The organism is Streptomyces abyssomicinicus, assembly GCF_008974245.1.
GTDB lineage: Bacteria > Actinomycetota > Actinomycetes > Streptomycetales > Streptomycetaceae > Streptomyces > Streptomyces abyssomicinicus.
In genome coordinates, this window is sequence record NZ_BBZI01000006.1 from 636,528 (window position 1) to 694,198 (window position 57,671).

The window sequence follows — 57,671 nt, forward strand, 5'->3', positions numbered from 1 at the left end:
CCTCCGTGACGGTCAACCTGGCCGCCGCGATGGCGGCGGACGGCCTGAAGGTCGGTGTGGTCGACGCGGACATCTACGGCCACTCGGTGCCGCGCATGCTGGGCGCGGACGGCCGGCCCACCCAGGTCGAGAACATGATCATGCCGCCGTCGGCGAACGGCGTGAAGGTCATCTCCATCGGCATGTTCACCCCGGGCAACGCCCCGGTGGTGTGGCGCGGCCCGATGCTGCACCGCGCGCTCCAGCAGTTCCTGGCCGACGTGTACTGGGGCGACCTGGACGTGCTGCTGCTCGACCTGCCGCCCGGCACCGGCGACATCGCCATCTCGGTGGCCCAGCTGGTCCCCAACGCGGAGATCCTGGTCGTCACGACGCCGCAGCAGGCCGCCGCGGAGGTCGCCGAGCGCGCGGGTTCCATCGCCGTGCAGACGCACCAGAAGATCGTCGGCGTGGTCGAGAACATGTCCGGCCTGCCCTGCCCGCACTGCGACGAGATGGTCGACGTCTTCGGCACCGGTGGCGGTCAGCTGGTCGCCGACGGCCTGACCCGCACCACCGGCGCCACGGTGCCGGTGCTCGGCTCGATCCCCATCGACGTCCGTCTGCGCGAGGGCGGCGACGAGGGCAAGCCGGTCGTGCTGACCGACCCCGACTCCCCGGCCGGCTCCGCGCTGCGGGCCATCGCCGGCAAGCTCGGCGGACGTCAGCGCGGCCTGTCCGGCCTGTCGCTGGGGATCACCCCGCGCAACAAGTTCTGACCCCGTCAGGACCCCGTGTTCCGCTCCGCGGACCGCGGGGCGGCACGGGACACACCGCGGCCACGAGGGGCGCCGTTCTTGCCGGACGGCGCCCCTCGTCGTGCGGTGCGCCGTGCGGTGTCGTCGTCGTGCGGTGTCGTCGTCGTGCGGTGTCGTCGTCGTGCGGTGTCGTCGTCGTGCGGTGGTGCGGGTCCGGCGGTCGTGCGGGTCCGGCGGTGGTGCGGCCGGGGCGTGCGGTCAGGCGTCGTAGTCGGCGATGTCCTCGACCGCCGAGAAGCCCAGCCCGTAGGCGCTCATCCCGCGGCCGTACGCGCCGATGTGGACTCCGCCGCCGGTGGAGCCGGCCAGCACCCAGCCGAACTCGGACTCCCGGTAGTGGAAGGTGGTCGCCTCGCCGTCCACCGGAAGCTGCAGGGTGGACCAGGCGTGGCACTCGAGGTCGTCGGCGAGCACCCAGGCCGTCTCGGTCTGCTGCTCCAGCCAGTCGTCGCGCAGGGTGTGGTCCATGTGCAGGGGCCACGTGTAGGAGAGCAGCCCCAGGCCGGCCAGCCAGGCGGCTGAGGAGGCGGTGGTGGCGTCCAGCAGACCGGTGCCGTCCGCGCTGCGGCGGGCCGGCTGGTCGGCGACGGTGACCACCACGGCGAATCGTTCCTTGTCCTCGGCCGCCTCGTACCGGACCGAGGGTTCCTCACCGTGGCCGAGGGAACCGTGCTCGACCGCGCCGTCGCCGGAGGCGGCGACCTGCATCAGCCAGCGCGGCCCGCTGAACGCCTCGTCGAGGCCGTACCAGGGGAACGGCGCCCTCAGGTAACCGTCCACCCCGCTGCCGCCCGCGGCGGGCCGGCCTCCTGCGACCGCCGACGCCTGCGCGCCAACCCGACTTCTCGTCTCCATGCCCGGACGCCTCCTCGTTCCTCGCCGGACCGCGGGGAGATCGTGGAGGATCAGCCGCCGGTCCGCACAACAACTCGGCAGCATAGCCACCTCTCTTCACCGGTCCGGGATTACCGCCGACCGGGTGGGTCGGGACGGCGCGGAGCGGTGAAGGAGGGAGGAGGGGCAGCAGGGGTGCCGGCGCGGGCGCCCGGCTCAGGTGGCGTCGAGGTCGTACGGGGGACGCTCGGCGGCCGGCTCCGGCTTCTTCTCCAGGCCGACCGGGCCCGCCGGCGTGGCCGTCGCGGTGGACGGCGGGATGGCCGGGGTGGCCGGGACGGGGGGCGTCGTGGGCCCGGAGGACGACGGCACGTCGACGGCGTTCGGGTCGGCGAGCTGCTGGATGTCCTTCTTCAGGTCGAGCGAGTCGCGGATCTCATTGAGACCGAGGTCGTCGTTCTGCAGCTGCTTGCGGATGAACGTCTTGGGGTTCAGGTCCTGGAACTCGAAGTCCTTGTACTCCGGACCGAGCTCGTCGCGGATGTCGTTCTTGGCGCTCTCGGAGAACTCGCGGATCTTCCGGATCGTCCGGGAGACGTCCCTGATGACCTTGGGGAGCTTCTCCGGCCCGAAGACGAGCACGGCGAGGACGACGAGCGTGATCAGCTCGAGCGTTCCTATGTCATTGAACACCTGAAGCTCCTTGCGATGTCCCGGGGCGGAACCACGGTACCCGGCCGACCCGCCCCACCGGTACTGTCCGACCACCCTCTGACGCGTACAACACATCCCGGGCCGCCGGGGAGTCACCCCGCGATGACGCTCGGGTGACGCCCCGGTGGCGCTCGGCCGTCAGCCGCCGGAGGAGCCGAGGACCAGGGTGACCTCGCGTTCCTCGCCGTCCCGCTCCACGGTGAGTTCCAGGCGGTCGCCGGGCCGGCGCGCGCGGGTCTTGACGATCAGCTCGTCGCCGGAGTGCACCCGGATGCCGTCCACGGCCGTGATCACGTCGCCGGGCTTCAGCCCCGCCTCGGCGCCGGGGCCGCCGGGGGTCACCGGGGAGCCGCCGTCGACGCCCTGGGTGTGCACCCGTGCCCCGTCGCCGGGGTAGGCCATGTCGAGGGTGACGCCTATGACCGGGTGGGTGGCCTCACCCTCGTTGATCAGCTCCTCGGCGACCCGCTTGGCCTGGTTCACCGGGATGGCGAATCCGAGGCCTATGGAGCCGGACCCGCCGTCCTCGGTGCCGATGCCGGTGTCGGCGGAGCGGATGGCGGAGTTGATGCCGATGACCCGGCCCCGGGCGTCGAGCAGCGGCCCGCCGGAGTTGCCCGGGTTGATCGGGGCGTCGGTCTGCAGGGCGTCGACGTAGGAGACGTCGCTTCCGTCGCCCTCGCCACCGGCCGTGATGGGACGCTCCTTGGCGCTGATGATGCCCGCGGTCACGGTGTTGGCCAGGTCGAAGGGGGCGCCGATGGCCACCACCGGGTCGCCGACGCGGACGTCGTCGGAGTTGCCCAGCGGCATGGGGTTCAGGCCCTTCACGCCCTTCACCCGCACCACCGCCAGGTCGTAACCGGCGTCGCCGCCGACCAGCTCGGCGCGGGCGGTCTCGCCGCCGCTGAAGGTGACGGCGATACGGCCGTCGCCGGAGTCCTCGGCGGCCTGCACGACGTGGTGGTTGGTCAGGATGTGGCCGCGGTCGTCGAGCACGAAGCCGGTTCCGGTGCCAGCCTGGCCGGAGCCCTGGACGTGCAGGGTGACCACGCTGGGCAGGGCGCGCTCGGCGATCCCGGCCACGCTGTCCGGGTCACGGGGGGTGTCGCCGAGAGGCGCCTGCGAGAGTTCGACGACACCGAGGCCGCCGTAGCGCTCCAGGTACACGCCGGCGACCCCGCCGCCGAGTCCGGCGACCAGCGCGACCGCCGCGGCGCCGCCGACGAGGGCGCGCCGTCGCCGGTTCCGCCGCCGCGCGGGGCTCTCGGCGGCCGTCCCGCCGCCCTGGAGCGGCAGGGCGTCCACGGGGGCCGGGCCGGTGCCGGGGGCGGCCCAGGGGTCGTACCGGCCCCAGGGGCCGGTGGGGTCGGCGGGGCCGGCGGGGCCGGACGCGAGGGCGTCGGCGGCCGCGGGCTGCTGCTGCCCGCCCGCCACGTCCGGGGTGGGGACGGCGGGGGCGGCGGAGACGGGGCCGGACGCCCCGTGAGCCGCCCGGCCGCCGGGATCGGACCCGGCGGGGACCGAGGCCCCGGCCACCGGCGGCTCCCAGGACCCCGTCACCGCGTCGCGCGATGCGTCCGGCGCCGCGGGGGCCGGGGCGCCCGAGGCGTCCAAGGCACCCGAAGCTCCCGGCGGGGCGGCGTCGGAAGCGACGGGGGCGTGCCCGCCGTCCGACCCCGGCACCGGACCGGCACCGGCGTCCGGCACGGAAGACGTCGCGCCGTCTGGCGTCGCGGTCGCGCCGTCTGGCGTCGCGCCGGAGGGCGCCGGGCCGGAGGGCGTCGCGCCGTCAGGCGCCAGGCCGGAAGGCGCCGCGCCGCCAGGCGCCAGGCCGGAAGACGTCGCACCGGAGGGCGTCGCACCGGAGGGCGTCGCGCCGTCAGGCGTCGCGCCGGAGGGCGCCGGGCCGTCAGGCGCCAGGCCGGAAGCCGCCGCGCCGGAGGGCGCCGGCCCGGAGGGCGCCGGGCCGGAGGGCGCCGGGCCGGAGGGCGCCGGCCCGGAGGGCGCCGGCCCGGAGGGCGCCGGCCCGGAAGGCGCCGGCCCGGAAGGCGCCAGGCCGGAAGGCGCCAGGCCGGAAGGCGCCAGGCCGGAAGGCGCCAGGCCGGAGGGCGCCGGGCCGGAGGGCGCCGGGATGCTCGGTGTCGGATCGCCCGGCACAGCGGGACCCTGCGCCCCGGGCGCCCGGTCGGGCACGGGCGGAGCCTCGGGGGCCGTGGGAGCCACGGGGGACGGGGAGTCCGGAAGCTGCGGGCCCCCCTGCTCGGGCACCGGCGGGAGCGGGCTCGCCTCCGCCGCACACCCCGCGGCACCCGTGACCGGCGGACCAGACACACCGGGGGCACCCTCACCCCCCGGAGCCGGAGCCGGACCCGCGGACACCGGCGGCACCGGCGGCACCGGCGACGCGGAGCGCGCCGGACCCGGGACCACCGCACCGGAGCCTTCGCGGGCGGGCGCGCCCCCCGCACCGGGCACCGCCGAGGCCGAGCCGGCACCCGCCGAGGACGTCACGGACTCCGGGGAGCCGGAGGACACCGAAGACCCCGCCTCGCCCACGGCGGGCGGGCCGGACGGACCGGCGGTCCCCGGCGCGCCCGGCTGCGGCGGGACGTGACCCGCGGCGGGCGCGGCGGGGTGCTGGACGGGCGGTGCGGGGGCCCAGGGGCCCGGAGTGCCGTAGGGGGGCGTGCTGTAGTGGTCGGGCTCGTGGGCCGGGCGCGGGGCGGGCGACGCCGGGGTGGCCGGGACGTCCTGACGGCCGCCCGGGGGCAGGTCCGGCCCCTCCCCCGCCGGCTCGGGGGCGGCGAGGGGAAAGTCGCCGGAGGCGTCAGGGCCGGGCGCGGGGCGGGGCCTGTTCCACCACTTGGGCCTCGCGGACTTCCCCGGCGTGCCCTCGTTCATGCTCTCCCCAACACCTGGCGTGATTCGTCGGAGCGCCGCCGACGCGGCGCTCCACGGATTCAATCAGGTTCCCGCCCCGGCGCGCAGAGAACCTGGTCAGCGCCCCACCGGCGGGGGAGCCACCGTGCCGGTCGGCTCGGGCGCGGCCAGCAGACCGGGCAGCCCGGGCACCACCGGAGCGCCGGGACCTATCAGCGGCGTGGGAGCGAGGCCGCCGTCGCCCTCCACCGACTGCGCGCCGCCGGAGAGCAGCGGGGCGGTGGCGGGCGCGCGCCGCTGCGTGGACGCGCTCTGTGCGAGCAGCGGCGCGGTCGTACGACGGCGGGCGTCCGTGGTCGCGGCGGCGCCGGCGCCCTGCTGGCGGGCCGGGGTGACGTTGCTGCGCAGACCGCCGCGTTCGGCGTCGGCGACCGGCACCACCGTGGTGACACCGCCGAGCGCCACCGCCGCCAGGGACACCGCGCTCGCCGCGGCGAACGCGAACCGGCGGCTCCGCGAGGCCGCCGCCGCCCGCTCCGCCTGGGCGCGGCCGACGTCATGTATGGGGAAACCGTGGGCGGCGGAGGCGGCCAGCCCGAAGGGGTCGGTGCGACGGGAGCCGAACATGGCGCTCCCGGGCTCCTCACCCGGTTCGCCGACCGCCTCACGGGCCGTCTCGCGCAGCTCGTCGAGCCCGCCCGCGGGCAGCCCCTGGAGACGGGCGAGGAAACTCTCGGAGGGAGTGGGGGTGGAGACCTCGGCGAAGACGTGCTTCAGCCTGCGCTGGGCCTCTGCCTCGACCCGGCATCTGCCACAGGTCGCCAGATGGGCCAGCACACGCTCGCGCGCCTCGTGTCCCAGCTCGCCGTCCACCAGGGCGGAGAGCCGGTCACCGAGGTGCTGTTCGGCCGGCGTCGGACGTGACTCACTCACGCGGTCGCGCCTCCTCCTCTCAGCGCCGGAAGGCGGGTGACTCCGAACCTCCGCTCGGCACGCGCCTCGGGAGAGCGGTGGGCGAGCGCCTTGCGGAGCTGCGAACGCCCACGGTGGATGCGGCTGCGGACGGTGCCGAGCTTCACCCCCAGGGTCGCGGCGATCTCCTCGTACGACAGTCCTTCGATGTCGCACAGGACGACCGCGGCACGGAACTCGGGCGCCAGCGTGTCCAGCGCCTGCTGGATGTCGGCGTCGAAGTGCGCGTCGTTGAAGACCTGCTGGGGCGACGGCTCACGGCCGGGCAGCCGCTCGGCGGCGTCCTCGGCGAGCGCGTCGAACCGGATGCGCTGCTTTCGGCGCACCATGTCCAGGAAGAGGTTGGTGGTGATCCGGTGCAGCCAGCCCTCGAACGTGCCGGGCGAGTACGTGGACAGCGAGCGGAAGACCCGGACGAAGACCTCCTGGGTGAGGTCCTCGGCGTCGTGCTGGTTGCCGGTCAGCCGGTAGGCGAGCCGGTACACCCGCGCACTGTGCGTGCTGACGATCTCCTCCCAGGTGGGCGGAGTCCACGCCGGCCCGTCCCCGTCGGTGGCGAACGTCGCGGTGCGGGCGGGCTCGGCGGAGGGACGGTCGGCCTCACGGCCCGCCCCACGGTCAGCAACGGTGTCGGTCACGGATTTCGGCCTGGCCGCCGACCCGAGAAGGCGTCTCAGCCCTCCGCCTCGGTCTGCGGGCGCGGCCGCACCTCCCCTGTCGGCTCTGGTGGTGTCCAGTGGAGCCCCTACCATAGCCATCTCGTCCGTTAGCTCCGGATAAGCAGGTTTGCGAAAGTTTGCCACTCGCTCCATCGGCGCTTCCCCCGTCTCCTTCATGCCTTTCCCCTCACCCTTCAAACGCGGCGTCCCGCCGCCAGGTTCCCGACGGCTCCGGATACAGTCACGACGAGATGCGTCCGGTGCGGACGCCGGACGCGCGGACGCGGGCGCGAGTGGGTCGGGGACGGGGACGGGAGGCGGCCATCAGCAGCAACGGGCAGGCGAGTTGGGCGCTGGCCGACGCCTTCGTCGCCGAGGACGAGGCGCTGCTCCGGGCCCGGGACCGGGCGCGGGAGGCCGGGCTGCGCCCGGTGACGCCCACCGCGGGGTCGGTGCTGCGGCTGCTCGCCGCCTCGGTCGGGGCGAAGGCGGTCGCCGAGATCGGCACCGGCACCGGTGTCTCCGGCATCCACCTCCTGAACGGGATGCGGCCGGACGGCGTGCTGACCACGGTGGACACCGAGCCGGAGTACCAGCAGGCGGCCCGCCAGGCGTTCCGGGCGTCGGGCTTCGCGGTCAACCGCGCGCGGCTGATCCCCGGATCCGCGCTGGACGTGCTGCCCCGGCTCGCGGACTCGGGCTACGACCTGGTGTTCTGCGACGCCGACCGCCTGGAGGTGCTGGAGTACCTCGCCGAATCGTTGCGGCTGCTGAGACCGGGCGGCCTGGTGGTGTTCGCGGGCGTCCTGGCGAACGGCCGGACCGTCGGGACGGGACCGCAGCCGACCGAGGTGCTGCGGCTGCGGGAGCTGCTGCGCGAGGTGCACGAGAGCGACGTCCTCCTGCCGTCCCTGCTGCCCGTGGGCGACGGCCTGCTCTGCGCCGCCAAGCGCTGACCCGCGGACGGGCCGTCCGAACGGACCGCCGGAGGGGACCATCGCAGGGGACCGCCGGAAACAGCCGCCGCCCGGTCCCCTGGGGGACCGGGCGGCGGACGTCACACTGAGTGGTGGTCGCGCGTCAGCCGACGACCTTCTTGAGGGCGTCGCCGAGCGCATCCGCCTCGTCCGGAGTCAGCTCGACGACGAGCCGACCGCCGCCTTCGAGCGGAACGCGCATGACGATGCCCCGCCCCTCCTTGGTCACCTCGAGCGGGCCGTCGCCCGTCCGCGGCTTCATGGCCGCCATGCTCGTTCCCCTTCCTGAAACCAGCTCAACCGCCGTGCCGGAACACCTTGAGGAGGACGAACCTCGAAAAGGACCGCCCACCCCGAGAGGGCAGGCGTCACCGACATCGAACACATTGCTTCCTGGCCATTATCCCGCATCCCGCGCACCAATGACCAACATCAGTCCGCATCGCTTGCGCAACGCGCGAGGCCAAAACCACTCAATTCGGGGATGTCACTGCGATACTGCGCCCTCGATCTGACCTGCCGCGACCGATTGGTGACCGGATTTCTTTGGCCGAGGTCACACACCGGTCACCGTCCGCCTTCGTGAATCTCCGCCATGCTGTCCTCGGACAAGAACCGACGGAGGGAAGTCGACATGGCCGACACCGTGCTCTACGAGGTCAGCGACGCGCTGGCGATCATCACCCTGAACCGCCCGGCCGCGATGAACGCCCTGAACGTGGAGGCGAAGGTCGCGCTGCGGGAGGCGCTGCGGACGGCCGCGGCGGACCCCGGGGTCCGGGCGGTGCTGCTCACCGCGGCCGGCGACCGGGCGTTCTGCGTGGGCCAGGACCTCAAGGAGCACATCGAGCTGCTCGCCGCCCAGGACGGCGGCGAGGGCGGTGACGGTCCCGGGCGGCTGAGCACGGTGAGTGAGCACTACAACCCCATCGTCCGCGCGATCGCCGGCATGGCGAAGCCGGTGGTGGCGGGCGTCAACGGGGTCGCCGCCGGCGCCGGCTTCGGCTTCGCGCTGGCCGCCGACTACCGCGTGGTCGCGGACTCCGCGACGTTCACGACCTCGTTCGCCGGTGTGGCGCTGACCGCCGACTCGGGCGTCTCCTGGACGCTGCCCCGCGTCGTGGGCCCGGGCCGCGCCACCGACCTGCTGCTCTTCCCCCGGTCCGTCGACGCCGAGGAGGCCCTGCGCCTGGGCATCGCCGGCCGGGTGGTGCCGGCCGCCGACCTGCGCGCGGAGGCGGAGAAGGTCGCCCGGAGGCTCGCCGCGGGGCCCACGGTCGCCTACGCGGCGCTCAAGGAGTCGGTCGCCCACGGCCTGACCCACTCGCTCGAGGAGACCCTGGAGAAGGAGGACGAGCTCCAGGGCCGGGCCGGCGCCTCCGAGGACCACCGGATCGCCGTGCGGGCGTTCCTGGACAAGGAGCGCCCCAAGTACCTGGGCCGCTGAGCGGCCGGCCGGGGCACCCGGTCACCCGGGCGGCTCAGCCGTCGCGCCGCGCGCAGCCGGCCAGGTGGTCGTTGGTGAGACCGCAGGCCTGGAGCAGCGCGTAGGCGGTGGTGGGGCCCACGAACCGCAGGCCGCGGCGCTTGAGCTCCTTGGCCAGCGCCGTGGACTCCGCCGTCACCGCGGGGACCTCGGCGAGGGTGCGCGGGGCCGGACGGGGAGCGGGGGCGTACGACCAGATCAGCTCGTCGAGCTCGCCCGGCTTCCACCCGGCCAGCACCTTGGCGTTGGCGAGCGTGGCGTCGATCTTGGCCCGGTTGCGGATGATCCCCTGGTCGGCGAGCAGCCGGGTCCGGTCCTCCTCGGTGAAGGCGGCCACCTCGGCGATCCGGAACCCGGCGAAGGCGGCCCGGAACCCGGCGCGGCGGCGCAGGATGGTCAGCCAGGAGAGCCCGGACTGGAAGGCCTCCAGGCACAGCCGTTCGAAGAGGGCGTCGTCGCCGTGGACCGGACGGCCCCATTCCTCGTCGTGGTAGGCGAGGTAGTCGGGGGTCGAGAGCCCCCAGGGACAGCGCGGCAGGCCGTCGGGGCCGGGCAGTGCCCCGGACGCGGACGGCGCGGCGCCGGGCTCGGGGGCGGCGCCGGGGGCGGCCCCCGGGGCCGCCCCGGGGACGTCCTGCGCCGTGGAGCCGTCGGCGGGCGTGGGTGCGGGCTCGGCGGCGCTCACCGGGTCTCGCCCGGACCGGCCCACCCGTGGCCCTCGCGCCGCGGGTCCGGGCCGGAGGTCCCGGCGCCGTCCACCGTCCCGTCCGGCTTCTCGTCCACCGTCCCGTCCGGCTTCTGGCCGTCCCGAGCCTCCGCCCGGTCCTCCTCCCGCGCCTCCGCCGGCGCCTTCCTCAGCGCGTCCTTCTCCCCCTCCCGCTCCTCCTCGTCCGCCCGCACCGCGAGCAGCGTCGCCCGGGCCGCGTCCGCGCGGACGGTGTCCAGGGCGGACTCCAGTGCGGCGATGCGCTCGTCGCGCACGGTGAGCTCGTGGGTCAGACGGGTGAGCGCGTCGTCCACGTCACCCATCCGGTAGCCGCGCAGGGCCGGCGGGAAGCGCAGCTGCTCCACGTCCCGCACCGTCGCCGCACGGTGCGGGGGCAGCGGGTCGTGCAGACGGTCCGGCGGCGCGTCGGGAAGGACAGGGCGGTCACCGCCGCCGACGACGGCCAACGTGGTCGCGCTCACCACCACGGCGAGCGCGACGACCAGGAAGAGGAACATTGCCAAGGCTGCGGCCCCCCGCGTGTCGAAGTTGCCAGGGGTCCGATCGTGCCATGCCTCCGGGGCGGTTAGGGTCGCAGACAGCCGAAGACCGGACGTAGAGGAAAGAGGCCGTACGGGATGCTCAGGCTGGGCAGGCGTGAGTTCGACACGCACGAGCCGGTGATCATGGCCATCGTGAACCGGACGCCGGACTCCTTCTACGACCGGGGCGCCACCTTCGCCGACGAGCCGGCGCTCGCCCGGGTGGAGCAGGCGGTGGCCGAGGGCGCCGCGATCATCGACATCGGCGGCGTGAAGGCGGGGCCGGGCGAGGAGGTCGGCGCCGAGGAGGAGGCCCGCCGCACGGTCGGTTTCGTGGCCGAGGTGCGCCGCCGGTTCCCCGACGTGGTGATCAGCGTGGACACCTGGCGGCACGAGGTCGGCGAGGCGGTCTGCGAGGCCGGGGCCGACCTGCTGAACGACGCCTGGGGCGGCGTCGACCCCAGGCTGGCCGAGGTGGCGGCCCGGTACCGGGTGGGTCTGGTGTGCACGCACGCCGGCGGGGCGGAGCCGCGGACCCGGCCGCACCGGGTGGTCTACGACGACGTGATGGCGGACATCCTGAAGGTCACCGTGGGGCTGGCCGAGCGGGCGGTGTCCCTGGGCGTGCCCCGCGAGTCGGTGCTGATCGACCCGGGGCACGACTTCGGGAAGAACACCCGGCACAGCCTGGAGGCGACCCGCCGGCTCGGCGAGATGACGGCCACCGGCTGGCCGGTGCTGGTCTCGCTCTCCAACAAGGACTTCGTCGGCGAGACCCTGGACCGGCCGGTCAAGGAGCGGCTGCTGGGCACACTGGCGACGACCGCGGTCTCGGCCTGGCTGGGCGCCCAGGTGTACCGGGTGCACGAGGTCGCGGAGACCCGGCAGGTGCTGGACATGGTGGCCTCGATCGCGGGACACCGCCCGCCGGCCGTGGCCCGCCGCGGCCTGGCCTGACGGCCCGGCCCGGCCGTCGGGCGGCCCCTCAGGCCGCCCCGGCGCCGGGTCCGGCGGCCTCGTGGTCCGCCGCCTCGCGGGCGGGGTCCGCCACCTCGCGGGAGAGCAGGGCGACCGCCTCGTCGACGTCGTCGGTGAGGTGGAAGAGGTCCAGGTCGCGTTCGGCGCACTTGCCGTCGGCGACCAGGGTGGACTTGATCCAGTCGACCAGCCCGCCCCAGTGCGCGGTGCCGAACAGGACGATCGGGAAACGGGTCACCTTGCCCGTCTGGACCAGGGTGAGGGCCTCGAAGAGCTCGTCGAGGGTGCCCATCCCGCCGGGCAGGACGACGAAGCCGCGCGAGTACTTCACGAAGCAGGTCTTGCGGGCGAAGAAGTACCGGAAGTTCAGCCCGATGTCGCAGTAAGGGTTGAGACCGGTCTCGAAGGGCAGCTCGATGCCCAGGCCCACGGAGACGCCTCCGCCCTCCTGGGCGCCCTTGTTGGCGGCCTCCATGGCGCCCGGGCCGCCTCCCGTGATCACCGCCCAGCCGGCCTCGGCCAGCGCCCGGCCCAGCCGGACGCCCGCCTCGTACTCGGCGGATCCGGGGCTGGTGCGGGCCGAGCCGAAGACACTGACCGCGTGCGGCAGCCCGGACAGCGCACGGAAGCCCTCACCGAATTCCGCCTGGATCCGGGCGACCTGCCAGGCGTCGCGTTCGGTCCAGCCGGACGCGCCGTCCGGGTCGAGCAGTCTTCGGTCGCTGTCCCCCGCGCGGCCGGGCGCCCGGTCCGCGGGAGTGGCCTCGACCGGGTCGAGGCCCTGCAGCAGGTATCCGAGCCGCTCGTCGCGCACCGATACCTGTGTTCCCTCGGAGTTGCCTGTGGTCATGGGCTCTCCTCTCCGTGACGGGTTCTCCGCGTCCTTTGCAAAGATTAGATCTACGCGGGTTACCCACTGGGGACGCGAACATGTCCGTCGTGTGCCGTCCGGTACCCGTTTCGGTGCGAATTTCGTACCCGCGCGGGAGCGGGGGACCTCGCTCAGGCGGTCAGCCAGTCCCGCAGCCGGCGCTCGGCCTCGGGGATCATCGACGCCAGGACCCGCTCGTCCCGCTTGTGGGCGAGCAGCGGGTTGCCGGGCCCGTAGTTGACGGCCGGGACGCCCAGGGCGCTGAACCGGGAGACGTCGGTCCAGCCGAACTTCGGCTGCGGGGTGCCGCCGACGGCCTCGATGAAGGCGCGCGCCGCCGGGTGGGAGAGGCCGGGGAGGGCGCCGGGGCTGTGGTCGTCGACCACGAACTCCTCGATCGGGCAGCCCTCGAAGACCTCGCGGACGTGCGCGATCGCCTCCTGCTCGTCCCGGTCGGGGGCGTACCGGAAGTTGACGGTCACGGTGCACAGGTCGGGGATGACGTTGCCCGCCACTCCCCCCTCGACGGCCACCGCGTTCAGGCCCTCGCGGTACTCCAGGCCGTCGATCACCGGGCGGCGCGGCTCGTAGGCGGCCAGGCGCTCCAGGATCGGGGCGGCGGCGTGGATGGCGTTGGCGCCCATCCAGGAGCGCGCGGAGTGGGCCCGCTCCCCCTTGGTGCGCAGCTTGACCCGCAGGGTGCCCTGGCAGCCGCCCTCGACCTGGCCGTCGGTGGGCTCCAGCAGGACGGCGAAGTCGCCCTCCAGCCAGTCGGGGTGGGCGGCGGCCACATGGCCGAGGCCGTTGAGGTGGGCGGCGACCTCTTCGTTGTCGTAGAAGACGAAGGTGAGGTCCCGGTTGGGCTCCGGCACCGTGGCGGCGATCCGCAGCTGCACGGCGACTCCGGACTTCATGTCGCAGGTGCCGCAGCCCCAGAGCACGCCCTCCTCGTCGAGCCGGGAGGGGACGTTCTCCGCGATGGGCACCGTGTCGATGTGCCCGGCGAGCACGACCCGCTCGGAGCGGCCCAGGTAGGTGCGGGCCACCACGTTGTTGCCGTGCCGGTCGACGGAGAGGTGGGGCAGGGAGCGCAGCGCCGCCTCGATGGCGTCCGCCAGCGGCTTCTCGTCCCCGCTCTCGGAGGGGAGGTCGACGAGCCGCGCGGTCAGCCGGGCGGCGTCCAACGAAAGGTCCAGCGGGGTTTCGGCCATGGCCCCGACCTTAACCCGCACCCGATGGCGAGAGGTTGTCCACAGGGGCTCGGGCAGGAGGACGCACCTCCGTTACCGTGTTACCCGTGACAGAGACGTCAACCGCCCCCAAGCGTCGTGGTCGCCTCTTCCGTTACGGGGCGGCCCTGATGGTGCTGTTCTCCCTCGCGGGCTACGTCGCCACCCGGAACCTGCACGGTGGCGGAGCCGGTCCTTCCGGACCGGGCTGCGAGGTGGTCGCCTCGGGTGGACGGGGTGAGCCCGCCCGGTACGCGTTCACGCCCGAGCAGGCGGTGAACGCCGCCACCATCACCGCCGTGGGCACGGCGCGCGGCCTGCCCGAGCGCGCCGTCACCATCGCCCTGGCCACCGCGCTCCAGGAATCCTCGCTGCGCAACATCCGCTACGGCGACCGGGACTCCCTCGGCCTCTTCCAGCAGCGGCCCTCGCAGGGCTGGGGAACGCCGAAGGAGATCATGGACCCGGCGTACTCGGCCGGACAGTTCTACGACCACCTGGTGAAGGTGCCGGACTACACCGAGCTGCCGCTGACGGTGGCCGCCCAGGAGGTGCAGCGCAGCGGTTTCCCGGACGCCTACGCCAAGCACGAGCCGGACGCCGCGCTGATGGCTTCGGCCCTCACCGGGCGCAGCGCGGCCACGCTGACCTGCTCGGGCCGCCCCGCACCGGACGCGCAGGCCGGGCCGGACGCGGTGCGTGCGGCGCTGACCCGGGACTTCGGCACCGAGGTGCTGGGGACGGCCGCGGCCGAGGTCGCCGGGGACGGGGCGGCAAGCCGCGGGGAGAGCGGGTCGCGGGACCGGGCGGCGCGGGTGTCCGCGGCGTCGGGTTCGCCGTCGTCGGCGGCCGGGCGGACGGTGACGGTTCCGGTGGCGGAGCCCGGTGCCCGGCAGCGGGGCTGGCAGTTCGCCCACTGGGCGGTGGCCAATGCCTCCTCCCTGGCGATCGAGCGGGTCTCCTACGCGGGGCGGGAGTGGACTGCGGGCCAGGCGTCGTGGGGCGACGCCACCGCCGGCTCGGCGGGCGCGCACGGCTCGCCCGGCGCCGGGCAGGTCCGGATCGTGACGTCCCGCTAGGGCCGCCCGCCGCCGCATGCCACCGGCGGGAGCGGCGCCGGCCCGGCGAGGAGTACGGACAGCGGCCGACTCGGCACGGGCGCGTGCCGCGCAGGCGCGTGCCGCAGGCACGCGAGCCGCACAGGCGCGTATCGCACAGGCGCGCTGGGCGTCACCCGGTGGGGCCAACTCCGCGCCCACCGCACGGCACGGGACCGCGCTTTTCGCACTGATGGCGCACCTCGCCCCGGATTCGTTGCCACAAGGGCGGCGGAAGGTTTCCGCAGCGCGCCACGCCGCGCCCGGAACGTCCCGTTCCGTCCGCAGCCGATAATGCGACGCATTGCCAACTCTTTACACCGGCGGTCCGCAACCTTCCCCGGGCCCGGCCCGTAATCACTGCGTCCGCCTCGCCCGATCCGCACCTGGCGGCCGCCCCCGCGGGTGGCCGTGGATCGCAACGTAAGGAGCACCATGTCCCCCTCCCTGACCCGCCGTATCGCCCGTGCCGCGCTGCTCGTCGCCGCGGGAGCCGCACCCGTCGTCGGAGCGGCCGGCGCCGCGCACGCCGCCCCCGCCGCCCCGGACCTGGCTCCGCTGTCGGCGCTGGACGGCGCCGGTGAGCTGGGCTCCACCCTGGACGGCGTGACCTCGCACGTGACCGGTCTCGCGGGCCAGGCCGGCGGCGAGGCGGTCAAGGGCGGTACCAAGGCCGCCGAGGGCGGCACGTCGATGGCGAAGAACGCCGCCGAGGGCGCGCCGGACGTCCAGCAGGTGGTCGGTGGCGTCGCCGGGCAGGCGGGCCAGATGGTCGGCGGCGCGACCGGCGACCTGCCGGTCGGCAATCTCCCGGTCAGCACGCTGCCGCTGCCCGCCTGACGCCCTCCCGCATCCGGCGGAAGGCCCCCGGCGCCGTACGGCGCTGGGGGCCTTCCCGCGTCCGCGTCCTTGCCGAGCGCCGCGTCCCCGCGCGGCACGGGCTTCGGGGCGGCGGACGGCAGGCACCGTGCCCCGGGCCGCCCGACCGGGCGGCCCGGGGCACGGCGCGCCATGGCGGGGCGTCAGCCCAGGCGGCTCGCCGCGGCGGCCACCCGCTCGTCGGTGGCGGTGAACGCCACCCGGACGTGGCGCGCGCCGGCCGGGCCGTAGAAGTCGCCGGGGGCCACCAGGATGCCCAGCGAGGCGAGGTACGCCACCGTGTCCCAGCAGGACTCGTCACGGGTCGCCCACAGGTACAGGCTGGCCTCGCTGTGCTCGATGCGGAAGCCGTGCCGTTCCAGCGCGCCGCGCAGCACCTCGCGCCGGGCCGCGTAGCGCTTGCGCTGCTCGGCCACGTGGGCGTCGTCGCCCAGCGCCGCCACCGTGGCGGCCTGGGTGGGCATGGAGGTCATCATGCCGCCGTGCTTGCGCAGTTGCAGCAGCGGCATCAGCACCTCGGAGTCGCCCAGCAGGAACGCCGCCCGGTAGCCGGCCAGGTTGGACCGCTTGGAGAGCGAGTGGACGGCGACCAGGCCGTCGTACGAACCGCCGCAGACGTCGGGGTGGAGCACCGACACCGGGTCGGCCTCCCAGCCGAGCTCCAGGTAGCACTCGTCGGAGACGACCAGCACGCCGTGCTCACGCGCCCAGGCCACGATCCGGCGCAGCTCCTCCTTGGGCAGCACCCGGCCGGTCGGGTTGGACGGCGAGTTCAGCCACAGCAGCTTCAGGGGGCCCGGGTCCAGGTCCGTGGTCGGGTCGTCGTAGGCCAGGAAGTCGGCGCGGGCCAGCCGGGCGCCCACCTCGTACGTCGGGTAGGCCAGGCGCGGGAAGGCGACGGTGTCGCCGGGGCCCAGGCCCAGCTGGATCGGCAGCCAGGCCACCAGTTCCTTGGAGCCCACCACCGGCAGCACGTTGCGGTGCGTCAGGTCCTGGGCGCCCAGTCGCCGGCCGGCCCAGCCGGTGATCGCGTCGCGCAGTGCGGGGGTTCCCCAGACCGTCGGGTAGCCGGGCGAGTCGGCCGCGTCGGCGAGCGCCTTCTGCACGAGGTCCGGCACCGGGTCGACCGGCGTGCCGACGGAGAGGTCGACGACGCCGTCCGGGTGCCCGGCGGCGGTCGCCTTGTAGGGCTCCAGCTTGTCCCAGGGGAAGTCCGGCAGACGGCTCACGAGCTCGGACACGGGTTCAGCTCACTTTCCTCACGCCGCGGACGGTGCGGCTGCGGCGGCGAACGCCTCGGTCCCGCAGGCGGCCGGTGCGTGGGCCGCCGTACGGGACCGAGGGGGAGATCACTCCTACGGGTTCCGCTACTGGTTCTGCGGGGGCAGCGCGGCGACGAACGGGTGGTCGCGCTCGATCAGGCCCAGCTTGCTGGCCCCGCCGGGAGAGCCGAGCTCGTCGAAGAACTCCACATTGGCCTTGTAGTAGTCCTTCCACTCGTCCGGCGTGTCGTCCTCGTAGAAGATGGCCTCGACCGGGCAGACCGGCTCGCAGGCCCCGCAGTCGACGCACTCATCCGGGTGGATGTAGAGGGACCGCTGCCCCTCGTAGATGCAGTCGACCGGGCACTCCTCGATGCACGCCTTGTCCTTCACGTCGACACAAGGCTGCGCGATGACGTAGGTCACGCTGTCGTTCCTCCTCGATAGGGCGCTGGCGGGCCTCCACAGGCTCCGCCGCCTGGCGCGCGGGAGCGCGGCGTCGTCGATGCCCGCCCCTAGTATCTCCACTTCGGGACCCGAACCGAACACGAGGGGTGAACCGACCCGTGGAATTCTCCACCGAAGCGCGAGCCGCGCTGCACCTTACCGGCTCTGACGTGGGCAAACGCGTCTCCGTACGGCGGCTCGCCGAAGACGGCGGCGCAGGGGCCAAGTTCAGCGACACGGTCGGTGTTCTCACATCATGGGACGAGGGCGTGCTGCTGATCACCCGTCGGAACGGCGAGAGGGTGCGGATCGACGAGTCCACCCTCGTGGCGGGCAAGGTGGTTCCCCCGGAGCCGGCCCGCCGTCGCGGCCCGGCATCGTCGTTCCGGGAGCTCGCCGGGGTGACCGCGCGGGCCTGGCCGCCGGTGGAGAGCGAACCGCTCGGCGGGTGGGTGCTGCGCGCCTCCTCGGGGTTCACCCGGCGCGCCAACTCGGTGCTGGCGGTCGGCGACCCGGGCCTGGAGCTGGACGACGCGCTGGCGGTCGTGGCCGCCTGGTACGGCGAGCGCGGGCTGCCCGCCTACGTCCAGGCGGCGACCGGGGCCGAGGGGACGGACGAGATGCTCTGCGCCGCCCTGGAGGAGCGGGGCTGGGTGCGCGAGGTGACCGCCGAGGTGTGGATCGGCGGCCTGGCGGCCGTGGCCGACGCGGTGGACCCGGCCGGGGCGGACCCGGCCGGAGCCGGTCCGCGGGCGCCCGTGGTGGAGTTCTCCCGGCACACCGACGACGCCTGGCGGGCGCGTTACCAGCGCAAGGGCGTCAGCGAGGTGGCCCGGCGGGTCCTGGAGGGCGGTCCCTCCGTCTGGTTCGCCACCGTCCCCGGCGCGGACGGCGCCCCGCCCGCCGCCATCGGCCGGTGCGTGGTGGACGGCAGGTGGGCCGGGTTCGCCGCGGTGGAGGTGGCCCCCGAGCGGCGCCGGGAGGGCCTGGCCACCCGGGTGATGGCGGCGCTGGCGGGGCAGGCGATGAAGGAGGGCGCCTCGGCGGGCTGGCTCCAGGTGGAGACCGACAACTCCGGTGCGCGCGGGCTCTACGACACCCTGGGCTTCTCCGCCCACCACGCCTACCACCACTACCGCCGGCCCGAGGCCTGAGGAGGCGACCGCACGGCATGCTCACCCCTGACCCACCGGTCCCCGCCGGACCGGAGCAACGCGCCCGCTGGGCCGCCCGGTTCGCCGCCGAGGCCCGTGCCGAGCGCCCCGACCTCACGATGCTGTGCCTGCTGATCGGCGCGGTCGCGGACGGCTCGTTCGACGAGGCCGGGATGGACGAGGCGCAGATGGAACTCGACCGGCTGGCCGGGCGGTTGCCCTACCGGCCGGGCGGTCCCCGGGAGTGGGCGGAGGCGGTCCGCCGGCTGCTCGGCGAGGACGAGGGCTTCGGCGGCGCCGAGGCCGACTACCGCGACCTGCGCTCCTCGCTGCTGCACGAGGTGCTGCGGCGCCGGCGCGGCCTGCCGATCCTGCTCTCGGTGGTGTGGACGGAGGTCGCCCGGCGGGCCGGCGCGCCGGTGCACGGGGTGGCGCTGCCGGGCCACTTCGTCGTCGGCTTCGGCCCGGCGGACGATCCGGCCCGGCAGGTGCTGGCGGACCCGTTCGCGGGCGGGCGGCTGCTGACCGGCGCCGACGCCGAACTGCTGGTGCTGGAGACGACCGGGACCGCCCCGGATCCGGCGGACCCGTCGGTGTACACGCCCGCCCGGCCGCTGGAGGTCGTGGTGCGGATCCTGAACAACATCCGCGCCTGGGCGGCGGCCCGCCCCGAGCAGTCGGCCACCGCGCTGTGGGCGCTGGAGCTGTCGCTGCTGCTGCCCGCGCGGCCCGCGAACCTCCGCTACGAGTACGCGCAGCTCCTGGTCGGCAGGGGCGAGTTCATGGCGGGTGCGGAGGAACTCGAGGTGTACGCCGACGTGGTGGAGGCGGTGGACGAGGAGCTGGCCGAACGGGTGCGCGGGCAGGCTCGGTCGGCCCGCGCCCGGCTCAACTGACCGCTCCCCGGGACGAGTCCGCCCGCACGGCCCCGAAGGGCGGTGCGGGCGGGCGTCGTTCGGCGGCGGACCGGGTCAGCTGGGCTCGGTGTCGATGACGGCGGTCCGCTCGGTCCTGCTGACCAGCGCCGGGCGCAGCGCGCCGATGACGTCCTCGGCGGTCACCGGGGTCTTCTTGCCGGTGCCACGGGTGATCAGCACCCCGTCGAAGGTCTCCCCGTACAGCTTCTCCAGCTCGGCCTTGTCGTAGCTCTCGACCAGCCGGCCGTCGACGGCGCGCACCCGCAGGAACCGCCACAGCGAGTTCTCCGGGCTGAACGAGATGGTGTGCGCGGCGTCGGTCCGGACGGTCACCAGGCCGGACATGGCGGGCTCGGCGAACTCCTTCATCATCCGGTCCACCTCGGCGTCCGGGACGCCGGGCTCGCGGGTGGCGACGGGCAGTTCGGTGGCGGGCGCCTTCCCGTCGGCCACCTGCAGGCGGAACGCCTCCTTGACCGCGGGGACGGCCTTCTCGACGTCGATGCCCTTGCCGGGCTTGCCGTAGACCGGGACGGCCTTGCCGGCGCTGAACTCGATGCCGCCCTCGGTGACCGAGCCGGCGCCGCCGGCGGACTCCTCCAGGGCGGCGCGCAGCTTCTCGGAGTCGACGGGCATGTTGGGTTCGACGACGCGCTCCTGGCCGAAGAGCGAGCCGATCACGGAGACCGGGTTGTAGTCGCTCCGGGCCGCCTCGGCGACGGTCGCCCGGGTGTCGATCTCCAGGCCCGCCTGCTCCGGTGCGAGGCTGACGGACTCGCCCTCGACGCTGAACTCCAGCGGGCGGTCCACACGGTCGCCCAGGGCCCGGTCGAGCTTCTGCGCGGCCTCCTCCCGGGTGCCGCCGCCTATCTCCACGCCGAGCACGGTGGTGCCCTTCGGCACGTCGGAGTGGTTCAGCAGCAGACCCGCGCCGTAGGCCACGGCGAACAGGGCGACCAGGCCGCCACCGAGCAGGACCAGCTTGTTGCGGCCCTTCTTGGCGGGCGGCGCGGACGCGGGTGCCGGGGCGGGGACCGGGGCCGCAGCGGCGGGCGCGGGGCTGTAGGCGCCGGGCGGGGAGCCGGCCGGACCACCGGGGGTGCCGCCCGCCGGCGCGGAGCCGGCCGCGGGGACCCGGGGCAGGCCGCTGGTGAGGGTGTCGCCGGAGATGTTGTCCTGGCGGCGCGGGGCGCCGGGGACGCCGGGCCCGTCGGGGGCGGGGCGCTGCGGGGTGAGCACCGCGGTGTCGTCGCTCAGGCCGCTGCCTGGGCCGGCGCCCAGCGGGCCGCTGCCGCCGGCGGGTCCGGGTCCGGCACCGAGCGGGCCGCTGCCGGTGACGGGGCCGCCGGTCGGGCCGGTGGGGGCCTTCGGACGGGGGGCCGGGCCGCCGGGCGTACGGCCGGCGGGGCCCGTGCCGGGGGCCTGGCCGCCGCGGGGGCCGAGCGGGCCGGCGTTCAGCGCCTCGGTGACGTCGACCGATCCGGTGCCGCCGCCGTGGCCGGGGGCCACCGGTCCGCCGGTCGCGCCGGGGAGGCCGGAGCCGTTGGTTCCGCCGGGGTTGCCCTGGCCGCCGGGGCGCGGGGCGCCGGGAGCGCCGGACGCACCGCCGCGGGGGGCGCCACCCGGGCGCCCGCCGGCGGGCGCGCCGCCGCCGGGGCGGGACGCGGTGGGACGCTGCGGGAGGGCGGGGGCGCCGGCGGCCGGCGTACGGCCCTGGCCGCCGGGGGCCGGGGCGCCGCCCTGGCCCGGGGTACCGCTCTGGCCCGGGGCACCGCTCTGGCCGGGGGCACGGCCGCGGCCGGAGGATCCGGAGGTCCCGGACGGACCGGGGAGCGCGGGCGGGCCCGCCGGCGCGCCCTGCGGGCCGCCCTCCGGCGGGACCGCGGGGGCCTTGCGCGGGGCGAACCAGTCGCTCGTCTTCTCCTTGGCCGGGGCCTCGGGAGCCGACGGCCGTCCGGCGGCGGCCGCGGACGAGGTGTCCGTGCCGCCGGCCGGCGTCGCTCCGCCGCCCGCGGGGGGCTGCTCACCCTGGGCGGCGGGGCCGTCACCGACGGGCTTGCGCACGACGACGGGCGGGATCGGCCGGGACCCGGGGATGTTGATCTTCACCCGGGTCGTCAGTGTGGTCTCGGTCTTGCGGTCCTCCGGCCGCGACGGCTCCGCGGGATGCGCGGACCCGCCGTGCCCGTGGGGCGTGGGGGACGGACTGTCAGTTTCACGACTCAAGGCAGGTTCTCCCGGTTGGCTCCGCCGCCCGTCACGATCACAGCGGGCTTGTCGGCGGCGCGCTCCACGATACTGGCCGCTTCCCGTGGGTAACCCGCGGCCGAGGGCATATCCGCTCCGGGGGTCACCGGGGCGGCGGGACGAAGCGGGATGTGCATCCCATGTCGGACGGCGGACTCAGCGGTTGCGGCCGCCTCCGAGGGTGGCGCAGATCATAGCGACCACGATGCCGCCGAGAAGAAACAGGTAGGGGCGAAGGCTGGCCCCGAACACGAAGTCACCCTCGGGACGACTGGTGGTGAGCAGGACGACCGCCACCAGCCAGCCCGCCACGGGCACGGCCGCGCCCGCCCGGGAGGCCATCAGCCGCGACCCGCCGAGGAAGGTCCCGGCCGCACCGGCGAGCGCCAGCAGCAGCCCGCCGGGGAAGAAGGCGGCCTGCACCAGCGCGCCGGCCACCCCGACGAGCGCCCCGCACAGGAACAGTCCGGCGTAGGCCGCGGTCCGGCCCGCCGAGGGCAGGCGCAGCGGCTGAGCCAGCGGGCTTCCCGCGGCGGGCCGCGGCCCCTTGTCGTTCACGCCGCCGTTCAGGCTCATGCCGCGCCTCCCCGGTGTCCTTCGGGCGTCCCGTGCCCCGCGGGGGTCGCGGGCGCGATGCCGGCGAACAGGTCGTCCCCCACGCCGGGGCCGCCCGGCTCGCCCTTCACCAGCTGGTAGTGCTCGACCGCGAACAGCGGCTGGACCAGGTCGTTGGAGAGGGCGAACCAGGGGCCGTGCACGGCGATCTGGGTGGCGTGCGCCGTCATCGCGGCGGCCTTGGCCGCCGCGTACTGGGTGCCCCCGGCGTCCACCCGGACGCTGATCGTGCCCGGGTCGTCGACGACGCCGGGCAGGTCGTCCACCTGGGCCGCCGCGGGGAACGGCAGACCGGGCAGCTCCTCACGGAGGCGGGCGAAGGCATCCTCGGCGACCGCGCGGGGCATCCGGGTCCAGTAGACGCGGGAAACGTCCCAGGCGTCGCCGAGATCGGGGCGCACGCCCGGGTCGGCGGCCAGATCCGCCGCCCGCATGGCGACGCGGTGGGCCTGGATGTGGTCGGGGTGGCCGTAGCCGCCGTCCGGGTCGTAGGTGACCAGGACCTGCGGGCGCACCTCGCGGATCACGGCGACCAGGTGTTCGGCGGCCTCGTCCACCGGGGCTCCCCAGAAGGCGCCGGGGGCGTCGTTGTCGGGCAGACCCATCATCCCGGAGTCGCCGTAGCGGCCCGCGCCGCCGAGCAGGCGGACGTCCGTGACGCCCAGCTCGCGCATGGCGGCGGCCAGCTCCTGGCGGCGGTGCGCGCCCAGCGCCGCGCCGGAGAGATGGGCCAGCTCGGGCGGGATGACCTCGCCGAGCTCGCCCAGCGTGCAGGTGACCAGGGTGACCCCGGCGCCCTCGGCCGCGTAGCGGGCCATGGTGGCGCCGTTGTTGATCGACTCGTCGTCCGGGTGCGCGTGCACCAGCAGCAGGCGGCGAGCGGGCATGTCCGTCATGGGGCCAGCTTAGGCCGGGCCCCCCGGCGCTCCCCCGGCAGGCGTGCCGGAGGACGGAGGGGGCAGGACCCGGGCAAGCGGGGTGACGGAGACGCCCCGGCACACTTCCTGGTGTACGCCTCCGTCGCGGGGGTATCCGGGACGGGGGCGACGCGCGGTCAGAACTTGAAGCTGCCGATCATGCCGGCGATGTTGTTGGTCAGCTCACTGATCGTGGGGGCCACCGACGACGCGGCGAGGTAGAACCCGAGCAGCATGCAGACGACCGCATGCCCCGCCTTCAGGCCCGACTTCTTGATCAGCAAGAAGACGACGATCGCCAGCAGCACCACCACCGAGATCGAGAGTGCCACGGCGGTTCACCTCCAAAGCTCCCTAGGACACAGGCAGTCGGACCGAAGGGGCGACAAATCCTTCGCGCAGCCAGCAGGTTGATACCCACCGGACGGCAGTGATCATAACTATCCGAAGCAACGCATGAGTCGGCGCACAGCCGCACAGGGGGGGCGCATGGCCAATATGGTCAGGTCATGCAGACGGACACCGAATCCTTCCCCCGGCGGCAGGCCCGCACCCAGCGATTCACCCTCGGGGCGCCCCGCGCGTTCACCGTCGCACCGGACGGCTCACGGGTCGTCTTCCTGCGCTCGGGTTCCGGCACGGACCGTGCGGGCGCCCTCTGGGTGCTGGACCTCGCGGCCGTGGGCGGCCCCGCCGAGCGGCTCGTCGCGGACCCCGCGGCCCTGCTGGACGGCACCGGCGAGGACCTCTCCGCCGAGGAGCGGGCCCGGCGCGAGCGGAGCCGTGAGGGTGGCGCCGGCATCGTCTCCCACGCCACCGACGCGGCCGTGGAGCTTGCGTGTTTCGCCTTGTCAGGGCGGCTTTTCACGGTCGGCCTGAGGACCGGGACGGCGCGTGAACTGCCCGTCGCGGGACCGGTGATCGACCCCCGCCCCTCCCCGGACGGACGCCATGTCGCCTACGTCGCGGGGGGTGCGCTGAGGGTCGTCGGGACGGACGGCGACGGCGACCGGGCGCTCGCGGAACCGGAGTCGGAGACGGTCTCGTACGGGCTCGCGGAGTTCGTCGCGGCGGAGGAGATGCACCGCTTCCGCGGCTTCTGGTGGGCCCCGGAGTCGGACCGGCTGCTGGCCGCCCGGGCCGACGACGCCCCCGTGCGGCGGTGGTGGATCGCCGACCCCGCGCACCCCGGGCGGGAGCCGAGGCCGCAGGCGTACCCCGCGGCCGGGACCCCCAACGCGGACGTACAGTTGTTCGTCCTGGGCCTCGACGGCAGCCGGACGGAGGTCGTCTGGGACCGCGAGCGGTTCCCGTACCTGGCACGAGTGCACTGGTCAGCGGCGGGTTCGCCGCTGATCCTGGTGCAGGCGCGGGACCAGCGTGAGCAGCTGACCCTGGCCGTCGACCCGGACACCGGGGCCACCCGGACGCTGCTGCGCGAGAGCGACCCAACATGGCTTGAATTGTTCGCCGCCACGCCCTGCTGGAGCCCGTCCGGCGAGCTGGTGCGGATCACCGACGAGAGCGGGGCGCGGGCCCTCGCGGTGGGCGGGCGCACGCTCACCGACGGCGGGCTGCACCTGCGCGCGGTCCTCGACGTGTCGGAGGACGACGTCCTGGTGTCGGCCTCCGCGGGCGAGGCGGCGGCCGACCCGGAGACCGGCGAGGTGCACGTCCACCGGGTCACCGCCGAGGGGGTGGAGCGCCTCTCGCGGGAACCGGGGGTCCACACCGCCGTCCGCGCGGGCGGGGTGACGGTCCTGGTGTCGTCCACGCTCGACCGGCCGGGGTCCCTGGTGCGGGTGGAGCGGGACGGCAAGGAGGTCGCGCGGATCGCCTCGCACGCGGCCGACCCCGGCCTGACCCCCGGCGTCTCCCTGACCCGGGCGGGCGCGCGGCGGATTCCGTGCGCCGTGCTGCTGCCCGCGCACCACCGCGCGGGCGACCTCCTGCCCGTCCTCATGGACCCGTACGGAGGCCCGCACGGGCAGCGCGTGTCCGCCTCGCACAACGCCCATCTGACCTCGCAGTGGTTCGCCGACCAGGGGTTCGCGGTGATCGTCGCCGACGGACGCGGCACGCCGGGGCGCTCGCCGGAGTGGGAGAAGGCGGTCCGGGGCGACTTCACGCTCGCCCTGGAGGACCAGATCGACGCCCTGCACGACCTCGCCGAGCGGTACCCGCTGGACCTCTCGCGGGTGGCGGTCCGGGGCTGGTCGTTCGGCGGATACCTCGCGGCGCTGGCCGTGCTGCGCCGCCCGGACGTCTTCGCCGCGGGGGTCGCCGGCGCGCCCGTCACCGACTGGCGCCTCTACGACACCCACTACACGGAGCGGTACCTGGGCGACCCGGCCGCCGAGGGGGCGGCGTACGCGACGAGTTCGCTGGTGACCGACGACGGCCTCTCGGGCGCCGTCACGCCCGCCCGGCCGCTGATGGTGATCCACGGGCTCGCGGACGACAACGTGGTGGCCGCCCACACGCTGCGGCTCTCCTCGGCCCTGCTGGCCGCGGGGCGGCCGCACGAGGTGCTGCCGCTGTCGGGGGTGACCCACATGACGCCGCAGGAGCAGGTCGCGGAGAACCTGCTGCTGCTCCAGGTGGACTTCCTGCGCCGCTCGCTGGGCATGCCGCCGGGCTCAAGCGCGGGGACGGCGCCGGCAGTTCCGTCGGCCGGCTGAGCAAGGACCGCGCCCGGACGGCGGCCGGCCCCCGGCCCGGCCGCACCCGGGCCCGGCCACACCCCTGCCGGTCACGGTTGTACGGACCGGACGACCGCCGGGCGGGCCCCGCGACGACCGGACGGGCCCGGCGGCGGTACCGGACTCGCGGCGGAGGCGCGGAACCCACGGCAGCGGGACGTCCTCGCGATGGAGGTGCGGCCCCCCACGGCGGGACCAGCCCCACGCCGCCGGAACCGCCCTCGCCGCGGCGAGGGCGGTTCCGACAACCGAACCGGCTCCGCACCCCGCGGAACCGCCCTCGCTGCGGAGGTGCGGGCCCCACGGCGAGACCGCTTCCTCGCGGCGGCGGCGCAGACCCGGTGGCAGGACCGCACTCGCGGTGGCGAAACGGACCCGGTGGCGGAACCCCCCGTAACGGCGGATGCACGGCCCCACGACTGAACCGCTTCCTCGCGACGGCGAGACGGACCCACCACCGCACCAGCCCCACGCCGCCGGAACCGCCCTCGCGGCGGAGGCGCAGACGCCATGGCGGGAACGCACTCGCGGGGGCGAAACGGACCCGGCGGCTGAACCAGCCCCGCACCAGCAGAATCGCCCTCGTGGTGGCGGAACGGGCCCCACGACGGACCAGCGCCGCACCAGCGGAACCGCCGTCGCGACGAAAGCGCGGACCTGGGCGCAGAACCGCCCTCACGACGGGGGCGCGGACCCGGCGGCGGAACCGGCCTCAAGGCGGCGATACCACCCTCGCGGTGGCGGCGCGTGACGGAAGCGGTACGGGCCGGGGCGACATGGCACGCCCCGGCCCGCTCACGGCACCCGCACGGCCGTACGGTGCTCAGATTTCCACGTCCGTATATCGGAGGCGGGTCCGCGGAGTTGCCTGCCTGTTAACGCCCCGTCAGGGCCGCGCCTCCGCCGCGTCGGCGGGAACCACCCGCTTCTCCTCGGCGAAGTGACAGGCCGAGGGATGCGCCGCCGGGCCGCCCTCGCCGCGGAACGCCTCCGGGACGGCGAGCAGCGGCACCTCGTCCACGCAGCGCTGCCGGGCCTTCCAGCAGCGGGTGCGGAAGCGGCACCCGGAGGGGATGTCGGCCGGGGAGGGCACGTCGCCGGTGAGGATGATCCGCTCGCGGCGGTCGCGGGCCGCCGGGTCGGGCACGGGGACGGCCGAGAGCAGCGCCTGGGTGTAGGGGTGCGTGGGGTGGCCGTAGATCTGCGCGTCGGTGCCGGTCTCCACGATCCGCCCGAGGTACATCACGCCGACGCGGTCGGAGATGTGCCGCACCACGGACAGGTCGTGGGCGATGAAGACGTAGGCGAGGCCGAATTCGTCCTGGAGCCGCTCCAGGAGGTTGACGACCTGGGCCTGGACCGAGACGTCGAGCGCGGAGACCGGCTCGTCGGCGACGATGATCTCCGGGCGCAGCGCGAGGCCGCGGGCGATGCCGATGCGCTGGCGCTGGCCGCCGGAGAACTGGTGCGGGTAGCGGTTGAGGTGCTCGGGGTTGAGGCCCACCACCTCCAGCAGCCCCTGGACGCGCCGGCGCCGGTCGCCCCTGGGCGCGGCCTCGGGGTGGATGTCGAAGGGCTCGCCGACGATGTCGCCCACCGTCATCCGCGGGTTGAGCGAGGTGTAGGGGTCCTGGAACACCATCTGGATGTTCCGGCGGACCGCCTTCAGCGCGCGCCCGGAGAGCCTGGTGACGTCCTCCCCCTTGTAGCGGATCGCGCCCGCGGTGGGGCGCTCGAGGTTGACCAGCATCCGCGCCACGGTGGACTTGCCGCAGCCGGACTCCCCGACGATGCCGAGGGTCTCGCCCCGGCCGAGGACGAAGTCGACGCCGTCGACCGCCTTCACTGCTCCGGTCTGCTTCCGGAAGAGGATGCCCTGGGTGAGCGGGTAGTGCTTGACCAGCCCCTCGACCTCGAGGAGGGGCTCGGTCGTCGTGTCCGTGCCGGGCACGGGCGCCATGGTGGCCATCGGTTCTCCTGGCGGGCGGTTCGGCCGGCGGTGGCCGTCTAGGGGGTGTCCGACGCGGGCCCGCGGCAGGCGGAGTCCTCGAGGCAGTCGAGCCAGAAGTGGCAGGCGCTCCCCCGCCCCGGCCCCGAGACCGGTCCCCGGTCGACGGCGTACAGCGGGGGCACGTCGGTGCGGCAGACGTCCTGCGCCATCGGGCAGCGCGGGTGGAAGGGGCAGCCGGGCGGGATCGCGGTGAGGCTGGGCGGCAGGCCCTTGATCGCGTACAGCTCCCGGCCCTTGTGGTCCAGGCGCGGGATGGAGTCCAGCAGGCCGCGGGTGTACGGGTGGGCGGGCGCCTTGTAGAGGTCGTGCACCGGGGCGGTCTCGACGATCCGGCCCGCGTACATCACCGCGATCCTGTCCGCGACGTCGGCGACCACGCCGAGGTCGTGGGTGATCAGGATCAGGCCCATGTCGTACTCGCGCTGGAGCTCGGCCAGCAGGTCCATGACCTGGGCCTGCACGGTCACGTCGAGGGCCGTGGTGGGCTCGTCGGCGATGATCAGGTCCGGCTCCAGGGCCAGCGCCATGGCGATCATGATGCGCTGGCGCATGCCGCCGGAGAACTGGTGCGGGTAGTCCCGCACCCTCTGGCCCGCGGCCGGGATGCGGACCCGGTCCATCAGCTCGACGGCCTTGGCCCGGGCGTCCTTCCTGGACATGCCGCGGTGGACGACGAACATCTCGCCGAGCTGGTCGCCCACGGTGAGCACCGGGTTGAGGGAGGAGAGCGCGTCCTGGAAGATCATCGCCATCTCGGCGCCGCGGACGGAGCGCCGCTGCTCCTCCTTGAGCTTCAGCAGGTCGCGTCCCTTGAAGAGGATCTCGCCTCCGGTGATCCGGCCGGGCGGCACGTCGAGGATGCCCATGATCGCCTGGGCGGTGACGGACTTGCCGGAGCCGGACTCGCCGAGCACGGCCAGCGTCTCGCCGGCGTCGACGGTGTAGTCGACCCCGTTGACCGCCTGGGCGACGCCGTCCCGGGTGGCGAACTCCACGCGCAGGTCGCGGACCTCGAGCAGCATGGCGCGGCTCACCTCAGCTTCGGGTCGAGGGCGTCGCGGACCGCGTCGCCGAGCATGATGAACGCCAGCACCGTGACCGCCAGCGCCCCGGCGGGCCAGAGCAGCATGTGCGGGGCGTTGCGGATGTACGGGGAGGCGGAGGAGATGTCGATGCCCCAGCTGACCGTGGGCGGCTTCAGCCCGACGCCCAGGTAGGACAGCGTGGCCTCGAGCGCGATGTAGGTGCCGAGCGCGATGGTGGCCACCACGATCACCGGGGCGATCGCGTTGGGCGCGATGTGCCGCAGCAGCATCCGGGGGCCGGAGGCGCCGAGGGCGCGGGCCGCCTGCACGTAGTCGTGCTGTTTGGCGGTGATGACCGAGCCGCGGGAGATCCGTGAGATCTGCGGCCAGCCCAGCAGCACCATGAAGCCGATCACCGGCCAGACGCTGTTGCTGGTGACCACCGACAGCAGCACCAGGCCGCCGAGGACCACCGGGATGGCGAAGAAGACGTCGGTGAGCCGGGAGAGCAGGGCGTCCCACAGACCGCCGAAGAACCCGGCCAGTGCGCCGAGGACGCCGCCGAGGAGGGCGACGCCGAGGGTGGCGCAGACGCCGACGGTGACCGAGGTGCGGGCGCCGTACACGGTGCGGGTGTACACGTCGCAGCCCTGGCCGTTGAACCCGAACGGGTGGCCGGGCCGGCTGCCCTCCTGGGCCAGGGCCAGGTCGCAGTCGAGCGGGTCGCCCGAGGTCAGCAGGGAGGGCCACATCGCGATCAGCGCCAGGAAGAGGATCAGCAGGGCGGAGACGAGGAAGACCGGGTTGCGGCGCAGGTCCCGCCAGGCGTCCGACCACAGGGAGCGGGGCCGGCCGGACGGACCGCCGCCGTCGGGACCGGGGTCGTCCTCCAGCGTCCGGCCCTCGTTGGTGGCCAGGTCCATGGAACCGCCGAAGCCCGTCCCGGCGACCGCGCCGTCCTCGGCGTCCGGGCCGCCGTCGGGCCAGTCCCCGCGCGGGCGGTCGCCCGGCGGGTGTTCGCCCGGCGGGCGGTCGCCGGGCGGGTGCTCCCCGGGCCGGCGGTCGCCGGACTCCGGATCGGGCCCCGGGTTCGTCCGGCGGACGTCAGGCATAGCGGATCCTCGGGTCGAGAACGGCGTACAGGAGGTCGACGACGAGGTTGGCCACCAGGAAGACCAGCACCAGCACCGTCACGAACCCGACCACGGTCTGGGTGTTCTGGCGCAGGATGCCCTGGTAGAGCTGGTAACCGACGCCGTGGATGTTGAAGATCCGCTCGGTGACGATGGCGCCGCCCATCAGCGCGCCGACGTCGGTGCCGATGAAGGTGACCACGGGGATCAGCGAGTTCCGCAGGAGGTGGCGGGAGATCACCCGGCGGCGCGGGAGCCCTTTGGCGACGGCCGTGCGGACGTAGTCGGAGCGGCGGTTCTCGGCGATGGAGGTGCGGGTCAGCCGGGTGACGTAGGCCAGCGAGACGGAGGCCAGCACCAGGCCGGGGACGACGAGTTCGCCGAACGTCGCCTCGGAGGAGACCGAGGGGTCGATCCAGCCCCACTCCACGCCGAGCAGCAGCTGGAGCAGCAGGCCCGTGACGAAGGTGGGCACGGAGATGACGACGAGGGTGGCGACCAGGACGCCGGTGTCGACCGGCCGGCCGCGGCGCAGCCCGGTGACCACGCCGAGGGCGATCCCGATCACGATCTCGAAGAGGATCGCCACCAGGGTCAGCCGGATGGTGACCGGGAAGGCGGTGCCCATCAGCTCGGTGACCTTCTGGCCGTTGAAGGCGGTGCCGAAGTCGCCGGAGAGCACGTTGCCCATGTAGGTCAGGTACTGCTTCCACACCGGCTGGTCGAGGCCGAACTCCGCCTTGAGGCGGGCCGCCGTCGCCGGGTCGCAGGCGCGGTCGCCGCAGAGCCCGGCGACCGGGTCCCCCATGACGTTGACCATCAGGAAGATGAGCAGCGTCGCGCCGACGAAGACGGGGATCATCTGGAGCAGACGCCTGATCACATAGCGTCCCATGGTGCCTCCCGGCCTGGATGCGGGGCCGAGCCCCTGGTCAGCTGACCTTGATCTGGTCGTAGACCGGGACGCTGAACGGGTTCAGGGCGACGTCGGAGAGACGCTCGGAGTAGCCGGCCGAGCCGTTCTGGTACCAGAGCGGGATGGCGGCCATCTCGTCGCGGACCACCGCCTCGGCCTCGAGGAAGTTCTCCACGGCCTTGCCGGTGTCCGACTCGGCGTTCGCCTTGTCGACCCGGTCGTCGAACTCCTCGTTGGACCACTTGCCGTCGTTGGAGGAGGCGTCGGTGTAGTAGAGCGGCTGGAGGAAGTTCTGGATCAGCGGGTAGTCCATCTGCCAGCCGGCCCGGAAGGGGCCGGGCATCTTCTCCTCGCCGATCTGGTTGCGGTAGTCGGCGAAGGTGCCGACGGGATTGGGCACGCACGCCTTGCCCGAGCCCATGGCGCGGTTGATGCTGTTGCAGACCGCCTCGACCCAGTCGCGGTGCGATCCGGTGTCGGCGTTGAAGGTGATCCGGACCTGGCCCCCGGGCAGACCGCCGCCCTCCTCGATGAGCTTCTTGGCCTCCTGCGGCTTGTACTCGCAGGCCTCGCCGCAGAAGCCCTCGCGGAATCCGCCGTCCTCTCCGAGGACCGGGGAGGTCCAGTCGGTGGCCGGGGTGCGGGTCTTCTGGAAGATCGTCTCGGTGATCTGCTCGCGGTCGATCGCCATGGACAGGCCCTTGCGGACCTTCTCCAGGCCGGGCTTGTTCCACTTCGGGTCGTAGAACGGGAAGGCGAGGGTCTGCAGGATGCCCGCCGGGGTGTTGATGTACCGGTCGCCGAGGTCGGCGGGGGCGTTCTTCAGCTGGCTGGCGGGGATGTCGTCGACCAGGTCGAGGTTGCCGGACATCAGGTCGTTGTAGGCGGTGGCGTTGTCCGTGTACACCTTCAGGTCCACTCCGCCGTTGCGGGCCTTGTCGGGGCCGTCGTACCCGTCCCACCTGCGCAGTGACATCTGGGAGCCCTTGGCGTAGGAGTCGACCTGGTACGGGCCGTTGCCGATCGGCTTGGCGATCCAGGCGTCGTGGTCGTCGAAGAAGGCGCGCGGCAGCGGGGCGTAGGCGTTGTAGCCCAGGGTGTCGGGGAAGGTCGAGAACTTCTGGCCGAGCTTGACGGTGAAGGTCCGGTCGTCGACCACCTCCAGGCCGGAGAGGGTGTCGGCGCTCTGCTCGCCGCTCTCCGGGTGGGTCTGCTCGTAGCCCTCGATGTACTGGAAGAAGTAGGCGTTCTTCTGGTTGTTCCTCAGGCTCGCGCCGTAGTTCCACGCGTCCACGAAGGAACGGGCGGTGACCGGCTCGCCGTTGCTGAACTTCCAGCCGTCCTTGACCGTGATCCGGAAGTTCTGGGAGTCGGAGGTCTCGATCTTCTCGGCGAGCATGTCCTGGGCCGCGCCGGTCTTCGGGTCGTACTTCTTGAGGTTGCGGAAGATCATGTCGAGGACCTTGCCGCCCTGCACCTCGTTGGTGTTGGCGGGCTCCAGCGGGTTCTGCGGGTCGCCCCAGGAGGAGCTGAGCACCGCGCCGGCGTCACCGCCACCACCGCCACCGCCGCCGCCACCGCAGGCCGCGGCCAGCAGCACGGCCGCCGAGGCGCCCGCGGCGGCCACCGCGCGGACCGCCGTACGCGGGCGCCCCGCGGGCGCCGCGCCCCCTGCTCGTCGTCCGCCCATCGGCGTGCCTCCCTCTCCCTGACCGGTCCCTGGCCGGTTCCTGACCGCACCCGGGTCCATGTCCGGGCCGTACCTGGCCGGTGTCCGGCCGATCCGCGACCGATCCACGACCGATCCGTTCGGTGAACGATCCATATCGCCATTGACGTTCCGATTCATCCGGTATCCACCCTTACGGGTGACGGCGTCGCCCGACCGGACGCTCGGAGCCGGCACGGAGGCCGCGGCGGCCCGCTCCCTCGCGGCCTCCGCGCCGCCCCCTCCCCCGCAGCCCGCCCCGTCCGGCCCCGGACCCCCGGATCCACCGGTCCCCACACCTCGGTCCGGCCGACACCCGCCCCTCGCTCCGACCGGCCCCCACCCCCGGCGGCTCCGCCGTACATGTCGGACAGGCGCACCGCCAACCTCCCACCTGCAAGGCGTCAGAGGTCGAGACCAATGCCCGTGTCCGATCGATCAACTTGGCGTTTCCGCAGGCCACTTGGGGTCTCGGTTCCGTTGACGCCCCACTGCCGCACTGATAGACCACTTCCCATTCGGCAGCACTGCTCAGCAGTCCGAGGATGACGCGAGGTCCGAGCATGAATTCGCAAGAAGCGCACGGCAGAACAGGCCGACGCCACCGCGCCCCACGGCTCGTCGCCGCGATGGGAGCACTCGCCCTGGCGTTCACCGGGGCGGCCGCCACGCCGCTGAACCCGGCGCCGGCCGAGGCTCGGGCGCAGGCCGCGGAGGACAAGCAGGTCCTCACCGTGGCCGTCGCCCAGAGCGTGGACTCGCTGAGCCCGTTCCTGGCCGGCCGGCTGGTCTCCACCAGCATCCACCGCCTGATGTACGAGTACCTGCTCAACTACGACCCGGAGACGAACGAGCCCGTCCCGGCCTTCGCCACCAAGTGGGAGGCGTCCGAGGACAAGCTGACCTGGACGTACACCATCCGCGACGACTCGAAGTGGTCGGACGGCAAGCCGGCCACCGCCGAGGACGCGGCGTGGACGCTGGGCAAGATGATGTCGGACGACGCCGCGGCCACCGCCAACGGCAGCTTCGTCGGCAACTTCGAGTCGGTGAGCGCGCCCAGCAAGGACCAGCTGGTCATCAAGCTCAAGAAGCCGCAGGCCACCATGACGGCCCTGGACATCCCGATCGTGCCCAAGCACATCTGGGAGAAGGTCACCGACTTCTCGAAGTTCAACAACGACCAGAAGTTCCCGATCGTCGGCAACGGCCCGTTCGTGCTCACCGACTACAAGGTCGACCAGTACGTGAAGCTGGAGCCCAACAAGGACTTCTGGCGCGGCGCCCCCAAGTTCGACGAACTGGTCTTCAAGTACTACAAGGACGGCGACGCCGCCGTGGCCGCCCTGAAGAAGGGCGAGGTCTCCTTCGTCCCGAACCTGACGCCCGCGCAGGCCGACGACCTCAAGACCGCCGGGAACATCAAGGTCAACGACGCCCCCGGCCGCCGCTTCTTCGCGCTGGCCGTCAACCCGGGCGCCAAGGCCAAGGACGGCGCGAAGCTGGGCGACGGACACGAGTCGCTGCTGGACCAGCGGGTGCGCAACGCCCTCTTCAAGGCCGTCGACCGCGACGCCATCATCGACAAGGTCTTCCAGGGGCACGCCGTCAAGGGCGAGGGCTACATACCCCCGCGCTACGACAAGTACTTCTGGAAGCCCTCCCCGGACCAGGAGCTCACGTACGACATCGACGCGGCCAACAAGCTGCTCGACGACGCCGGCCTGAAGAAGAAGGACGGCAAGCGGGTCGACGAGGACGGCAAGCCGATCGTCTACCGGGTGCTCTGCCACGCCACCGACCCCAACGACAAGGCCATCGGCCAGTACCTGGAGGAGTGGTGGGGCCAGCTCGGCATCGGCATGGACCTCCAGTGCTCCGACAACGTCTCCGACCCCTGGCTGGCCGGCACCTACGACCTGGCCTTCGACGGCTGGTCGGTCAACCCGGACCCGGACTTCGTGCTGTCCATCCACACCTGTGACGCCCTGCCGGCCACCAAGGAGGACGTCGGCGCCACCGACAACTTCATCTGCGACAAGAAGTACGACGAGCTCTACCAGGAGCAGCTCGCCGAGTACGACCCGGCCAAGCGCGCCGACCTGGTCAAGCAGATGCAGTCGCACCTCTACGACCTCGGGTACATGAACGTGATGGCCTACCCGAACGCCGTCGAGGCCTACCGCAGCGACCAGATCAAGTCGATCACCACCATGCCCACCGAGGCCGGCAACATCTACGGCCAGGACGGCTACTGGAGCTGGTGGTCCGCCGAGCCCGTCGCCGCCGACGAGGCCTCCTCCGAGGACTCGGGCTCGACCGGCGTGATCATCGGCATCGTCGCCGGTGTCGTGGTCCTGGTCGCCGTCGGCGCCTTCCTGGCGATGCGCCGCCGTTCCACCGCCGACGAGCGCGAATAGCAGCAGGGCGTACATGACCCAGATCGCACCTGTGCCGGCCGCGCCGGCCGACGGCCCGGTTCCCTCCGGGCCGCCGGCCGGCCGGTCCGGCTCCGGCAACCGCACCCTGACCTACCTGCGCTACGTGGCGGGCAAGCTGCTGGGAGCCGTCGTCTCCCTGCTGGCCGTCCTCGTCACCAGCTTCTTCCTCTTCCGCCTGATACCGGGCGACCCGGTCACCCAGATGACCCGGGGCCGGCCCATCTCGCAGGAGCAACTGGACGCCCTGCGCCTGGAGTTCGGGCTCGACCTGCCGGTGTGGCAGCAGTTCCTCGACTACTGCGGCAACGTCCTCACCGGCGACTTCGGCACCTCCTACCAGTTCCGCGCGCCGGTGATGGACAAGATCGGCGAGGCGGTGATGCCGACGCTGCTGCTGACCTTCACCGCCTTCGTCATCTACACGGCACTCGGCGTCTTCCTGGGCACCCGGTCCGCCTGGCGCCACAACAGCCGCGGGGACAAGGTCAACACCGGCCTGGCCCTGGTGCTGTTCTCGGTGCCGTCCTTCTGGCTCGGCCTGCTGGCGATCATCATTCTCGCCAACGGCGTGGGCCCGCTCCCCGGCCTGTTCCCCACCGGCGGCATGGAGACCGGCGAGGAGGGTCTCGACCACGTGCTCGACGTGGCGCACCACATGGTGCTGCCGGTCCTCACCCTGGTGGCCGTCGACTACGGCCAGACGCTGCTGGTCACCCGCTCCGCCCTGCTGGACGAGATGGGCAGCGACTACCTGACCACCGCCCGCGCCAAGGGCCTGCGCGACGACCAGGTGCGCACCCGGCACGCCGTGCCCAACGCGCTGCTGCCCACCATGACGCTGATCTTCGTCAACCTGGGCCGCACCGTGGCGGGCGTGATCCTGGTGGAGACGGTCTTCTCCTGGCCGGGTCTCGGCAGCCTCTTCTACCAGGCGCTGAGCGTGCCCGATCTGCCGCTGGTGCAGGGGCTGTTCTTCTTCTTCGCGGCGACGATGATCCTCGCCAACATGCTGGCCGACCTGATCTATCCGCTGCTCGACCCCCGGGTGGGCAACCAGTGACGACGAACGAAACGACCGCGGGCGGCGCCACGCTCGACGCGCGCAAGCTGACCCGGCGACGGCGACGGGCCTCCGCGGCCCGGTTCTGGCGGCAGTACCGCTCCCACCGGGCCGGATTGGCCGGCCTGATCGCCCTGACGCTCCTCGCCCTGGTGGCGCTGACCGCGCCGCTCACCATCGGCGCCGAGGTGTCCGACGTGACGACGGCGCCCGGCTCCCCGCTGGAGGAGCCCAGCGGCCGGTTCTGGCTGGGCACCGACTCGTTCGGGCGCGACCTGTTCGGCCTGGTGGTCTGGGGCTCGCGGGTCTCGCTCCTGGTGGGGCTGCTGGCCGCGGCGCTCTCCGTGGTGATCGGCGCGGTGGTCGGCATCACCGCCGGCCACTTCGGCGGCGTCTACTCGACGGTGATCATGCGGATCACCGACTGGTTCCTGGTGATGCCCGCCCTGGTGCTGGCCATCGCGCTGGCCACGGTGCTGTCCCGCTCGCTCGGCACGATGGTGCTGGCGATCGCCATCGTCACCTGGCCGACCACCGCCCGCCTGGTCCGCGCGCAGACCCTGGCCGTGGAGGCCCGGCCCTACATCGAGCGCGCCAAGGCGCTCGGCGGCGGCCACCTGCACATCATGACGCGGCACGTCCTGCCCAACGTGATGCCGCTGGTGCTGGCCCAGACCACCCTGCTGATCTCCTCCTCCATCCTGACCGAGGCGACGCTGGCCTTCCTGGGCCTCGGCGACCCCACGGTGGTCTCCTGGGGCAGCCTGCTCCAGGACGCCCGCGAGGCCGGCGCGGTCAGCTCCGGCAAGTGGTGGTACGTGATACCGCCCGGCATCGGCATCGCCACCGTCGCGCTGGCGTTCACGCTCTGCGGCCGCGCCGTCGAGTCCGTCCTCAACCCCAGGCTGGGGGTGTCCCGTTGACCCTGCTGGACGTCCAGAACCTCGAAGTGACCTACCCCGGCGGGGCGGCCGCGGTGCGCGGGGTGGACCTGACGCTGGAGGCCGGGCAGAAGCTGGGCATCGCCGGGGAGTCCGGCTGCGGCAAGTCGACCCTGGCGCTCGCGCTGCTGCGGCTGCTGCCCGCCGGGACGAAGGTGGGCGGGCGGATCCTGCTCGACGGCGAGGACGTCCTCGCCATGAAGTGGGGTCAGGTGCGCGCCGTGCGGTGGGCGGGCGCGTCGATCGTCTTCCAGGGCGCGATGCACTCGCTGAACGCGGTCCACCGCATCGGCGACCAGATCGCCGAACCGATTCTGCTGCACCGCCGGGCCACCGCCGCGGGGGCGAAGCGGAAGGCCGGCGAACTGCTGGAGCAGGTGGGCCTGCCGGCCGCCCGCGCCTCGGCCTATCCGCACGAGCTCTCCGGCGGCCAGCGCCAGCGCGTGATGATCGCCATGGCGCTGGCCTGCGACCCCGGCCTGGTGATCGCCGACGAGCCGACCACCGCGCTGGACGTGATGATCCAGGCGCAGATCCTGCGCCTGATCGAGGAACTGGTCAGCGAGCAGAACGTCGGCCTCATCATGATCAGCCACGACCTGGCGGTGCTGGCCGACACCTGTGACCGGCTGGCCGTGATGTACGCGGGGCGGGTGGTCGAGGAGGGGCCCGCCGGGCGGGTCTTCGACGACGCCCGGCACCCGTACGCGCGGGCGCTGTCGGCCGCGTTCCCGCGGATCGGCGACCCGGCCTCACGGTTCGCCCCCGCGGGGCTGGCGGGCGACCCGCCGGACCCGTCGGCGCTGCCGGGCGGGTGCGCGTTCCATCCGCGCTGCCCGGTGGCGCTGGAGTCCTGCGCCACGGAGGACCAGCCGTTGCGGCTCGCCGACGCCGCGACGGGACGCCGCGCGGCGTGCGTGCACGCGGGCGCGGGCGCGGAGGAGGCCGCCGCGGTCGTGGACGCCGCGGTGGTGCACGCCCCGGCGGTGCGCGCCGCGGCGGCGGACACCACCCTGCCGGACATTCCCGGCGTGCGTGGGTCCGGCGCGGACGGCGACGACTCCGGCGCGACGGGGTCCCGTGCGGGTACGGACGACGGCGAAGCCACCGGCCCAAGAGCCTCCAGCGGCGCGGCGACGTCGGGCATGGACGCGGACGGCGGCGCGGGCACGTCCGGCGCGGACGCGGCGGGCAGCACAGGGGCGGCCGACCCGGAGGCGGGCGGTACCGACGGAGCGAGGAGCACCACCGCATGACGACGACCACCGACAACGGCACGCCGCTGCTGAGCGCCGAGGCACTGCGCGTGACCTTCCCCGGGCGCGACGGCGCGTCGCCCGCACGGGCCGTGGACGGCGTCGACCTGGACATCCGGCCCGGGGAGATCGTCGCGCTGGTCGGCGAGTCCGGCTGCGGCAAGACCACGCTGGCCCGCTCGCTGCTGGGGCTGGTGCGGCCCACCGGCGGCCGCGTCACCTTCGCGGGGGCGCCGCTGGAGTACCGTGCGCGGGCGCTCAAGGCGTACCGCAAACGGGTCCAGCTGGTGCTCCAGGACCCGACGGGGTCGCTGAACCCCCGGCACACCGTGTACGACGCGGTCGCCGAGGGGCTGCGGATCCACGGCTACGACGGCGACGAGCGGGCCGCGGTGGCCGGGGCGCTGTCGCGGGCCGGGCTGCGGCCGCCGGAACGGTTCTTCCTGCGCTACCCGCACGAGCTGTCCGGCGGGCAGCGGCAGCGGGTGGTCATCGCGGGCGCGCTGGTGCTGGAACCGGAGCTGATCGTGGCCGACGAGCCGGTGGCCTCGCTCGACGCGTCGGTGCGGGGCGAGATCCTCGCGCTGCTGCTGCGGCTGCGGGAGGAGCTGGGGCTGTCGGCGCTGGTCGTCACCCACGACCTGGGGCTGGCGTGGAACATCGCCGACCGGGTGGCGGTGATGTACCTGGGGCGGATCGTGGAGACGGGGCCGGTGGAGGAGGTGCTGACCTCGCCACGGCATCCGTACACGCAGGCGCTCCTGTCGGTGCTGCCGGAGGCGCCGGGCGAGCCGGTGGTCCTCACGGGCGAGCCGCCGGACCCGTCCCGCGTCCCGGGCGGGTGCCGGTTCCACGTGCGGTGCCAGGTGCTGGCGGGCGGGGAGGCGGCGCGGGCCGGCGTCGAGGAGGCGTGCCGCACGGTGGACCTGCCCGTGCTGCCGGGCACGGGGGGTACGGCGGCGGCGTGCCACTGGGCGGCGGCCCGGGTGTCCGCCTGACCCCCGCCTCACGGCGCGTCCGGGGGTGCCCCAGCTCGAGCGGAGCCGAGAGCTCGGGGCGGGGGCACCCCCGGCACGTACCCCCGGACCCCCGGACCCCTCGGCACGTACCCCCGGACCCTCGGACCCCCGGCACCCCGGCACCCCGGCACCCTTGCGGAGGGGCGGAAGCCCACCTGGGACCATGGGCGGATGTACGAGGAACCGAACCCGATGGCCGGCCTGTGGCCGCTCGTGCCGTACGGGCACACCGACTGGCTGCTGAAGCTGTGCGGCGACGGCCTCACCGGGTTCATGCCCCCGGCGATGCCCGACGCGGTGTGGGTGCTCAACGCCCTGTACGAGCACGAGCAGGGCCCGAGCGACGTGTCGTACGACGAGTACCACCGGGCACGGGTGGCCGACGGGAGCACCTGGCCCCACATGGCCGGAGACGTCGACCTCGACGCTGTGGGCATCGCCACGGGGGGAGGGCTGGGCCGTGCCCGGCACCCTGGCCCCGGCTGGCGGCGGCTGCGCTGGGCGGAGCTCGCCCGGCGGACCGGCGACCCGGTGGTGCCCGACGGGCTGCTGCCGTCCTCCTGCTGCTTCCCCTCGGCCACGAAGGACGGCAGCCGGCCGCTGAGCATGATCCCGCCGACCGAGGGAAGCCTGGACCGCGAGACCTGGAACCGGCTGGTCGCCGTCCTCGTCCGGCAGAGCCCGGCGGGGCCGGACACCCGCTGCCTGGCCTACTACAGCCCTCTGACGCTCGGCGCCACCGACTTCGACAACCTCCACGTGCGTGAAGGCCGGCTCGGCGACGCCGGGATCCTGTACGACCACTCCGAGGCGGACTTCAGCCCGTCCAACCTCTGGGCCGCCGACCGCTCCTGGGTCCTGTGCACCGACTACGACCTGTGGGCCACCAAGGTCGCCGGCAGCCCGGCCCTCGTCGAGGCGTTGCTGAACGACTCCGGGATCGAGGCGGTCCGTCTGCCCTGGGCGCACTGACGAGCCGTCCCGGGTCCCTTCCCCGCCCGTGACGGCGCCTGCGGCTGCCCGCAGGGCGGGGTGCGAGGTGGGCCGGTCGTGTGCGGGACGGGGGCCGGGCAGGCCGAAGCCCGGCGCCCCGTGGCGGGGGCCGGGCTTCGGCTGGGGCGGGGAGGGACGTCAGGCCGCGTGGACGACGTCCTTCTCCTCGGCGAAGTGGCACGCGGACTCGTGCGCCGCCGGCGTGTCCTGCCCCTTGAACCGCTCGGGGACCGCCAGCAGCGGCACCTCCTCCGCGCACTTGTCCTGCGCCTTCCAGCACCGCGTCCGGAACCGGCAGCCCGACGGCGGGTTGGCCGGCGACGGCACGTCACCGGTGAGGATGATCCGCTCACGGTTCTCGCGGGCAGCCGGGTCCGGGACCGGGACCGCCGACAGCAGCGCCTGGGTGTAGGGATGCGTCGGGTGGTCGTAGATCTGCGCGTCCGTGCCGATCTCGGCCATCTTGCCGAGGTACATCACGCCGACGCGGTCGGAGATGTGCCGCACGATGGACAGGTCGTGCGCGATGAAGACGTAGGAGAGGTTGAACTCGTCCTGCAGCTTCTCCATCAGGTTGATGACCTGCGCCTGCACCGACACGTCGAGCGCGGAGACCGGCTCGTCGCAGATGATGATCTCCGGGTTGAGCGCGAGGCCGCGGGCGATGCCGATGCGCTGGCGCTGGCCGCCGGAGAACTGGTGCGGGTAGCGGTTGATGTACTCCGGGTTCAGGCCGACGACGTCGAGGAGATCCTGGACCTTCCGCCGGCGCTCGCCCTTGGGGGCGACCTCGGGGTGGATGTCGAAGGTCTCGCCGATGATGTCGCCCACCGTCATACGGGGGTTGAGCGAGGTGTAGGGGTCCTGGAACACCATCTGGATGTTCCGGCGGACCGCCTTCAGCGCGCGCCCGGACAGCTTGGTGACGTCCTGGCCCTTGTAGAAGATCTGGCCCGCGGTGGCCGTCTCCAGGTGCATCAGGAGCTTGGCCACGGTGGACTTGCCGCAGCCGGACTCGCCCACGATGCCCAGCGTCTCGCCCTGGTACAGGTCGAAGGAGATGCCGTCGACGGCCTTGACCGCGCCGACCTGCTTCTTGAAGAGGATGCCCTGGGTCAGCGGGAAGTGCTTGACCAGGTTCCGCACCTGCAGGATCGGTTCACCGCGGTCGACCGGCGCCTCGATGGCCGCGATGGCGGCCGTCTCGGAGGCGGCGTCGACGACCTCGACCTCCGTGACGTTCGGAGTGGCGTCCACGGGCTCTGCGGGCTCGTTCTTCTTGCTGAGCTCAGCCATGGAGCGTCTCCTTCCAGTAGTGGCAGGCCGAACCGCGGCCGGCCAGGTCGGCGCCGTCCCGCTCGGTGACCGGGAACAGGGCCGGGACGTCGCTGCGGCACAGGTCGGTGGCCTGCGGGCAGCGCGGGTTGAAGGCGCAGCCGGTGGGGATGCGGGTCAGGTTGGGCGGCAGGCCCTTGATCGCGTACAGCTCCTGGCCCTTGCGGTCCAGGCGCGGGATCGACTCGAGCAGGCCCTTGGTGTAGGGGTGCGCGGGCCGCTTGTACAGCTCGTGCACCGGGGCCGTCTCGACGATCCGGCCCGCGTACATCACCGCGATCTTGTCCGCGACGTCGGCGACCACGCCGAGGTCGTGGGTGATCAGGATCAGGCCCATGTTGTACTCGCGCTGGAGCTCGGCCAGCAGGTCCATGACCTGGGCCTGGACCGTCACGTCGAGGGCCGTGGTGGGCTCGTCGGCGATGATCAGGTCCGGCTCCAGGGCCAGCGCCATGGCGATCATGATGCGCTGGCGCATGCCGCCGGAGAACTGGTGCGGGTAGTCGTCCACGCGCTGGGCGGCGGCGGGGATCTTCACCCGGTCCATCAGCTCGATGGCCTTGGCCCGGGCCTCCTTCTTGGACATGCCGCGGTGGACCCGGAACATCTCGCCGAGCTGGAAGCCCACCGAGTAGACCGGGTTCAGCGAGGACAGCGCGTCCTGGAAGATCATCGCGACCTTGGCGCCGCGGATCCTCCGCCGCTCCTCGCCCGACATCTTGAGCATGTCCTGTCCCTTGAACAGGATCTCGCCCTTGGGGATGCGGCCGGGGGGCATGTCCAGGATGCCCATGATCGCCTGAGCGGTCACGGACTTGCCGGAGCCGGACTCGCCGAGCACGGCCAGCGTCTCGCCGGCGTTGACGGTGTAGTTGACACCGTTGACCGCCTTGGCCACGCCGTCCCGGGTGTGGAACTCCACGTGCAGGTCGCGGACCTCCAGGAGCGGAGCCCCGGAGTCGTCGGCACCCTGGGGCACCGGAGCCTCGTCGATGAGAGTCATGTTGTGTACGCCTCCCTCAGCGCAGCTTCGGGTCGAGGGCGTTGCGCACCGCATCGCCGAACATCAGGAAGGACAGCACCGTGATGGAGACCAGCACGGACGGCATGATCAGCACGAAGGGCGCGTTGCGGATCGAGCGGAAGGCACCGGCGACGTCCACGCCCCAGGAGACCAGCGGCTCCTGGAGGCCCACGCCCAGGAAGGACAGGGTGGCCTCGGTGGCGATGTAACCGCCGAGCGCGGTGGTGGCGACCACGATGATCGGCGCCAGCGCGTTCGGCAGGACGTGCCGGGTCAGGATCCGGAAGGTGGAGGCGCCCAGGGCCTTCGCCGCGAGGATGTAGTCCGCCTGCTTGACCTGGATCGCGGCACCGCGGGCGACACGCGCCATCGAGGTCCAGCCGAGGAACGAGATCGCCAGGATCACGACCCAGACGCTGCGCTTCTCGAAGCTGGTCAGGACGACCAGCGCGCCCAGCAGGAACGGGATGCCGAAGAAGATGTCCGTGATGCGGGACAGCACAGTGTCGAGGAGGCCGCCGAAGTAGCCGGCGAGCATGCCTATCAGGGTGCCCAGGAAGGTCACGATCAGCGTGACCAGGACGCCGACCATGATGGAGGCGCGGGCGCCGTAGATCACGCGGTTGTAGACCGAGCGGCCCTGGATGTCGTAGCCGAACCACTCCGGCTGGAACACCGCGCCCCATTCGGGCTTGCGCAGGTAGTTGTTGGCGAGGTCCGCCTCGGTGGGCGAACCGTCGGTCCACAGGCTCGGGAAGAACGCCATGGAGAGCAGCACCAGGATCAGCACCGCGGAGGCGATGAAGAGGGGGCTGCGGCGCAGGTCGTGCCAGGCGTCGGACCAGAGGCTGCGCGGCTTGCCGGTGCCGGCGCCCTTCGCCGGGGCGGCCTCGGCCTTCACCGGCTCGGGGGTCTCTTTCACGACGGCGGTGTTCTCAGGCATACCGGATCCTCGGGTCCAGGACCGCGTACAGCAGGTCGACGAGCAGGCTGGCGATCAGGTAGACCATCACGATGAGGCTGACGATGCCCACCACGGTCGAGCCCTCACGGCGCTGCAGGGCCTCGAAGACCGTCAGGCCGATGCCGTGGATGTTGAAGATGCCCTCGGTGACGACCGCGCCCGCCAGCAGGGTGCCGAGGTCCGCGCCGAGGTAGGTGACGACCGGGATCATCGAGTTGCGCACCAGGTGCACACCCACCACGCGGCGGCGGGGCAGGCCCTTGGCGACGGCCGTGCGGATGTAGTCGGAGCGCAGGTTCTCCACGACCGACGTACGGGTCAGGCGTGCCACGTAGGCCAGGGACAGTGCCGCCAGGACGGCCGCCGGCATCAGCAGCTCGTGCCAGTTCTCCTCCAGCGACACGTTGGGTTCGACCCAACCGAGCTGGAACGCGAAGAACGTCTGGGTCAGACGGCCCAGCACGAACGACGGGATGGACACCAGCAGCAGCGTGATGAACAGCAGGACGCGGTCCTGGACGCTGTTGGGCTTCAGACCGGCGATGACTCCCATGCCGATGCCGACGACGGCGGTGAAGACCAGGGCGAAGATCGCGAGCTGCGCGGTGACCGGCCATGCCTCGGCGATGACGTCGGCGACCGGACGGCGCGAAGCGATCTGGGTGCCGAAGTCACCCTGGAACAGGCCCGTCAGGTAGTTCCAGTACTGCACCAGGATCGGCTGGTCCAGGCCCAGGTCGGCCTTCAGCTTGGCGATCTGTGTCGGGTCGGCGGCCTTCTCGCCTGCGAGCGCGCGCACCGGGTCGCCGGGCAGCGCGTACATCATCAGGAAGACCAGCAGCGTGGACCCGATAAAGACGGGGATCATCTGGAGCAGTCGTCTGGCGACATAGTGCCCCATGGGTGCCTCCATGGTCAGAGATCGAAAAGAGGGCCCCACGCCGAAAGGGCCCTGGTAAGGGCCGGTTCGGAGCGAGCCCCGCGCGCCCGGCACACGGAGGGGGTGAACGCTCCGCGTGCCGGGACGGTCGTGCAGGGTGTGGCCGGGGGCCTCAACGGCCCCCGGCACCGCGTCACTTGACGGTGACGTCGAACAGCTTGTACTGGCCGTGCCAGTCGACGTGCACGTTGTCGACCTCTTCGCCGTGACCGCCGTTCATCTCGTAGAACCACAGCGGGATGGACGGCATGTGGTTGACGAGCTCCTTCTCGACCTCCTGGTACGCCGCGACGTACTCCTCGAGGGTCTTGGAGGCGTCCGCCTTGTTCATCGCGTCGTCGAGCTTCTTGTCCTCGAAGTGGCCGTTGTTGGACTCGGCCTGCGAGTGGTAGAGCTCCTTGATGAAGTTGCCGTTCAGCGGGTAGTCGCCCACCCAGCCACCGCGGTAGAACGACTTGACCTGGTCGTTGTCACGAGCCTCGAGGTCGGTGGCGAAGTCCGGCTTGGCGTCGCCCTCGCACTCCACACCGGTGGCCTTGGTGATGGAGTTGCAGACCGCGGTCACCCACTCCTTGTGGCCACCGTCGGTGTTGTACTGGATGAAGATCTTGTTGCCCGGGACGCCGCCGCCGTCCTCGATGAGCTGCTTGGCCTTGGCCGCGTCGAACTTGAAGACGTCGGTGTCCAGCGTCTGCTTGCCCTGCGCGCCCGGGGCGACGAAGCCGTCGGCCGGGGTGCGGGTGCCCTGGAGGACCGTCTTGGTGATGGTCTCGCGGTCGATCGCCATCGACAGGCCCTGGAGGACCTTGACGTCGATGTCCTTGAAGGACTTCGAGTAGAAGGCCGGGGTCAGCGTCTGGACGGCCGCGTAGGACTGGCTGATGGCGCGGTCACCGAGGTCGGACTCGTAGTTGGCGAGGTCCGTCGGGCCGACCTGGTCGATGATGTCCAGGTTGCCGGACATCAGGTCCTGGTAGGCGGCCTCGGGGGTCTCGTACGTCTTGTACTCGACACCGGCGTTCTTCGCCTTGTTGGCGCCCTTGTACTCGCCGTAGGCCTTGACCTTGATGACCTTGTTGTGGTCCCACTTCTCGAACTCGTAGGGACCGTTGCCGATCGGCTTCTCGCTGAACGCCTTCGGGTCCTTGAAGAACGCCTCGGGGAGCGGGGCGAAGGTGGAGTAACCGATCTTGTACTGGTAGAAGGGCATGGCCTCCTTCAGCTCGATCGTGAAGGTGGTGTCGTCGACGACCTTCAGGCCGGACATGGTGTCCGCCTTGGCCTTCGCGCCCTCCTTCGCCGGGTGCACGTCGTCGTAGCCGGCGATGTCACCGAACCAGAACGAGTTCTGCTGGACGTTGTCGACGTGGGCGGACCAGTTCCACGCGTCCACGTAGGACTTCGCGGTGACGGGGGTGCCGTCGTGGAACTTCCAGCCCTCCTTCAGCTTGACCGTCCAGAGCTTCGAGTCCTCGGTGGTGACCGACTCGGCGTTCAGGTACTCGATGCCGCCCTTGTCGTCGAAGGTCAGCAGACCGGCGAAGACGGCGTCGACGATGTAGGAGCCGTTGGACTCGTTGGTGTCCGAGGGGATGATGCCCTTCTGCGGCTCACCGACGTTGATCGACACGTACCGCTTGCTGTCGCCGGCGGCGGCCTTGTCGTCCTTCTCGCCGGAGCTGCAGGCCGTGGCGGCCAGGGCGACGACGATGGCTCCCGCCAGCCACTTGGCGCTCTTTGCACCGCGCATTGGGGGTCCTCCTCATGAGTCCAATGTGGGTCAACCGTGGGTGTCACGACATGGCCGGAAAGACCTGTTGGCCGTACCGGTCGAAATGCCGCGCCCCCGCGCTCGTGAGTCGGCGCCGTTCGCAGCACGTGCCCCGTTCACCCGAGCTATCTACGCGCCTAACTATCTGCCATCCACATCGGACCGAACCACACCCAAGAGGTTGCGGTTCGATCACACCTGAGGCGTACTTCTTCCAAAATCCGGACAAACAACCTGCTGATAGATCACTGCGAAACGGACTTGTTACACATCTATCGGTCGGAGGCGTCCGCATTCCAGACACCGCGTTCCGGCGCCCGGGCACCGGGAGGCCGGAAACGGCCGGAGCCGGGCGCTTCCTGTGGAAGGAAGGCCCGGCTCCGGTTCGAGCGGCGGCCGCGCGCGGCCGCCGTGGCTCAGGAGTGCTTGGCGCGGGACGCCGTGCGCGCGCGGTCACGCTGGTCGAGGACGACCTTGCGGATGCGGGCGGCCTCCGGGGTGACCTCGACGCACTCGTCGTCGCGGCAGAACTCCAGGGACTGCTCCAGCGACAGCTTGCGCGGCGGCACGATCGCCTCGAACGAGTCGGCCGAGGACGACCGCATGTTCGTGAGCTTCTTCTCCTTGGTGATGTTGACGTCCATGTCGTCGGAGCGGGAGTTCTCGCCGACGATCATGCCCTCGTACACCTCGGTGCCCGGCTCCACGAAGAGCACGCCGCGCTCCTGGAGGTTGGTCATCGCGAAGGCGGTGACGGCACCGGAGCGGTCGGCGACCAGCGAACCGTTGTTGCGGGTCGTCAGGGTGCCGAACCAGGGCTCGTGGCCCTCGTGGATGGAGTGGGCGATGCCGGTGCCGCGGGTCTGGGTCAGGAACTCCGTGCGGAAGCCGATGAGACCCCGGGACGGCACCACGAACTCCAGGCGCACCCAGCCGGAGCCGTGGTTGGACATGTTGTCCATCCGGCCCTTGCGGACGCCCATGAGCTGCGTGACGGCGCCCATGTGCTCCTCGGGCACGTCGACGGTCAGGCGCTCCACGGGCTCGTGGACCTTGCCGTCGATCTCCCGGGTGACCACCTGCGGCTTGCCGACGGTCAGCTCGTAGCCCTCGCGGCGCATCTGCTCGACCAGGATGGCCAGCGCCAGCTCGCCGCGGCCCTGCACCTCCCAGGCGTCGGGGCGCTCGGTGTCCAGGACGCGGAGCGAGACGTTGCCGATGAGCTCTCGGTCGAGGCGGTCCTTGACCTGGCGGGCGGTGACCTTGCGGTCCTTGACGGCCGCCTTGTTGTCGGCGCCCTTGCCGGTGGCGCCGCGGCCGACCAGCGGGGAGGTGTTGGTGCCGATGACCATCGAGATGGCCGGCTCGTCCACCTGGATCAGCGGCAGGGCGACCGGGTTCTCCGGGTCGGCCAGCGTCTCGCCGATGGTGATGTCGGGGATGCCCGCGACGGCGCAGATGTCGCCGGGGCCGGCCACCTCGGCCGGCTTGCGGGTGAGCGCCTCGGTCATCATCAGCTCGCTGATGCGGACGTTCGTCACCGAGCCGTCGCGCTTCATCCAGGCCACGGTCTGGCCCTTGCGCAGCTCGCCGTTCATCACGCGCAGCAGCGCGATGCGGCCGAGGAAGTTGTCGGCGTCCAGGTTGGTGACGTGCGCCTGGAGGGGGGCGCCCTCGTCGTACGTCGGCGCCGGGATGTGCTCCAGGATGGTGGAGAAGAACGGCTCCAGGCTGGTGCTGTCCTCGGGGACCGTGCCGTCGGCAGGCTTGGTCAGCGAGGCGACGCCGTCACGGCCGCAGGCGTAGACGATCGGGAACTCGATCTGGTCCTCGTCCGCGTCCAGGTCGAGGAAGAGGTCGTAGGTCTCGTTGACGACCTCGTCGATGCGGGCGTCGGGCCGGTCCGTCTTGTTGATGCACAGGATGACGGGCTTGCGGGCATGCAGAGCCTTGCGCAGCACGAAGCGGGTCTGCGGCAGCGGGCCCTCGGAGGCGTCCACGAGGAGGACGACGCCGTCCACCATCGACAGACCGCGCTCGACCTCGCCGCCGAAGTCGGCGTGGCCGGGGGTGTCGATGATGTTGATGGTGATGGGCTCCCCGCCGTCCTTGGGGTGGTACTTCACCGCCGTGTTCTTGGCGAGGATCGTGATGCCCTTCTCACGCTCCAGGTCGTTCGAGTCCATGACGCGGTCGTCGACGGACTCCAGCTGGTGCGCGGCGAAGGCGCCGGCCTGCTTGAGCATGGCATCGACGATGGTCGTCTTGCCGTGGTCGACGTGGGCGACGATGGCGACGTTGCGGATGTCGTGGCGCGTGGCCATAGTGCGACTAACTCCCGGGAGTGTGAGGTGGCCGACGCGCGCCTCGGTGGGTGGCGCGGGGCCTTCTGCCGGGCGGTTACATGCCACGGCCTTACCCCATCGTACGGGGGTGAGGCGGCTTTCCCCGCCGCGGGGAGTCTTCTTCCAGGTCAGGCCCCTTTTACCCGTCCCCCCGCCCTCGCGATCACCCCGCTCCGTCCCATCCCTCGGGACGCCCCGGCCGCCCGCCCCCGGATACGGAACCCCCCGCTCCCCCACCCCGCACCCATCCTGCGGCCCCCCGCACCCCCGCGAGCGTGCCACCACCCCTCACCCTGCGGACACGAGCCCCCACCGCCTCGCGGGCCGTGCCCCACCGGTCCTGCGGGCGCGTGCCCGCCACCCTGCGGGCGCCTGCTCCGACCGTCCTGCGGGCGTACGCCCCGCCCTCCCTGCGGGCGCGCGCCCCACCGGCCCTGCGGGCGCGTGCCCGCCACCCTGCGGGCGGCTGGGCCGCCCAGAGGGCGGCACGGGCGGGCGCAGGGCGGCGCCGTACGCGGCGAGCGGTCCGCTCCACCAAGCCCAAGCGCGCTGCGCCGTACACGCGTGACCTCACTGCGGCATGTACAAGCCGGGCCTCGGCGGACAGCACTGTTCATCCCCCGACCCGCCCCCTTCCCAAGGGGCTTACGTCCGCGGAGCGAGCCGTCACGTGCGTACGTGCGGCCTGCGCCCACCCTCCCCCGAGCTCTCGACTTCGCTCGAGCAGGTGGGGGGTGCCCCCGGACGGAGTCTGGGGGAGCACCCCCATCGCCCCAGCGGCACGATTGCCCGCAGACGGAAGGGCGGGAGCTCCGCACCGCGCGGCGGCACGATTGCCCGCAGCACGGGAGGGCGGGCACCGCGCGGCGGCACGATTGTCCGCAGAGGCAAGGGGGCGGGGGGGGTCCGCGTCACCCCCGACGGCCAGGTCAGCATCAAACTGCCCACACCGCTGGAGCATCTGGCGAACGCCCCGCACGGCCGGTACGCGCTCACCGGCCGCATCTCGTTCCGGCACCGGGGTGAGGAGTGGGCCGACCGCGTCACCGGCCACCGTGCCGTCGCCTACGGCATCCGCCACGACCCCCTCCGGGACCGCTGGTACCTCACCGCCTCCTGGAAACGGCCCCCACTCCACGCCGTCCCCCTCGAGACGGCGTGCGCGGCAGGGGTGATCGGTGTGGACATGAACGCCGACCACCTCGCCGCCTACCGCCTCGACGCCCACGGCAACCCGGCCGGCGAGCCCCGGCGTTTCGCCTACGACCTCACCGGCGCCGCCTCACACCGCGACGCCCAGTTGCGGCACGCGCTGACCCGGCTGATGCACTGGGCGGTGGCCACGGGGGTGGGGGCGGTGGCGATCGAGGACCTCGACTTCGCCGACAGCACCACCCGGGAGAAACACGGACGCCGCACAAGGTTCCGGCAGACCATCTCCGGCATCCCCACCGCCAGGCTGAAGGCGCGGATCGTGAACATGGCCGCCGAACACAGCCTGACCGTTGTCGCCGTCGACCCCGCCTACACCAGCATCTGGGGCGCCCAGCACTGGAAGACACCCCTCACCACACCGAAGCGTGCGGTGACCCGGCACGACGCCGCGGCCATCGCCATCGGACGACGCGCCCTCGGGCGCCCGGTCCGGCGTCGGACGGCAACGCCCCCACACGACCGGAGCGATCGTGCGGGACATCGAGCCGTCCAGGCCGGACCGGGCGACCGGAGGCGTGAGGAAACCCGCCCCTCGATCCCCGGACAACGGACCAGATCCGCCACGCCGGACACGAGAGCGAAAGCGGGCGACCAGCGTGCCCAACACCGTTCGGGACACGCGGCTGAGCACGAGAAGACCTGGACCTGGACCCAGGACTCACTCCCGCTCAGTCTTTGAGAACGGTCATTTGGTGAGGAAGCCCATGTCCTCGTAGAGCGGGGTGCGGAAGCCGAACGCGCCCGCGTTGGCCACCGTCCGCTGCACGGCGACCAACTGCGGCCGCTGGTACAACGGCACGGACCCCGCCGCCGACCAGATCCGCTCGTCGGCCCGCCGCATCAGCTCGCGCCCCTCCTCCTCGTCCAGCTCGGTGACCGCCCGCTCGAACAGCTGGTCCACCTCGTCCGTGCCGACGCGCGTGTAGTTCTGCTCCACCACCAGCGACCCGTCCGCCGCCGGCACCGGCTTGGCGAAGATGGGCCGCGCGTCGGTGGCGGGGTAGGCCGAGACCGGCCACGAGTACAGCGCCAGGTCGTACTGGCCGTTGGCGACGTGGTCCTTGAAGTAGTCGCCGTCCGGCACCCTGCTGATCTCGGTGCGGATGCCGACCCGCCGCAGCATCCGCTGGATGCGGTCGCCGACCGTCCGCAGCGACTCCGAACCCGGCCCGGACGGCAGCACGAACCGCAGCGTGAGCGGCCTGCCGTCCTTGGCGAGCTGCGCCGCCTCCGCGCCCGCGGGCGCCGCGGTGGCCCGGGGGGCGTAGGCGCCGGGCATGCCGCCGCCCTGCTGCGCGCCGGCGTCCCGGGCGGGTGGCCGGTTGTCCTGGCCGACCACGTAGGTCGCGTCGCCGTCCTCCTCTTCCGCGGAGGAGGAGGAGGGAGCGGGAGAGGGAGAGGGAGAGGAGGACGAGGCTGCGGAGGAGGACGAGGAGAGGGAAGAGGGGGAAGGGGCGGGGGAGCCTGTGGTGGCCGGCTTGCCGCGGACCTCCGCCCCGGCCGGTCCCGCCGCGGCCTCCTTGACCGGGCCGCCCTGCTTCCAGCCCGCCTCGTCCAGCAGCGCCAGCGCCTTCTCGGCGTCGTGACCGCCGAGCGCCCCGCTGCCGTCGGCGTAGTGCGGCTGTCCCGCGAGGGCCACGTGGCTGCCGACCGGGTCGGTGGGCAGGTCCAGCGGCCCCAGCACGGCCCTGGCCAGCTCCCCGCGGTCCAGCGCCCTGACCACCGCCCGGCGGACCCGCTCGTCGGCCAGCGGCCCCTCGGCGCCGTTGAGGGCGAGCTGGGTGTAGGCGGGCTCCAGGGACTTGCGCACCTCGAACTTGGCGAGCCCCTTCTGCTCGGCGGTGAACCGCCGCTCGGCCTCCGCCCGCTTCCTGAGCGCCGTCCTCTCGGCGTCGGCGGCCCGCTCGTCGGAGCCGTGCAGCGCGGCCCAGGAGAGCGTGGCCGCGGCGGCGTCCGCGGCGCCCGCCGGACCGGCCCCGCGCGCGCCGAGGGGTGTGCCGGCCTCGGGGGCGCCCGGGCCCATCAGCGGCGCCGCCCGGCCCTTCGGCGCGGGGCTGCCCTGGGGGCCGGGGGCCGCGGAGGCGATCCGCCCGGCCTGGCCGGGGTCCACCTCGGCGACGTCCAGCCGGCCCGCGACCAGTTCCGCGGTGCGCTTGTCCCGCGGCACCGCCCGCAGCTCGATCCGCTCCAGCTTGGCCGGGTTGCCCCACCAGCGCTTGTTCCGCTCCAGCACGACGTTGCCCCGCCGGCGGTCGACCGAGGTCACCGCGAACGGCCCGGCGGTCACCTTGAGGGCGGTGCGGGCGCCGGTGTTGAAGGCCTCCGCGGTACCCATGACGTCCTTCGGGTACAGCGGGGAGAACAGCGAGCGCCAGTCGGCGTAGCGGCGGGCGAAGGTGACCTTGACCTCCTGGTCGTTCTTGCCGCGCTGGACCTTCTCGATCCGGTCGTAGCCGGCGTTGTGGGCGGTCCAGAAGGCGCTGTTGCGTCCGGCGAGGGCGTGCCACTGGGCGGTGAAGTCCGCGGCGCCGATCTTCCTGCCGTCGCTCCAGACGGCGGCCGGGTTGAGCTTGTAGAGCACCACCTGCTTGGGCTCGGTCCCCACCACCTCCGCCGACTCCAGGAACTCCGGCGCGCGCTGCGGGCGTCCCCGGGTGTCCAGCCGGAACATGACGGGGAGCGAGGCCTGGGCGACCCGGTCGGTGGTGGCGTCGGCGTCGGACTGGAAGGTGTTGAGGGTCTGCGGGACCGAGTCCACGGCCCAGCGCAGGGTGCCGCCGTCCTTGATCCGTTCGCGGGTGGCGGGCGCGATGTCGGGGCCGGCCAGCGGCTCGCCCGCCACCTCCCCGGAGCCGCATCCGGAGAGCGCGGTCACCGCGAGCAGACCCGCGGTGAGGAAGACGACCGAGCGCATGACGGCGCGCGGTCCGACACGGTGGTGGTACGTCACTGCTGCCTCCGGGGCGAGCCGCTTCGCGGGCGTCGAGCTGCGCCCGGGCGACGCCCGGGCAACGGGTTGTTTGGTCGTTTTTGCCGATTTACCGATGAGATTTATGGCCCACTCAAGGCCACGAACCCGCCGTTGTCCTGCGACACGGCGGCAGACCGCACCCGATCCCACCCGTCCGGCGCAACCTTGGGCCGAACGGGACACCGCGCGCACCGCCTCGGCGTGTCGCGGGCCGCCGTCACTGTCGATCACTCTGCGGCCGGTGCTGGCCTGATTCAGCCGCATACCGGTCGCGAACGGACGGACCCGGCCATACGCTCCCCCCTGTGATGCCCACCCCGTCACCACCGAGCCGCACCCGGCCCCCTCGGCGCACCCCTGCGCCGACCGGGGCCGCCGCCGCCCTCCTCCTGCTGCTGACCTCCCCTGTCTGGAGCACGCCGGCCTCCGCCGCGCCGTCCGCGCCCGCCTCGTCGGCGCCTTCCGTCCCGGAGGCCGCCGCATCGGAAGGCGCCGCTCCGGAAGGCGCCGCTCCGGAAGGCGCCGATCCGGGAGGCGCCGTCCCGGCGGACGCGTGGGACGGGGACCTGGCCGGACAGCGGGCCGCCACGTCGGTGGCGGACGTCGCCCTTCCCGTGGTGCTCGGTGGCGCGGTCGGCGTCCTGGCCGGTTACGGCTACGTCCGCCGCGCCCGCCGGACCCGTACGCGTACGCCCGCCACCGGCACCGACACAGTGGCCGGCTCCGACGCCGGGGCCGCGCCGGCGGACACCGCGCGCGGCGGAGGTGCCCTGACCCGGCTGCGGGCCCGGGGCGCCCGGCCGGACGTGCCGGTGGCGGAACTGGAGGGCCGGGCCGGGAGCGCGCTGGTCGAGGCCGACGACAGCGTGCGCACCAGCCGCGAGGAGCTCGGGTTCGCCGAGGCGAGGTTCGGGGCGGCCGCCGTCCAGGGGTTCGCACGCGCGGTGCGGACGGCCGAGGCGGAGGTCGCCGCGGTGTTCGCCCTGCTCCACGACGCCGGGGAGCCGCCCGCGGACGACGCGGCGCCCGGCCCCGGCCGCGTCGCGGTGCTCCAGGAGGTGCTGGAGCGGTGCCGCGCGGTGGGGCGGCGGCTGGACTCCGAGACGGAGGCGTTCGACCGGCTGCGGTGTCTGGAGGACGGCTCCGGCGCCCCCGAGGCGCTGACCGTCGCCGAGCAGCGGTTCCGCGCGCTGACCGGGCGGGTCGGCGCGAGCGAGGCCAACCTCGCGGCGATCGGGGCGCGCTACGCGCCGTCCGCGGTGATGACGGTCTCCGGCCAGGTCGAGCTGGCCAAGGAACGGCTGGTGTTCGCGACCAGCCGGCTCAACCGCTCGCGACAGACCGGCGATCTGGGCGACCCGGCCACCGCGGCGATGCACCTGCGTGCCGCCGAGGGCGCGATCTCACAGGTCGCCGCTCTGGTCAACGGCGTGGACCGGCTGGCGGCGGAGCTGGCCGAGGCGGACGAGGCGGTGCCGGACGCCTTCGCGGCGGCGGTCGCCAGGGTGGGCAAGGAGCCGCTGACGGCGCTGCGCGCGGAGGTCGACGAGGGCGCCTGCGACCCGCTGGACGTGCTGCGGCGGGTGGTACGGACCTCGACGACGGCGGTGCCGCTGCCGGAGGCCCGCCCGCCGGACGGGGACGACGCGCTGTTCCCGGCGGCGGTGCTGGTGGCCCGGTGTTCGGCGGCGGCCGCGGAGGACTACCTGGCGGCGCACCGGGGGGCCGTGGGGGTGCGGGCGCGGGTGCGGCTGGCGGAGGCGCACCGGTTGCTGGCCCGCGCGGTCTCGGAGCGGGCCCCGGAGGACGCGCGGGACGCGGACGGCCTGGCCCGGCAGGCGCGGCGGCTCGCCGAGGAGGACGTCCGCGCGTACCGGGACGCGTTCGGGCCGCGGGGCGGCGGGGTCGGAGGCGCGGTGCTGGGGGGCGTCCTGCTGGGGGGCGGCGCGGACGGTGGTCCCCCCGGTTCCTTCGGCGGCCCCGCCACCCGGGGACGGCGCGGCTCCGCCGTGACGCCCCGTGAGACCGACCCGGGCGGCATCGCCCCGTGAGGCCGACCCTGGCGGCGTCGCCCCCGTGAGACCGGCCCGGGCGGCATCGCCCCTGACCGAGCGCCGGCGGTCCCGCCGCCACACCGCGGTGACCCGCCCCGCCGGGCGGCGGACGGCGGGTCCGCCCCCGGCGCGGCGGCGGGGGTGTCCATCCTTTGGTCTGGGAAGTCGGGTGAGTGAGCGTAACCATGTATGAGTGAGTGTCGTTGTTGGGGTGTGAATCTGACGGAGTGGGCGAAGACGCAGGGCGTGCATCCGCAGACCGCGTATCGCTGGTTCCGTGAGGGGACGTTGCCGGTACCGGCTCAGAGGGTCGGCCCGCGCACGATCCTGGTGAACATCGAGGCGAACACCGCGCCGGAAGCGGTCGGCGGTCTGGGACTGTATGCCCGCGTCTCCTCTCGTGATCAGAAGGAAGATCTGGAGCGCCAGGCAGCCCGGCTGACTCGCTGGGCCGCGACCACCGGCCGTCCGGTGGTCCGGGTGGAGTCGGAGATCGCCTCGGGAATGAACGGTGCCCGCACGAAGGTGAAGCGGCTGCTGGCCGATCCGGCGGTGACCACGGTTGTCGTGGAGCACAAGGACCGCCTCGGCCGGATGAACGTCGAACTCGTTGAGGCCGCCCTGTCCGCGACCGGGCGGCGTCTGGTCGTGCTGGACGAGGGCGAGGTCGAAGACGACCTCGTGCAGGACATCGTGGACGTGCTGACGTCGTTCTGCGCTCGCTTGTACGGGCGCCGGTCGGCGAAGAACCGCGCCAGGAAGGCGCTGGAGGCGGCTGAGCATGGCTGAGAGGAAGCAGCTCCGGCAGGTCGCCCGCCCGTTCGTCGCCGACGGGCCGTCCGGCGTTTCGATTCGGGACCGTCTCAAGGGCCTCACGCCCAAGGACGAGAAGGTGTTGCGGGCCGTCGGCGAGCACATGGGCCAACTCGCTTCCGCTGATCTGGCCCGGCGCTGCCGTGACGGCCCGGACCACTCCACCGACACGTGGGCCGCCCGGAAGCGGGAGCTGACCGCCGACTCTTCCTCACGGTGGGCAGGTTCGGTCACCTCCCACACCCACGACCAGTGCGGTCTTTCCCGCCGGGCCCAGCACCAGCACCTGGCGTCGCTGGACGCCGGTATCCGCACCCTGCGCCACCGCCTGTCCCTCCCGCTCGGCCAGAAGGGCAGCCGGGGCACGCCCGGCGGCTACCGCTCCCAGCACGAGTGGTTCGCCAAGACGCGCCGTCTGGCGATCCTCGAAGAGCGCTACGAGCAGGTACACGCCGAGCGGGAAGCCGGACGAGTGTCCGTCGTACGCGGCGGCCGTCGCCTCCTGAACCAGCGCCATAACCTCAACGCCGCCGGGAAGACGACCGAGCAGTGGCGTGCCGAGTGGGAAGCGGCCCGCTGGTTTCTGACCGCCGACGGCGAGTCCGGCAAGCGGTACGGGAATGAGACGATCCGCGTCACCCCGGACGGCGAAGTGTCGATCAGACTTCCCGCGCCGCTCGCCGGCCTGGCCAACGCCCGGCACAGCCGTTACGTGCTGGCCGCGAAGGTCTCGTTCCCGCACCGGGGCGAGGAGTGGCGCGACCGCGTCGCCCACAACAGAGCCGTGGCCTACCGCATCGACCTCGACACCACCTGTGCCCGCTGGTACCTGGACGCTTCCTGGACCCGCAAAGACCTGCCCGTGATCCCACTGGACACCCTGCGGGCCGGTGGCGTGATCGGCGTCGACACCAACGCCGATCACCTGGCCGCGTGGCGTCTGGACCAGTACGGCAACCCGACCGGTGCACCCCGGCGTTTCGACTACGACCTCAGCGGTTCGGCCGGCCACCGTGACGCCCAACTCCGGCACGCCCTCACCCGCCTCCTGCACTGGGCGCAGGCGTGCGCGGTCCAGGCCATCGCGATCGAGGACCTGGACTTCACCGACTCCACAACCCGCGAGAAGCACGGCCGCAAGAAGAAATTCCGGCAGCTCATCTCCGGCATCCCCACCGGCAAACTCCGCGCCCGGCTCCTGTCGCTGTGCGCGGAAGCCGGTATCGGCGTGATCGCCGTCGACCCCGCCTACACCTCCAGGTGGGGCGCGGAACACTGGCAGAAGCCGCTGACCAGCAAGAAACGACAGACTTCCCGACACGCCGCCGCCTCGGTGGCGATCGGTAGGCGCGCCCTCGGGCACGCGATCCGGCGACGGACGACACCGCCCCGCCAGCACCAGAGCGATGCCGGCGGGCATCGGACCGCCCAGGCCGGACCACGTGACCAGCGGCGTGAGGAACCCCGCCCCCACGTCCCCGGACCACGCACGCGATGTGTGCAGCCGGACGCGGCAGGAACGCGGGCGACCAGCGCATCCAAAACCGTTCGGAATGCGCCAGTTGGCCAGGTAAGGGTCCAAGACCCACTCCTGCTCACTGATTAGGAACGGTCAGAAGAGGCTGAGGAAGGCGTCGGTGGGGTCGGGTCCGGGGGCGCCGTCCTTGGGGAGGGAGAGTTCGAACCAGACGGTCTTGCCGCGGTGGGTGCGGCGCGATCCCCACGCCGCACTGAGCAGCTGGACGAGCTGCAGCCCTCGCCCGCCCTCGTCCGTGTCCCGCGCCCGCCGCCGCCGCGGCTGCACCAGCCCCGCGTCCCACACCTCGCACACCAGCGTCCGGTCCAGCAGCA

Annotated in this window: 46 protein-coding genes and 2 pseudogenes (2 of these 48 cut by a window edge); 19 read left to right on the top strand and 29 right to left on the bottom strand. The window is 73.2% G+C overall.

The annotated features are described in order from the left end of the window. Positions 1-758, top strand: the 3' portion of a protein-coding gene (locus GBN72_RS10285) for an Mrp/NBP35 family ATP-binding protein (protein WP_151771403.1). The gene continues 376 nt to the left of window position 1, outside the view; the window shows 758 of its 1,134 coding nt (coding positions 377-1,134); the start codon falls outside the window, past its left edge; its stop codon occupies positions 756-758. A gap of 237 nt (positions 759-995) precedes the next feature. On the opposite strand, the gene GBN72_RS10290 is transcribed toward GBN72_RS10285, so the two are convergent. The 5 genes from GBN72_RS10290 to sigE all read right to left on the bottom strand — a co-directional run bounded on the left by GBN72_RS10290 (position 996) and on the right by sigE (position 6,952). Beyond that, a complete protein-coding gene (locus GBN72_RS10290) occupies positions 996-1,652 on the bottom strand; it encodes a hypothetical protein (RefSeq protein WP_151771404.1) in 657 nt (218 codons plus the stop codon). A gap of 195 nt (positions 1,653-1,847) precedes the next feature. Next, positions 1,848-2,324, bottom strand: coding sequence for a sec-independent translocase (locus GBN72_RS10295; RefSeq protein WP_151771405.1), 477 nt, complete (start codon positions 2,322-2,324; stop codon positions 1,848-1,850). 159 nt (positions 2,325-2,483) lie between these two features. Continuing rightward, positions 2,484-4,178: a S1C family serine protease gene (locus tag GBN72_RS10300; RefSeq protein ID WP_439959762.1), complete on the bottom strand. Its 1,695-nt coding sequence runs from the start codon at positions 4,176-4,178 to the stop codon at positions 2,484-2,486. Positions 4,179-5,345: 1,167 nt separating this feature from the next. Then, on the bottom strand, positions 5,346-6,161 hold the full coding sequence (locus GBN72_RS10305; protein ID WP_151771406.1) for a zf-HC2 domain-containing protein: 816 nt from the start codon (positions 6,159-6,161) through the stop codon (positions 5,346-5,348). Continuing rightward, entirely contained in the window at positions 6,158-6,952 is a 795-nt protein-coding gene (sigE, locus tag GBN72_RS10310) for an RNA polymerase sigma factor SigE (RefSeq protein ID WP_151771407.1), read from the bottom strand. The genes GBN72_RS10305 and sigE overlap by 4 nt, the downstream gene beginning before the upstream one ends. Positions 6,953-7,110: 158 nt before the next feature. Between sigE and GBN72_RS10315 the strand changes: the two genes are divergently transcribed. Further along, positions 7,111-7,815: an O-methyltransferase gene (locus GBN72_RS10315; protein WP_439959744.1), complete on the top strand. Its 705-nt coding sequence runs from the start codon at positions 7,111-7,113 to the stop codon at positions 7,813-7,815. Positions 7,816-7,939: 124 nt separating this feature from the next. Here the strand turns inward: GBN72_RS10315 and GBN72_RS10320 are convergent, their stop codons facing one another. Next, positions 7,940-8,107 (bottom strand): DUF3117 domain-containing protein, encoded by a 168-nt coding sequence (locus tag GBN72_RS10320; protein WP_003966491.1) that lies wholly within the window; start codon positions 8,105-8,107, stop codon positions 7,940-7,942. Positions 8,108-8,470: 363 nt separating this feature from the next. Here GBN72_RS10320 and chcB point away from each other — a divergent pair, with 363 nt between their 5' ends. Beyond that, entirely contained in the window at positions 8,471-9,283 is an 813-nt protein-coding gene (chcB, locus tag GBN72_RS10325; RefSeq protein ID WP_151771409.1) for a 2-cyclohexenylcarbonyl CoA isomerase, read from the top strand. 34 nt (positions 9,284-9,317) lie between these two features. Here chcB and GBN72_RS10330 read toward each other — a convergent pair whose 3' ends face one another. Further along, positions 9,318-9,878 carry a DNA-3-methyladenine glycosylase I gene (locus tag GBN72_RS10330; protein ID WP_151771970.1) on the bottom strand — a complete coding sequence of 187 codons (561 nt, stop codon included), beginning with the start codon at positions 9,876-9,878 and terminating at the stop codon, positions 9,318-9,320. A gap of 323 nt (positions 9,879-10,201) precedes the next feature. Beyond that, positions 10,202-10,546: pseudogene (locus tag GBN72_RS35170) on the bottom strand (DivIVA domain-containing protein); the annotation flags it as partial. Between the two features lie 120 nt (positions 10,547-10,666). Between GBN72_RS35170 and folP the strand changes: the two are divergent. Then, positions 10,667-11,527: a dihydropteroate synthase gene (gene folP, locus GBN72_RS10340; RefSeq protein ID WP_151771410.1), complete on the top strand. Its 861-nt coding sequence runs from the start codon at positions 10,667-10,669 to the stop codon at positions 11,525-11,527. Between the two features lie 28 nt (positions 11,528-11,555). Here the strand turns inward: folP and GBN72_RS10345 are convergent, their stop codons facing one another. Then, positions 11,556-12,398, bottom strand: coding sequence for an LOG family protein (locus GBN72_RS10345; RefSeq protein WP_151771411.1), 843 nt, complete (start codon positions 12,396-12,398; stop codon positions 11,556-11,558). A gap of 152 nt (positions 12,399-12,550) precedes the next feature. Further along, positions 12,551-13,630 (bottom strand): succinyl-diaminopimelate desuccinylase, encoded by a 1,080-nt coding sequence (dapE, locus tag GBN72_RS10350; protein WP_151771412.1) that lies wholly within the window; start codon positions 13,628-13,630, stop codon positions 12,551-12,553. An 86-nt stretch (positions 13,631-13,716) separates the two neighbouring features. Here dapE and GBN72_RS10355 point away from each other — a divergent pair, with 86 nt between their 5' ends. Then, positions 13,717-14,727, top strand: a complete 1,011-nt coding sequence (locus GBN72_RS10355; protein WP_439959745.1) for a heavy metal transporter — start codon at positions 13,717-13,719, stop codon at positions 14,725-14,727. A gap of 453 nt (positions 14,728-15,180) precedes the next feature. Beyond that, positions 15,181-15,585 (top strand): ATP-binding protein, encoded by a 405-nt coding sequence (locus GBN72_RS35175; protein WP_246212405.1) that lies wholly within the window; start codon positions 15,181-15,183, stop codon positions 15,583-15,585. A 182-nt stretch (positions 15,586-15,767) separates the two neighbouring features. Here the strand turns inward: GBN72_RS35175 and dapC are convergent, their stop codons facing one another. Then, complete coding sequence (gene dapC, locus GBN72_RS10365; RefSeq protein ID WP_151771413.1) at positions 15,768-16,865, bottom strand: succinyldiaminopimelate transaminase; 1,098 nt, start codon at positions 16,863-16,865, stop codon at positions 15,768-15,770. Positions 16,866-16,991: 126 nt separating this feature from the next. Beyond that, the gene (fdxA, locus tag GBN72_RS10370; protein ID WP_077966227.1) at positions 16,992-17,312 is read right to left on the bottom strand and encodes a ferredoxin; all 321 of its coding nucleotides are present in this window, start codon (positions 17,310-17,312) and stop codon (positions 16,992-16,994) included. 140 nt (positions 17,313-17,452) lie between these two features. Between fdxA and GBN72_RS10375 the strand changes: the two genes are divergently transcribed. Beyond that, entirely contained in the window at positions 17,453-18,487 is a 1,035-nt protein-coding gene (locus tag GBN72_RS10375; protein WP_151771414.1) for a GNAT family N-acetyltransferase, read from the top strand. A 17-nt stretch (positions 18,488-18,504) separates the two neighbouring features. Further along, positions 18,505-19,383 carry a transglutaminase-like domain-containing protein gene (locus GBN72_RS10380; protein ID WP_151771415.1) on the top strand — a complete coding sequence of 293 codons (879 nt, stop codon included), beginning with the start codon at positions 18,505-18,507 and terminating at the stop codon, positions 19,381-19,383. 75 nt (positions 19,384-19,458) lie between these two features. Here the strand turns inward: GBN72_RS10380 and GBN72_RS10385 are convergent, their stop codons facing one another. The 4 genes from GBN72_RS10385 to GBN72_RS10400 all read right to left on the bottom strand — a co-directional run bounded on the left by GBN72_RS10385 (position 19,459) and on the right by GBN72_RS10400 (position 23,515). Continuing rightward, a complete protein-coding gene (locus GBN72_RS10385) occupies positions 19,459-21,630 on the bottom strand; it encodes a hypothetical protein (RefSeq protein ID WP_151771416.1) in 2,172 nt (723 codons plus the stop codon). A gap of 177 nt (positions 21,631-21,807) precedes the next feature. Then, positions 21,808-22,227: a DUF6113 family protein gene (locus tag GBN72_RS10390; RefSeq protein ID WP_151771417.1), complete on the bottom strand. Its 420-nt coding sequence runs from the start codon at positions 22,225-22,227 to the stop codon at positions 21,808-21,810. After that, positions 22,224-23,162, bottom strand: a complete 939-nt coding sequence (gene mshB, locus GBN72_RS10395) for an N-acetyl-1-D-myo-inositol-2-amino-2-deoxy-alpha-D-glucopyranoside deacetylase (protein WP_151771418.1) — start codon at positions 23,160-23,162, stop codon at positions 22,224-22,226. The genes GBN72_RS10390 and mshB overlap by 4 nt, the downstream gene beginning before the upstream one ends. A 158-nt stretch (positions 23,163-23,320) precedes the next feature. Next, positions 23,321-23,515 (bottom strand): hypothetical protein, encoded by a 195-nt coding sequence (locus GBN72_RS10400; protein ID WP_151771419.1) that lies wholly within the window; start codon positions 23,513-23,515, stop codon positions 23,321-23,323. A 177-nt stretch (positions 23,516-23,692) separates the two neighbouring features. On the opposite strand from GBN72_RS10400, the gene GBN72_RS10405 reads away from it, so the two are divergent. Continuing rightward, entirely contained in the window at positions 23,693-25,864 is a 2,172-nt protein-coding gene (locus GBN72_RS10405) for a prolyl oligopeptidase family serine peptidase (protein WP_151771420.1), read from the top strand. Positions 25,865-26,771: 907 nt separating this feature from the next. Here GBN72_RS10405 and GBN72_RS10410 read toward each other — a convergent pair. The 5 genes from GBN72_RS10410 to GBN72_RS10430 form a co-directional block, all read right to left on the bottom strand. Then, positions 26,772-27,854: an ABC transporter ATP-binding protein gene (locus tag GBN72_RS10410; protein WP_281371590.1), complete on the bottom strand. Its 1,083-nt coding sequence runs from the start codon at positions 27,852-27,854 to the stop codon at positions 26,772-26,774. Between the two features lie 38 nt (positions 27,855-27,892). Next, a complete protein-coding gene (locus GBN72_RS10415) occupies positions 27,893-28,918 on the bottom strand; it encodes an ABC transporter ATP-binding protein (protein ID WP_151771421.1) in 1,026 nt (341 codons plus the stop codon). Between the two features lie 8 nt (positions 28,919-28,926). Beyond that, positions 28,927-29,844 carry an ABC transporter permease gene (locus GBN72_RS10420; RefSeq protein ID WP_151771974.1) on the bottom strand — a complete coding sequence of 306 codons (918 nt, stop codon included), beginning with the start codon at positions 29,842-29,844 and terminating at the stop codon, positions 28,927-28,929. Between the two features lie 181 nt (positions 29,845-30,025). Beyond that, entirely contained in the window at positions 30,026-30,949 is a 924-nt protein-coding gene (locus GBN72_RS10425) for an ABC transporter permease (RefSeq protein WP_151771422.1), read from the bottom strand. Between the two features lie 37 nt (positions 30,950-30,986). Further along, entirely contained in the window at positions 30,987-32,660 is a 1,674-nt protein-coding gene (locus GBN72_RS10430) for a peptide ABC transporter substrate-binding protein (RefSeq protein ID WP_151771423.1), read from the bottom strand. A gap of 581 nt (positions 32,661-33,241) precedes the next feature. Between GBN72_RS10430 and GBN72_RS10435 the strand changes: the two genes are divergently transcribed. The 6 genes from GBN72_RS10435 (at position 33,242) to GBN72_RS10460 (ending at position 40,367) form a co-directional block, all read left to right on the top strand. Further along, positions 33,242-35,098, top strand: coding sequence for an ABC transporter substrate-binding protein (locus GBN72_RS10435; protein WP_151771424.1), 1,857 nt, complete (start codon positions 33,242-33,244; stop codon positions 35,096-35,098). Between the two features lie 13 nt (positions 35,099-35,111). Further along, a complete protein-coding gene (locus GBN72_RS10440; protein ID WP_151771425.1) occupies positions 35,112-36,179 on the top strand; it encodes an ABC transporter permease in 1,068 nt (355 codons plus the stop codon). Next, positions 36,176-37,102: an ABC transporter permease gene (locus GBN72_RS10445; protein ID WP_151771426.1), complete on the top strand. Its 927-nt coding sequence runs from the start codon at positions 36,176-36,178 to the stop codon at positions 37,100-37,102. Before GBN72_RS10440 ends, GBN72_RS10445 begins: the two co-directional genes overlap by 4 nt. Continuing rightward, positions 37,099-38,376 (top strand): ABC transporter ATP-binding protein, encoded by a 1,278-nt coding sequence (locus tag GBN72_RS10450; RefSeq protein ID WP_151771427.1) that lies wholly within the window; start codon positions 37,099-37,101, stop codon positions 38,374-38,376. The genes GBN72_RS10445 and GBN72_RS10450 overlap by 4 nt, the downstream gene beginning before the upstream one ends. Beyond that, on the top strand, positions 38,373-39,374 hold the full coding sequence (locus tag GBN72_RS10455; RefSeq protein ID WP_151771428.1) for an ABC transporter ATP-binding protein: 1,002 nt from the start codon (positions 38,373-38,375) through the stop codon (positions 39,372-39,374). Before GBN72_RS10450 ends, GBN72_RS10455 begins: the two co-directional genes overlap by 4 nt. 192 nt (positions 39,375-39,566) lie before the next feature. After that, on the top strand, positions 39,567-40,367 hold the full coding sequence (locus tag GBN72_RS10460) for a hypothetical protein (protein ID WP_151771429.1): 801 nt from the start codon (positions 39,567-39,569) through the stop codon (positions 40,365-40,367). A 159-nt stretch (positions 40,368-40,526) separates the two neighbouring features. On the opposite strand, the gene GBN72_RS10465 is transcribed toward GBN72_RS10460, so the two are convergent. The 6 genes from GBN72_RS10465 to typA all read right to left on the bottom strand — a co-directional run bounded on the left by GBN72_RS10465 (position 40,527) and on the right by typA (position 48,746). After that, a complete protein-coding gene (locus GBN72_RS10465; RefSeq protein WP_151771430.1) occupies positions 40,527-41,684 on the bottom strand; it encodes an ABC transporter ATP-binding protein in 1,158 nt (385 codons plus the stop codon). Further along, positions 41,677-42,726 (bottom strand): ABC transporter ATP-binding protein, encoded by a 1,050-nt coding sequence (locus GBN72_RS10470; protein WP_151771431.1) that lies wholly within the window; start codon positions 42,724-42,726, stop codon positions 41,677-41,679. The genes GBN72_RS10465 and GBN72_RS10470 overlap by 8 nt, the downstream gene beginning before the upstream one ends. A gap of 16 nt (positions 42,727-42,742) precedes the next feature. Continuing rightward, complete coding sequence (locus GBN72_RS10475; RefSeq protein ID WP_151771432.1) at positions 42,743-43,690, bottom strand: ABC transporter permease; 948 nt, start codon at positions 43,688-43,690, stop codon at positions 42,743-42,745. Beyond that, positions 43,683-44,612 carry an ABC transporter permease gene (locus tag GBN72_RS10480; RefSeq protein ID WP_151771433.1) on the bottom strand — a complete coding sequence of 310 codons (930 nt, stop codon included), beginning with the start codon at positions 44,610-44,612 and terminating at the stop codon, positions 43,683-43,685. Before GBN72_RS10480 ends, GBN72_RS10475 begins: the two co-directional genes overlap by 8 nt. 172 nt (positions 44,613-44,784) lie before the next feature. Beyond that, positions 44,785-46,401 carry a peptide ABC transporter substrate-binding protein gene (locus GBN72_RS10485; RefSeq protein ID WP_151771434.1) on the bottom strand — a complete coding sequence of 539 codons (1,617 nt, stop codon included), beginning with the start codon at positions 46,399-46,401 and terminating at the stop codon, positions 44,785-44,787. Between the two features lie 437 nt (positions 46,402-46,838). Further along, positions 46,839-48,746, bottom strand: coding sequence for a translational GTPase TypA (gene typA / locus GBN72_RS10490; protein WP_151771435.1), 1,908 nt, complete (start codon positions 48,744-48,746; stop codon positions 46,839-46,841). A gap of 925 nt (positions 48,747-49,671) precedes the next feature. Here typA and GBN72_RS10495 point away from each other — a divergent pair. After that, positions 49,672-50,661: pseudogene (locus GBN72_RS10495) on the top strand (nuclease/transposase family protein); the annotation flags it as partial. 6 nt (positions 50,662-50,667) lie between these two features. Here GBN72_RS10495 and GBN72_RS10500 read toward each other — a convergent pair. After that, on the bottom strand, positions 50,668-52,896 hold the full coding sequence (locus tag GBN72_RS10500) for an ABC transporter family substrate-binding protein (protein WP_151771975.1): 2,229 nt from the start codon (positions 52,894-52,896) through the stop codon (positions 50,668-50,670). Between the two features lie 362 nt (positions 52,897-53,258). Here GBN72_RS10500 and GBN72_RS10505 point away from each other — a divergent pair, with 362 nt between their 5' ends. The 3 genes from GBN72_RS10505 (at position 53,259) to GBN72_RS10515 (ending at position 57,426) form a co-directional block, all read left to right on the top strand. Next, positions 53,259-55,004 (top strand): hypothetical protein, encoded by a 1,746-nt coding sequence (locus GBN72_RS10505; RefSeq protein ID WP_151771436.1) that lies wholly within the window; start codon positions 53,259-53,261, stop codon positions 55,002-55,004. 216 nt (positions 55,005-55,220) lie between these two features. Next, positions 55,221-55,796 carry an IS607 family transposase gene (locus tag GBN72_RS10510; protein ID WP_151771437.1) on the top strand — a complete coding sequence of 192 codons (576 nt, stop codon included), beginning with the start codon at positions 55,221-55,223 and terminating at the stop codon, positions 55,794-55,796. Next, positions 55,789-57,426, top strand: a complete 1,638-nt coding sequence (locus tag GBN72_RS10515; protein WP_151771438.1) for a transposase — start codon at positions 55,789-55,791, stop codon at positions 57,424-57,426. The genes GBN72_RS10510 and GBN72_RS10515 overlap by 8 nt, the downstream gene beginning before the upstream one ends. 6 nt (positions 57,427-57,432) lie before the next feature. On the opposite strand, the gene GBN72_RS10520 is transcribed toward GBN72_RS10515, so the two are convergent. After that, a protein-coding gene (locus GBN72_RS10520; protein WP_246212406.1) for a SpoIIE family protein phosphatase crosses the window boundary here: on the bottom strand, positions 57,433-57,671 show its final stretch. 2,311 nt of this gene lie beyond the right edge of the window; the window shows 239 of its 2,550 coding nt (coding positions 2,312-2,550); its start codon lies off the right edge, out of view; its stop codon occupies positions 57,433-57,435.

Coding starts and splice junctions, on each gene's coding strand:
- GBN72_RS10345 (WP_151771411.1), bottom strand. CDS start 12,398: ATGACCACAGGCAACTCCGAGGGAACACAGGTATCGGTGCGCGACGAG.
- GBN72_RS10290 (WP_151771404.1), bottom strand. CDS start 1,652: ATGGAGACGAGAAGTCGGGTTGGCGCGCAGGCGTCGGCGGTCGCAGGA.
- GBN72_RS10440 (WP_151771425.1), top strand. CDS start 35,112: ATGACCCAGATCGCACCTGTGCCGGCCGCGCCGGCCGACGGCCCGGTT.
- GBN72_RS10435 (WP_151771424.1), top strand. CDS start 33,242: ATGAATTCGCAAGAAGCGCACGGCAGAACAGGCCGACGCCACCGCGCC.
- mshB (WP_151771418.1), bottom strand. CDS start 23,162: ATGACGGACATGCCCGCTCGCCGCCTGCTGCTGGTGCACGCGCACCCG.
- GBN72_RS10420 (WP_151771974.1), bottom strand. CDS start 29,844: ATGGACCTGGCCACCAACGAGGGCCGGACGCTGGAGGACGACCCCGGT.
- chcB (WP_151771409.1), top strand. CDS start 8,471: ATGGCCGACACCGTGCTCTACGAGGTCAGCGACGCGCTGGCGATCATC.
- GBN72_RS10390 (WP_151771417.1), bottom strand. CDS start 22,227: ATGAGCCTGAACGGCGGCGTGAACGACAAGGGGCCGCGGCCCGCCGCG.
- GBN72_RS10480 (WP_151771433.1), bottom strand. CDS start 44,612: ATGGGGCACTATGTCGCCAGACGACTGCTCCAGATGATCCCCGTCTTT.
- GBN72_RS10430 (WP_151771423.1), bottom strand. CDS start 32,660: ATGGGCGGACGACGAGCAGGGGGCGCGGCGCCCGCGGGGCGCCCGCGT.
- GBN72_RS10380 (WP_151771415.1), top strand. CDS start 18,505: ATGCTCACCCCTGACCCACCGGTCCCCGCCGGACCGGAGCAACGCGCC.
- dapE (WP_151771412.1), bottom strand. CDS start 13,630: ATGGCCGAAACCCCGCTGGACCTTTCGTTGGACGCCGCCCGGCTGACC.
- GBN72_RS10475 (WP_151771432.1), bottom strand. CDS start 43,690: ATGCCTGAGAACACCGCCGTCGTGAAAGAGACCCCCGAGCCGGTGAAG.
- sigE (WP_151771407.1), bottom strand. CDS start 6,952: ATGGTAGGGGCTCCACTGGACACCACCAGAGCCGACAGGGGAGGTGCG.
- GBN72_RS10315 (WP_439959744.1), top strand. CDS start 7,111: ATGCGTCCGGTGCGGACGCCGGACGCGCGGACGCGGGCGCGAGTGGGT.
- GBN72_RS10415 (WP_151771421.1), bottom strand. CDS start 28,918: ATGCTGCTCGAGGTCCGCGACCTGCGCGTGGAGTTCGCCACCCGGGAC.
- typA (WP_151771435.1), bottom strand. CDS start 48,746: ATGGCCACGCGCCACGACATCCGCAACGTCGCCATCGTCGCCCACGTC.
- GBN72_RS10515 (WP_151771438.1), top strand. CDS start 55,789: ATGGCTGAGAGGAAGCAGCTCCGGCAGGTCGCCCGCCCGTTCGTCGCC.
- GBN72_RS35175 (WP_246212405.1), top strand. CDS start 15,181: ATGTCCCCCTCCCTGACCCGCCGTATCGCCCGTGCCGCGCTGCTCGTC.
- GBN72_RS10320 (WP_003966491.1), bottom strand. CDS start 8,107: ATGGCGGCCATGAAGCCGCGGACGGGCGACGGCCCGCTCGAGGTGACC.
- GBN72_RS10485 (WP_151771434.1), bottom strand. CDS start 46,401: ATGCGCGGTGCAAAGAGCGCCAAGTGGCTGGCGGGAGCCATCGTCGTC.
- GBN72_RS10425 (WP_151771422.1), bottom strand. CDS start 30,949: ATGGGACGCTATGTGATCAGGCGTCTGCTCCAGATGATCCCCGTCTTC.
- GBN72_RS10470 (WP_151771431.1), bottom strand. CDS start 42,726: ATGACTCTCATCGACGAGGCTCCGGTGCCCCAGGGTGCCGACGACTCC.
- GBN72_RS10410 (WP_281371590.1), bottom strand. CDS start 27,854: ATGGCCACCATGGCGCCCGTGCCCGGCACGGACACGACGACCGAGCCC.
- folP (WP_151771410.1), top strand. CDS start 10,667: ATGCTCAGGCTGGGCAGGCGTGAGTTCGACACGCACGAGCCGGTGATC.
- GBN72_RS10465 (WP_151771430.1), bottom strand. CDS start 41,684: ATGGCTGAGCTCAGCAAGAAGAACGAGCCCGCAGAGCCCGTGGACGCC.
- GBN72_RS10455 (WP_151771428.1), top strand. CDS start 38,373: ATGACGACGACCACCGACAACGGCACGCCGCTGCTGAGCGCCGAGGCA.
- GBN72_RS10405 (WP_151771420.1), top strand. CDS start 23,693: ATGCAGACGGACACCGAATCCTTCCCCCGGCGGCAGGCCCGCACCCAG.
- GBN72_RS10500 (WP_151771975.1), bottom strand. CDS start 52,896: ATGCGCTCGGTCGTCTTCCTCACCGCGGGTCTGCTCGCGGTGACCGCG.
- GBN72_RS10460 (WP_151771429.1), top strand. CDS start 39,567: ATGTACGAGGAACCGAACCCGATGGCCGGCCTGTGGCCGCTCGTGCCG.